The organism is Kocuria sp. CH-021, assembly GCF_049716185.1.
Lineage (GTDB): Bacteria > Actinomycetota > Actinomycetes > Actinomycetales > Micrococcaceae > Kocuria > Kocuria cellulosilytica.
This window is the reverse complement of sequence record NZ_JBNAFK010000002.1, coordinates 1-57,487: the sequence shown is the minus strand read 5'-3', so window position 1 is coordinate 57,487 and position 57,487 is coordinate 1. Positions and strand designations below refer to the sequence as shown.

Genomic DNA, 57,487 nt, shown 5'->3' with positions numbered 1-57,487 from the left:
CGTCCTCGGCGCCGTCGTCGGTGACGGCGGTGACGGCCGCGGCGTGCGCTGGAGCGTCGTCGTCGTCCTCGCCGCCGCGGGGGAGCGGGCGGCCGAAGGTGTCGAGGGCGTGCACGGCGGTCTCGCGCTGGGTGAGGTGCTCGAGCACGGCGGCGGTGAAGGACACGGCCCACTCGAACTCGGCGGTGCTGGGGAGCACGCCCGCCCACAGCCGCTCCCCGGGCCAGGAGGCCTCCTCGCGGTCCAGGACCAGGGTGAGGCGGCGGGTGCTGCGGGGGTCCTCCTGACGGACCATCAGCCGGCCGTGCTTGGCGGAGGCGGCCCAGTGGACCCGCCGCATGGGGTCCCCGTGCCGGTACTCGCGGGTGGTGACGTTGTCGGGGCCCGGCTGCGGCTGTGCCGTCCGGGACGGGTCGGTGCCGGACTCCCGCAGCCGGTCGGCGCTGATCTCCGGCAGCTCCACGGGGTCCGGGGCCACGTGCAGGGACGTGCGCTCGGAGGCGTCGAGCAGCTCGGCGGCGAGCCCGAACGGGTCGGCGACCCGCACCGTGGCCGGGCCCAGGGCGTACACGCCGCGGCGGCGCGGCCGCACGGTGTAGGCGGCGGGCTCCCCGCTCGCCGCCACGCTCAGCTCGCGGTCCCCGCCCAGCGGCTCGGGCACCGTCTCGTGCACGGCGACCGCCCCGGTGACCGTCCCGCCGCGCCGGGTCCGGTGCCGCACGCGCAGCCGGACCACGGCGGAGTCCCCGGCCGTCACGAGCGCCGGGTCCACGCCGCGCTTGAGCAGCACCCTCGGCTTGACCACGTACAGGGACAGCGCCGCGAACAGCGGGGCCCCGCCCAGGAACAGGGCCAGCGCCAGCACGTCCTTGCGGCCCAGCCAGGTGGCCAGCAGCAGGCACAGCGCGCCCGCCCCGAGGAACGCCCAGCCGCGCCCCGTGAACCGGGCACGGGAGTCCACGGGCTGCTCCGCCCGCTCGCCCTCCGCCGTCCGGCCCGGATCCGGCCGGCGGCTCATCGGGTCCGGGGGGTGTGCTCGGCCGGGACCCGCACCTCGTCCAGCACCGCCCGCACCAGCTCCTCCGCGGAGTCCGTGCCGGCGCGGCGGTCCAGGATCAGGCGGTGGGCGAGCACGGGCACCGCGACCGCCCGCACGTCGTCCGGCAGGACGTACTCCCGCCCGCTCAGGGCGGCCTCCGCGCGGGCCGCGGCCTGCAGCTGGAGCAGCGCCCGGGGGCTGGCGCCCAGCCGGATCTGCGGGTGCGAGCGCGTGGCCTGGCCCAGGGCCACCACGTAGGCGCGCACCGCGTCCGAGACGTGGATGCCGCGCACGTGCTCCACCAGGCGGGCCGCGTCCTCGACGGAGACCACCGGCTGCAGGCCCGCCAGCGGGGAACCGCCGCCGTGGTCGGTGAGCATCGTCATCTCCGCCTCGGTGTCCGGGTAGCCCATCGAGATCCGGGCCGTGAACCGGTCCCGCTGCGCCTCCGGCAGCGGGAACGTGCCGTCCATCTCCACGGGGTTCTGCGTGGCCACCACCATGAACGGGCTCGACAGCCGGTAGGTGGTGCCGTCCGCCGTGACCTGTCCCTCCGCCATGCACTCGAGCAGCGCGGACTGGGTCTTGGCCGAGGCCCGGTTGATCTCGTCCCCGATCACCACGTTGGCGAACACCGGGCCCGGCTTGAACTCGAACTCGCGCCGGGCCTGGTCGTAGACCGAGACGCCCGTGATGTCCGTGGGCAGCAGGTCCGGGGTGAACTGCACGCGCGAGACCGTGCCGCCGATCGCGCTCGCCAGCGTGCGCGCCAGCATGGTCTTGCCCACGCCCGGCACGTCCTCGACCAGCAGGTGCCCGCCGGCCAGCAGCACGCTCAGGGCCGTGCGCGCCGCCTCGGGCTTGCCGTCGATCACCGTGTTGATCCGGTCCAGGATCGCCTGCGTGTACTGGGGGAAGGACTCCATGGGCTCCTCGGCTTCCTGCTCGGGCTGCTGCTCCCAGTATGTCCGCACGGGGCGCAGCTCGTAGATTGGTCGGGGCGGAACGTGCCCGCGTGTTCCGCCCCGGTCCCGGACCGGCCGGAGCTCACCGGATCTGTCCGTCTCTTCGCGACCCGCTCTTTTCCTTCCCCATTTCCTTCCGACCCTTCCCGAGGTGCCGCCCGTGACCGACCCCAACGCCACCCTGCTCACCGCCTCCCTGTGGCCGGACCCCGCCGCGCGGCCCGCTCCCGCCCCGGGTGCGGCCCCCGCCGCCTACGAGCCCGAGCACTACGCCGTGCCCGAGGACGTCCCCGCGGGGGAGGGCACCCGGCGGCGCTCCGCCCAGGCCGACGACGGGCGCCGCCGCAACCTCTCCCACCCGCCCGCGCCGGAGCCGCTGCCGCACCCGGTGGCCGACAACCACACCCACCTGGACCTGCAGGACGGCCGGGTCCAGGTCTCGGTGCGCGACGCCGCGGACGCCGCCGCCCTCGCCGGCGTGGGCGGGCTCGTCCAGGTCGGCTGCGACATCCCGTCCTCCCGCTTCGCCGTGGCCGCCGCCGGGGCCGACCCCCGGGTGCTCGCCGCGGTGGCGCTGCACCCCAACGAGGCGCCGAAGCTCGCGGCCGCCGGGACCCTCGACGAGGCGCTCGCCGCGATCCGGGAACTGGGGGAGCACGAGCGGGTGCGGGCCTTCGGCGAGACCGGCCTCGACTACTTCCGCACCGAGGGGGAGGGCCGGGAGCACCAGAAGGCGTCCTTCCGGGAGCACATCCGCTTCGCCCGCGAGACCGGCAAGGCGCTGCAGATCCACGACCGGGACGCCCACGCCGACGTCGTCGCCGTCCTGCTGGAGGAGGGCGCCCCCGAGCGCACCGTGTTCCACTGCTTCTCCGGGGACGAGGAGCTCGCGCGGATCTGCAACGAGCACGGCTGGTACATGTCCTTCTCCGGCACCGTCACCTTCAAGAACAGCCACGACCTGAAGGCCGCGCTGCGCACCGCCCGCCCCGAGCTCGTGCTCACCGAGACCGACGCGCCGTTCCTCACCCCGCACCCCTACCGGGGCCGGCCCAACGCCAGCTACGTGGTCAACTACACGGTGCGCGGCATGGCCGGGATCCTGGAGCAGGAGCTGGAGCCGCTGTGCGAGCGCCTCTGGTCCAACACGGTGGAGGTGTACGGCGAGTTCTGACCAGGCCCCTGGCCCGCCCCGTTCCACCCCACCCGCATCGCCGAGCCCCCCATGTTGTGCCAGTTCCCCCGGATCGAGCGGGGGAGATCGCGAGCTCCTGGGGGATTCGGTGCAATGGCACTTCCGCTCCCCAGGCGATCGGCACCGACGGCGCCGTCCACACCAGCTGACCCGGGCCTCCCGGCAGGACGCGGGCGCTGCTATCCCCGAGGCATGAGCGACCTCAAGAGCACTGCCGAGCTCCTCGACCGAGGCCTCAGCAGCCACGAGATCCGACGCCGCGTGCTGGACGGCCGGCTCGAACGCGTCCACCCGGGCTACTTCATGGATGCGCGCCGGTACCGCGAGCTCTCCCCGGAGCAGCGGGTGCTGGCGAAGCAGCGGGCGTTCGCGCGGGCGGCACACGTGACCCCCGTCTTCTGCCTGGCCTCGGCCGCCGTGGTGCACGGTCTGGGTCTGCGCCGGGTCCCGTCCCGGATCCACACGGTCTCGCCGCCGGAGCGCGGCACGCACCACGGCTACACCTCGGTCGTCCGGCATGAAGCCGTTCTGCCTGCCTCGGACATCGAGGCGGTGGAGGGCCTGCGGGTCACCACGGCGGAGCGGACCCTGCTGGACTGCGCGAGGCTGCTGCCGTTCACCGACGCCGTGGTCCTCGCGGACCAGGCGCACTGCGTGGGGGTGTCCCGCTCCCGGCTGGAGGCGCGACTGCCGCAGTGGGCGGGCCAGCGCGGGGTCAGGCGGGCGCGGTCGGTGCTGGCCGCCATGGATCCCCGTGCGGAGTCCGTCGGCGAGACGCTGACCAGGCTGCTGCTGGCGGAGTCGTCACTGCCCATGCCTCGTCTGCAATGGGTCATCGAGGGCCGCAGCGGTTCGTACCGGGCCGACTTCGCATGGCCGGAGCACCGGCTGGTGCTCGAGTTCGACGGCGAGACCAAGTACGCGGGCGCCGCCACGCTGCGGACCGTCCTGCGGGACGAGCGGCGGCGCGAGGTGGAGATCCAGGAGCTGGGGTGGAGGGTGATCCGCGTGGGGTGGAACGACGTCGTGCACCGCCCGGCGGCGACCCTGGCCCGCATCGATGCGGCACTCCTGCGAGCGTCGAGCACCTCCTGACACCCCCCACCCTGGCGCCAGCGCCACCCGAGCTGGTCAGTGTGAGCACCGAGTCCCCCGTGTGCTCGCAGGTCCCCCCGATTGATCCAGGGGAATAGCGAGCACATGGGGGACTCGGCGGCAGATGGGAGGGGAGAGAAGGGCGAGAGGGAGGGGCAGGACGCGGGGAGGGGGAGGCGAGTGCGGCCGATACGATGGCTCGGTGACTGAATCCAGTGCGCCAGAGCCCGCCGCCCGCGCCCTGCTGGGGCCCGCGGAGATCCGCGCGCTCGCGGAGCAGCTCGGCATCCGGCCGACCAAGACGCTCGGGCAGAACTTCGTGATCGACCCCAACACGATCCGGCGGATCATCGCCGCCGCACGGCTGGGCGAGCACGAGACGGTGCTGGAGGTGGGACCGGGGCTGGGGTCGCTGACCCTCGGGCTGCTGGACGCCGCCGAGCAGGTCGTGGCCGTGGAGATCGACCCGCCGCTGGCGGCGCAGCTGCCGCACACGGTGGAGCAGCTGCGCCCCGAGCTGGCGGGCCGCCTGACCGTGCTCGAGCAGGATGCCATGCGCGTCGAGGAGCTGCCCGCCGAGCCCACCGCCCTGGTGGCGAACCTGCCGTACAACGTGGCCGTCCCGGTGCTGCTGCACCTGCTGGCCCGCTTCCCCTCGATCCGCCGCGGGCTGGTGATGGTGCAGGAGGAGGTCGCGGACCGGCTGGCCGCCGCGCCGGGCTCCAAGGTCTACGGGGTGCCGTCGGTGAAGGCCTCGTGGTACGCCGAGGTCACCAAGGCCGGGACCATCGGGAAGAACGTGTTCTGGCCGGCCCCGAAGATCGCCTCGGGGCTGGTGCGCTTCGTGCGCCGCGAGCAGCCGGTGGCGGACGTGGACCGGGAGCTGGTGTTCGCGGCGGTGGACGCGGCTTTCGCCCAGCGGCGCAAGACCCTGCGGGCCGCCCTGGCAGGGTGGGCGGGCTCCGCCGCGGCGGCCGGGGAGATCCTCGCGGCGGCTGGGATCGACCCGGGGGAGCGCGGGGAGAAGCTGGACGTGCAAGCGTTCGCCCGGATCGCACAGGCCGGCGCCGCGGCGGGACTGACCGCGGGGGTGCGCGGGGCATGACCACCACGCCGCGCCCGGAGCGGGCCGCCGCCCCCGGGAAGGTCAACCTGTTCTTCGCCGCGGGCCCGCCGCGCCCGGACGGCTACCACGACGTCGCGAGCCTGTACTGCGCGGTGAGCACGGGCGAGACCGTGACGGCCGCGCCGACCCGGAGCGGCGGCACCACCGTGGGCGTGGCGGCGGTCCCGGGCTCGCTCGTGGCCCAGCAGATCGACCGGGGGACGTTCACCCTGGACGCGGTGCCCACCGACGGGTCCAACCTGGCGGTCCGGGCCGCCGAGGCCGTGCTCGCGCGCTTCCCGCGGCTCTCGGGCGGGCTGCACCTGCAGATCGACAAGGCCGTTCCGGTGGCCGGCGGCATGGGCGGGGGCTCCGCGGACGCCGCGGCGGCCCTGCTCGCCGTGAACCGGCTCGCAGCCCGCGTCTCCGGGGAGCCCCCGCTCGACGACGACGCGCTGCTGGAGCTCGCGGCCGGTCTCGGCGCCGACGTGCCGTTCGCGCTGACGGGCGGGGCGGCGGTGGGCACCGGGACGGGGGCGCACCTGCGGCCGGTGGCGGTCGGGGCGCCGCTGCACCTGGTCCTGGTGGCGGCCGAGGCCGGGCTGTCGACGCCCGCGGTCTACGCCGAGCTGGACCGCCTGCGCACGCGCGAGGACGTCCCGCCGCCCCGGCTGCCGGCGGGTCTCGAGGAGGCCCTGCGCACCGGGCGCGCCGCCGAGCTGGCCCCGCTGCTGGTCAACGACCTGCAGGCCGCGGCCCTCTCGCTCGCCCCGCAGCTGGCGCCCGTGCTGGCTGCGGGTGCGGCCGTCGGCGCCCTGGCGAGCTTCGTGTCCGGGTCCGGGCCCACCGTGGCCCACCTCGTGGCGGACGCCGCCGCGGCCGAGGACCTCGCGGACGTGCTCAGGGGCCAGGGAGCGCCCGCTCTCGCGGTGCGGGCTCCCTGACCCCGGGGGACGCGGAGGCGGCTGCGGCCGAGGACCTCGTGGACGTGCTCCGGGGCCGGGGAGCGCCGGCTCTCGCGGTGCGGGCTCCCTGACCCCGGGGGACGCGGAGGCGGCTGCGGCCGAGGACTTCGCGGACGTGCTCAGGGGCCAGGGAGCGCCCGCTTCCGCGGTGCGGGCTCCCTGACCCCTGGCGTTCGACCGCCGGCGCCTGGATCGGACCTGACCTCCCGGGTTCAGGCGGCGCCGGCGGACGGTCAGCGGTGCTGCGGACCGGTCTCCTGGGCGGGCGCCGGGTCCGCCGCCGGGCGGGTCTGGCGCTGCACCACGAACGCGGGCACCACTGCGGCGCCGCGGCCGCTGAGCCGCTCGAAGCGCTCCTCGAACCGGCGCAGCCGGCCCCGGGGCTCCACGGCCAGCACCACGCCGTCGACCCGGTCGGTGAGGGCGGCCAGCTCGGCCGCCCCGGCCCGCGGCGGGACCGTGGCCACGAGCAGCGAGGGCGTGGTGTCGTCCATGCCCAGCCAGTTCGTGTCGCCCAGCGGACCCACGGCCTCGGTGAGCGTGTCCGCGCCCACGACCTCCACGGTGCCGCCCCACGAGGAGACCACGTTGTCCAGGGCCCGGACGACGACCGCGGCCTGACCGGGCAGGGTCGAGTGCACGGCGATCCGGGATCCCGGCCGCGGCACCGCGCGGTCCTCGTCCTGGGAGAGCCGGCGCAGCAGCTCGAGGGCGCCGTCCTCGTCGTCCTCGGAGCTCAGCACCACCACGGGCGAGCCGGTCGCGTCGGCGAGCCGGTCGGGCCGGCGCACGCTGCGGTCGGCGCGCTCCCGGAAGGCGCCGGCGAGGGCGCCGAGCACCAGCCCGCCGACCAGCCCGCCGGCCACGAAGAGCAGCAGCCCGGCCGAGGAGGGCTCCTGCGGCGGCGTGGCCTCGCTGATCACGCGGCCCGGGGTCGGGGCGATGAGGGCCAGGGCGGTGCGCTGCTCGCGCAGCTGCCGCAGGGAGGAGGAGTCGTCGTCGCTGCGCTCGAGGCCGGCGATGGACTTGTCGATGCGCTGCAGGGTGTCGTCGGCGGTGGTCTGCACGTCCTCGCCGCGGTCGGCGAGGTACGCGGTGGCCAGGGCGTTGGCCCGCTCGGCGGCCTGGTTCGGGTCGTCGGCGGTGACCGTCACCCGCAGCACCTGGGTGTCGTCCGGGGCGGTGGTCGAGAGCCGCTCGAGCAGGTCCTCGGCCAGCGCGGGGTCGGCCTCCTCGACGGGGACGTCCTGCAGCAGGGCCGCGGCCCGCAGCGTGATGCGCTGGGAGGCCATCGTGGCCATCTCCGTCTGCATCTCGACCTCCTCGAACCCGGAGTCGCCCGTGAGCGGGTTCACCGCGCTCGGGGTGACGGTCATCGAGGCGGTCGCCTGGTAGGTCGGCGGCCACAGCAGCCCCGCGACCACGGCGGCGGCCAGGACCACGAGCCAGGTGCTGAGGATCGTGGGCCAGCGGCGCAGGACGCGGCGCCACGGCGGCGTCGGGTCCGCCGGCTCCGGGCGGCGCGGACGGGTCCGGACGGTGTCGTCCCGGGTCCGGCGCCGGTCGGCGCCGATGGTGTTCAGAGTCTCGCTCATGTGGATTTCCCCCCTGGTGGATCGCGGGTCGTCTCGGACGGTGCGGCCGTGCCCGGCGTCCGCCCCCCGGCGGATCGCCGACCCCGGCCTGTCGGAAGCGCTGCCGAGTCCAGCCCGGCCGGCGGCGTCCTGATCCGATGTCGATCGATTTGAATGTTACAGATGCAAACTCAGCGGGACCACAGCAGGACCCGGGAACTGCGTGGCCTCTTCGGGCCACACGCCTCGGCGTCCGTCCCCCGGACGGCGGTCCGGCCCCGGAGCACGAGCACCGCCGCGGCGCCGGCCACGAGCAGACCGGTCAGCGCGAGGTGCACGAACAGTCCGGTGGTGCCGGGGCCGAGCAGGGCGCGGACCGCCAGCCCGCCGCCGCCGGTGAGCACCGCGGCGGCCGCGGCGATGGCGCCCACCACGGACCAGCGCGGGGCGATGCCGAGCAGCCGCACGGACTGGAACAGGGCCAGTCCCGTGTCGGTGAGCACCGACGCCGCCCACGCCGTGGCCGCCCCCACGAGGCCCCACTGCGGGATCAGCCACAGGTTCAGGGCCACCGCCACGGCCAGGGCCGCGGACTTGTTCATCAGCTGCCACCGGCTGCGCCCGGCCATCAGCAGCAGGGACTGCACCCCGCCGGCCGAGACGGCCAGGAGCATGGCGGAGGCGATGACGAGCATCGCGGGGTAGCCGGACTCGAAGCCCTCGCCGAAGAAGGACAGGATGACCGGGCCGAACAGCAGCAGCGTGAGGTAGAACGGCCAGGCGCCGGCCACGAGCACCGCGGTGGTGCGGGTGAACACCGACCGGGCGGTGGCGAGGTCTTCGACCGCGAGCGCCGCGCTGATGGACGGGCCCGTGACGATGCGCGCGGTGTGGTCGAGCATGGCGCCCACCCGGATGCACCGGTTGACCACGCCGTAGACGCCCGCCGCGGCGGGGCCCAGGAACGCGGCCACGAGCAGCACGTCGAGCCACTCGAGCAGCGCCTCGACGAAGGCGGTCACGCCGCGGGCGGAGGAGAAGGACCAGAACGCCCGCCGCTGCACCGCCGTTCCCGGCGGTGCCGCGGCCCCGGGCTCGTCGCGCAGGCCCTTCAGGTACCGGCGCAGCAGCACGAGGGCGAGCACGGCGACCACGGCGACCGGCACCGTCCACGCCGCCGTGAGGGCCAGCAGCCCTCCGCCGGCGAGGACGACGGCGAGGACGCCGAGCACCCGCAGCGAGGGCAGCACCACGTTCTGCAGGAAGGAGAAGGTCGGCACCCGGTGCAGCCCGCGCAGGGCGCCGAAGGCGAGGTTGAGCACGGCGCCGAGCACCAGGAAGGGCGCGGCGAGCAGGACGGCGGGGCCGACGCTTTCGGGCAGCACCCCCGGCAGGGCCGTGAGCACGGCCGCCACAGCGGCCACGCCCGCAGCGAGCACGAGCACCGGGCGCCCCGCGATCCGCAGCACCCCGGTCACCGCCGAGCCCTGGCCCCGGGCGGTGAGGGCGGGGACCGCCCGCACCAGCCCGGTGTCGGCGCCGAAGGTGGACAGGGTCGTGGCGATCGCCAGCACGGCCACCACCTGGAAGAACTGGCCCGCCGCCGCCGCGCCCGAGGCGTTGGAGACCACCAGCGTGGCGGCGAAGGCCAGCCCCGCCCCGGTGACCACGAAGGCGAAGGTCAGCGAGCCCGAGCGCGCCAGCGGCTGCGGGCTCACAGCCCCTCCCCGTAGCGCCGGGAGCGCAGCAGCACGGCCAGGGACAGGCTGATCAGGATGAACTGCACCGCGTCCAGGCCGTAGTAGGTGAAGAACAGGCACGCGGCCACGGGCGCGGAGTGCACGAGCAGCCCGGTGGTGCTGCGGACCTTCAGGGTCATCAGCGTGGTCCCGTGCAGATAGGCCATGAACAGGCCCAGGCCCACGAGCCCGTAGCAGAACATCAGGGTCCAGACGTATCCCTGGGTGCCCATCTCGATGCCGACGGTCTCGTCGTAGAGGGGCGCTCCGTAGCCCAGCAGCGGCGAGTCCAGGGTGGCCAGGAAGGTGTCCCGGTACAGGTCGGAGCGGGTGCCCGTGCTGTCGCTGTACTCCTGCCGGCCCATGATCCGATCGACGGCGCCGCTGGCCACGAGCCAGCCGCCGACGGCGGCCACGCCCGCGATCCCGGCCAGGGCGACCCCGATCCGGCCCCGCAGGACCATCCGGACCATCACGTACCCGAGCGCCACGGCGATGCCGAGGAACATGCCCCGGTTGGTCGTGGCCACGGCCGGGGCGAGCGAGGCCAGCAGCCCGGCCACGATCAGCAGGTGCCGGGCGCGGAAGCGCACCGTGGTCAGGTAGGCGAGCACCAGGGGCGTGAGGAGCACGAACCCGGAGCCCCACCCGTTGGTGTACGGGAACGGGGCCGCCGGCCGGTTGTAGGGCTCGGGCGCCCCCCAGGGCATCTGGACCTCCGCGAGGGGTGGGAAGAAGTAGTTCTGCACCAGCGCGTTGGAGGTGATGCCCTCCGGCAGCAGCAGCCCGATCGGGGTGGTCAGCCGCGCCTCGGGGATCACGAACGTCAGCAGGCCGAGTCCCACGAGCGTGGCCCACGCGACCACGGCGGCCCGCAGGAACCGCCGGTGGTCCAGGGTCTCCCGGGCGTTCCAGTAGTAGACGAAGTAGATCAGCGCGGCGAAGATGTTCACCCAGCGCAGCGCGAAGCCCATCCAGGAGCCGAAGCCCTCGATCTGCACCGAGCTCGCCGCCATCCAGAGCAGGAACACGCCGAGCACCCACGCCGGCCACGGGACCGTGGTGCCGCGGCGGAGCACGAGCAGGAAGAGCATGGCCACGGCGAGCAGCGCCGGGGCGAACTGCAGGGCCCCGGAGGCCCAGATCAGCGGCAGCCCCCAGAACAGGACCAGCAGCGGCCAGGCGGGCAGGGCGGCGGTGGTGCGGCGGACCGGGGCCGGCCGCACCACCGAGGGGCTCAGGAGGGCCACGGCCGCCTCACACTCCTCGGCCGAAGAAGGACACGGCGTTCTGCAGCCGCTCGGCGCTGACCGCGCCGGTCGCCACGGCCAGGGCCCCCCAGGCGCGCAGCTGCCCGCGGTCCCGGCGCAGCGCGGCCCGGGCCCACCGCACGGCCTCCCGGCGGTCGCCGCGGGCGGCGTGGGCGAAGGCCACCTGGCCCGCCATCAGGGCGGTGCCCCGGTCGGAGGTCTCGAACTCGGGGAACTTGCGCAGCATGTAGGTCAGGGCGCCGGCCATGTCCCCCCACTGCTGGCGGAAGAAGGAGGGCCGGTCCCAGCGCACGGTCAGCACGGTCTCGGGCACGGAGTGCACCGGGGCGTGCCGGGCCAGGCGCAGCAGCAGGTCGTAGTCCTCGCCGTAGGAGGAGGGCAGGTCCTCGTCGACGAGGCCCACGGGCCCGTACAGGTCGGCGCGGCGGCAGATCAGCGCGGAGGGGTGGATCTCCATCATCCGGTCGGCCAGCAGCTCCGGGAAGGTGGCCACGGCCTGCGGGACGCGCCGGATGGTGCGCTCGTGGGAGACGATCTCGATCGCGCCGGCGATCGCCGAGGCCTCCGGGTGCCGGTGCCAGTGCGCCACCTGCCGGGCGAGCTTGTGCGGGGCCCACACGTCGTCGTCGTCGCAGAAGGCGATGATCTCCCCGGTGGCGGCGTGGATGCCGGTGTTGCGGGCGCCCACCAGGCCCGGGGAGCGGGTGTTGGGCACGGTGCGCAGCTCCACGCCGGCCGGGACGCGGACGTCCTCGAGCGGGTCCACCTCGATGCGGTCGAAGACGACCACGACCTGGACGGGGCCGGCGTAGTCCTGCTCGACGATCGCGCGGACCGCCTCGCGCAGCATCTGCGGCCGCCCGGCGGTGGCGATCAGGACGGACACGGACGGGTGCTCGGTGCGGAAGCCGGCAGCGGTGGCCGGGGCGGGGGTGAGGACGTCAGCGGACATGGCGGGTGCTCCTGTCGGTCGGGAGGGCGCCGACGTCGTCGGCGTCCGGGGCGGTGTCGGCGGGCCGGGCGGCCAGGCCCAGGTACTTGCGCCGCATCGAGACCGCGCTGATCGCCGCGAGGGCGGCCAGCAGGATCGCGTAGGCGGGCAGGAAGAGCGCGGGGATCCCCCAGAGGAGGAAGATCCAGCAGGTGACCCCCGCGTCGGTGGGCAGGTTGAGGAAGGAGCGCAGCGTCCCGCCCGAGGGCGGCCCGGCGATCCCGCCCTTGCGCCGCAGCTGCTCGGCGAGGATCTGGCTCATGAACTGGCCGACCTCCACGAGCACGAACAGCGCGGCGAGCACCGCCAGGGCCGCGGCCGGGAAGGCCTCCGGCCGCGGGTGCAGCAGGGCGGCGGCGGCCACGGCCAGGTGCAGCGCCGGGGTCCGGATCGAGTCGACCACGTGGTCGAGCCACTCCCCGGCCGGCGAGCCGGTGCCCGTGAGCCGGGCCACCTGCCCGTCGGCGGAGTCCAGGACGTAGCCGGCCGCGAGGAGCACGGCGACGACGACGCCCGTGGCCGGGGCCGGCGGGAGCGCCACGAGCACGGCCAGCCCCGCCGCGGAGAGGACCGCGCTGAGGGCGGTCACCCCGTTGGGGGTCAGCCCCGCCGCGGCCGCCTCGGCCGCGGCGTAGCGGGCCAGCGGGCGGTTGACCCACCGGGTGTAGGCCGGGACCCCCTGGCCGGGCTTCTGCGCGGCGCGCAGCCCGGCCAGGGCCTCCGGGAAGGTGGGCCGGCGCCGCGGAGCGCCGGCGCTGCCGGTGGTGGTGCTCATGCCGCGTCCTTCGAACGGGGCGCCAGCTCGAGGTCGAAGCTGGCGTCCGGGGTCGCCCGGTAGTCGAGGTGCATGCTGACGCTGACCACGTTGACCCCTGCCTTCAGGGCCGAGGCCGGCACCACGGCGGTGACCGGGTCGGCGAGGGCGGCGGTGGTGCTCCGGGCGCCCAGCGTGTAGCTGGTCCAGTCGAGGGAGCCCTCCGGCATGTTGGACCGGACGATCTCCTTGCCGTTGACCCGCACCACGATCCCGTCGTCGGCCCGGGTGGTGAGCTGCAGGTCCCCGAGCGCCGCCGGGTCCGCCACCGTGAACTCCTTGCGGAACTGGGTGGCCACCGGCCGGCGCCCGTCCGTGGTCAGCTCCGTGGCCACGGGGGTGCCCCAGCCGAACGGTGCCTTCCCCTTCAGCCAGCCCGTGACCGCGCCGGCCTCCTGCCAGTCGGCCTCGGGCGCCGAGTCCTCGTGCCGGTAGGACCACTCGGCCCCGCGGGCGATGACGTCGGGCAGCACCGCGGGCGCCTCGGGCTGCTCGCCCTCGGTGACCACGGCCTTCAGGTCGAAGCTCGCGTCGGTGGTGTTGGTCCAGTTGGAGTGCATCTCGGCGGCGATGACGTTCTCGCCGTCGCGCAGCATCCAGCCGGGGACCTCCACCGTGACGGGCTCGGCCACCGCGGTAGCGGTCCGGCGCGGGGCGGTCGCGTACGTCCCGGAGGACAGCAGCCCGTCCGGCAGGTTGCTGCGGGTCACCTCTTCCCCGTTGACGTAGACGGCGATGCCGTCGTCGGCCCGGGTGGTGAGGGTCAGCTTCTCGATCGTGGAGGCGTCGGCCACCTGCACCGACCGGCGGAAGTAGGTGGTCAGCGGGCGGGTGCCGTCGGCCACCAGCGTGGTCCTCACCTGGTCGCCGCCCCAGCCGAGCACGGCCGAGCCCTGCTTCCAGGAGGCGTCGTCGAAGTCCGTCGACGCCCAGCCGCGGGCCGGCGGGTTGGCGCGGTCGTGGTGGTACCTCCACGTGGCGCCCTCGGCGACGAGCGCGTCCGGATCGGCCGGCTCCTCGGCCGGGGGCTCCTCGGCGGGCGGCTCCTCGACAGGGGGCTCCTCCGCGGGGGGCTCCTCCGCCGGCGGTTCCTCCGCGGGCGGCTCCTCCTCGGCGGGCGGCGCCGGCTGCGTGCCGGCGGTGGCCACGGCGGTGAGGTCGAAGCTGGCGTCCGTGGTGTTCGTCCAGTTGGAGTGCATCTGGGCGGAGATCACGTTCTTGCCGGTCTTCAGCGCCGATCCGGGGACCTCCACCGTGACGGGCTCCGCCACCGCGGTGGCGGTCCGGCGCGGGGCCAGGGCCCAGGGGTGGTCCTCGAAGGAGCCGTCGGTGACGTTGGAGCGGACCACTTCCTTGCCGTTGACGAAGACGACCACCCCGTCGTCGGCGCGGGTCGTGAGGGTCAGCTTCGCGACCTTCGTGGCGTCGGCCACGTCCACGGTCCGGCGGAACTGGGTGACGATCGGGCGGGTGCCGTCGGCCACCAGCGTGGTCCTCACCGAGGCGTCGCCCCAGCCGAGCACGGCCGAGCCCTGCTTCCACGCGGAGTCGTCGAAGCCGGTGGACGTCCAGTCCGCACCGGGCGAGACGTCACGGCTGTGGTGGTACTTCCACGTGGCGCCCTCGGCGATCAGGGTGCTGGTGCCGGTCCCGGGCTCGGGCTGCGGCTCGGGGGCCGGCTCCGTGCCCGCCAGCACCACGGGGGTGGAGGCGGAGACGTTGCCCGCGGCGTCCGCCGCGCGCACCGCGTACCGGGCGCCGTCCACGTGCGGGACCTTCAGGCTGGTGCCCGTGGCGGTGCCGACCGGCCGGTCGTTGCGCAGCACCTGGTAGGTCACCCCGGACTCGGGGGCCGCCGTCCAGGTGAGGACGTCGGAGGTCCCGTCGAGACCGACCTTCAGGCCCGTGGGCGCGGCCGGGGCCTTGGCGTCCCGCGGGGCGAAGCGGAGGAAGCCGCCGGACCACTGCGGGGAGCCGGTGGAGGAGATGCTGCGGTTGATGTCGCCGCCGGTCCACAGGACCCCGTTGCTGTCCATCAGCGTGGCCCAGACGCCCCAGCCGCCGAAGCCCTTGATCTCCGGGTTGAAGCCGGGGATGAAGCGTCCGGTGCCGGCGTCCCAGGCGCCGATGGCGTTGATCCGGTCGGCCACCGTGGTCGGCTGGGTCGAGAGCCGGGTCCACTTCGTGGCGCCGGCGTTGAACCAGTTGAAGCAGTGGCACGCCCCGAAGACCGTGCTGTCGGTCGAGGTGATCGCCTGCATGTCGCCACCGGCGGTGGTGATCCCCTGGGAGGTGCGCTGGAAGGTGGAGCGGTCGTAGCCGAACATGGAGTGCTCGGCGCCGCCGGCCCACACGGTGTTCCCCTGCTCGCGCACGGCGAGCTGGAAGGCGAGCTGGCCCGGGTCGGCGTAGTCCACCGGGACGGACGGGTCCCAGGTCCAGGTGTCCAGCGGGGCGCCGGCGGTGGTCCGCACGGACGCCAGCCGGAACGCCGAGGCGTTCTGGGACTGGTTGAAGTAGCCGGCCGCGTAGAGCCGGTCGCCCTTGGCGGAGGCGTCGATGCTGGTCACCGTGCCGTTGAACTCGGGGTTCCAGGAGGAGTCCGGGGTGCGCGTGGAGATCTTCACGCGGGCGCCGGCGCGGGCGTAGACACGGCCCGTCTCCTGACCGCCGCTGAGGTGCGTGAAGGCGCCGCCCAGGTAGAGCCAGTCGCCCTGCACGTCGAGGGTGCGCACCTGCAGCACGCCGTTGGTGAGCAGGTTCTCCACCTTGAGGTTCCAGGCGGTGTCCACCTTGCCGGTCGTGGCGTCGAGCACCACGAAGCCGGGGGAGCTCACGCCGTTGACCGTGCTGAAGCGCCCGCCCACGGCGAGCCGGTTGTTCGGCAGCTCCGCGAGGGACTTGACCTGGCCGTCGAAGACCGGACGGAAGTCGGTGCGCAGCTCACCGGAGTTGACGTCGAAGGCCGCGAGGTAGGACTGGGCCACGCGCCCGGTGCCGGCCGCGCTGCGCTGCATGGCCTTGAAGTTCCCGCCGGTGAAGACCGTGCTCCCGATCTGCTCGAGGGCCTGCACCTCCGTGTTCATCTCCTCGCCCTGGCCGTCGGCGCGCTCCACGGCCCCCCACTTGGTGGGCTCGGCGCCGCTGTTGGGCAGGGTCCGCTGGGCGATCGCGGCGGTCCCGGAGTCCGGGATCGCCTTGCCGCTGAAGGCCTTCTGGTCGACCTTGGGCCGCAGGTACACCTGCGTGAAGGGCATGGCGCCCTTGCCGCCGGTGGCCGGGGACCACAGGTAAGTGGTCGACGTGTTGCTGCCGGCCATCTCGTCGCCGTAGCGGAAGCCGCGCTGCCAGCTGGTCTCGGCGGTGTCCTCGAAGCGCATCCGGGCCGTGCCGGTGGTGCCGATGTCGTTGGTGGTGCCGCTGGTCCCGGAGGCCACGCTCCCGCCGTAGGCGAACGAGTAGGAGGTCACCGGGGTGCGGGAGCCGAAGGCCCAGTTCCAGTACGGCTTGGCGGAGATCTTCATCCGCCCCTCCTGCCAGGTGGTGCCCGCGGCGTCCCGGGCCCGGCGCAGCCGGATGCCGTCGTCGAGGGAGTCGGGGCGCTGCCCGTTCAGGAGGTCGTCGACCGTCTCCGAGGACAGCTGCTTGGGCGCGAAGGCCGCGGTGCCCGTGACCGTGGAGGAGACGTCCTTGGGCGTGCCCACGCCCTGGTAGTACTCCTTCCAGTCGTTGCGGCCGCGGCCCACGAGGACCCAGCCGCCGCCGTCGGTCACCTGGTCGCAGTAGAACTGCTCGGGTGCGGTCATCGCCGGGGTCACCAGCCAGTAGACGCCGGAGGCCGACTTCGGGTCCTTCTGCTTGATCTCCCAGCAGGACGCCGCGGCCGAGGCCGCGGTCTTGCCGTCCACCGGGGGCGCCTCGGCGGCGCCCACCGGGGCGAAGGTCAGCAGCGTCGTGGCGACGGCCAGCACGGTGCCGATGCTCAGGCTCGCCCTGGTGCGGGCCGTGCGGGCCCGGCGCCGGGCCCGGTCCGCCCGGGGCGGGGTGTTCGTGTTTCCCATGGTGTGGTTCCTCAACAGGTTCGTGCGGACGGATCAGCAGGTCGGGTCGTCGGGGAAGCCGTGCTGGACGACTTGCCAGGACTCGCCCGGTTGGCGGAAGAGGTCGTAGTTGTGCAGGGCCTTGCGGCCCTTCTGCTTGCCGCTGACGACCACGCCGTCACGGTCCACCACGGTGACCTCGGAGGAGTCCAGGCAGACCGTCACGCGCACGGCCTCGCCGTCGTCCGTGGGCAGCGGGGCGGAGACGGGCTCGCCGACGACGACGGGCGTCCCGCGCTGCTCCCAGCCCTGGTGCTCGAACTCGGCCAGGGACGCGAGGATCTCCTGGAGCGCGGCGCCGGTGGCGGACTCCTCGGCCACCGCGACGGCGGCCGGGTCCAGCTCGGCGGGCTCCTGCGCGGCGTCCAGCTCGGCGGCGGACTGCGGCTTGCCCGGGTCCTCCGGGGCCGGCTCGTCCGAGGGGACGAAGGCCTCGTGGGCCTCGAGCGCCGCCTCGATCTGCTCGACCTCCGGCGCGTCGGCGGCCACGGGCTCCGCCGAGGGCAGGTCCTTGGCGCGGACCTCCTGCGGCGTCTCCAGCTCCACCACGGTGTTGGCCTCGAGGGCCTCCGCCGCCGGGTCGTCGCCGGTGCCGCCGGCACCGCAGCCGGCCAGCAGACCGGCGAGCACGAGCCCGCCGAGCAGCCGGTGCGCGGTACGGACAGTGGGACCTCGAGTGCTCGATGCGCACGACAGGTCAAGGATCATGTCAGCTCCCCCCCAGATCTGAACTTCCGGCGCCGATGGCCGGCGCCGCGGTGATCCGCCGCAGGTTGTGGGTCGAGGGACCCCCGCGGCCTCCCGGACGACCCCCCGTCCGGATTCATTGGATCGCATGGAGTCTAACCCCGCTGTTAACGATCGGGAACGAGTTTCGATGTCCCCTTTTCTGACCCTCCTTTTCGGATGCAAACGCAGGTTTCTCCGCAGTAGGGTGAGGCGATCACCGGAATTTCTTCAAGCAAATGGGGAGTCCGGACGCAGCACGGGACGGCCGCGGCTCGGGGGAGCGCGGCGTCCGGCGAACGCAGGGGGACGTTGTGGCGGGGGAGACACCAGTACCGGTACCAGCAGGGGCGCGCCGGCGCCGCAGGGCGCAGCTGCCCGTGCGGCAGTTCGCGCACCTGGACGCGATGCGGGCCGCCGCGGTGATGCTCGTGGTGCTCGCGCACGCCGGCCTGGAGCTGGTGCCGGGCGGCAGCGGGGTGACGATCTTCTTCGTCATCTCCGGCTTCATCATCACGCACCTGGTGCTCAAGGAGCACCGGCGCACCGGCGGCTTCGACATCGCGGGGTTCTACCGCCGGCGGGCCCTGAAGCTGGCCCCGCCGCTGCTCGTGGCTCTGGTGCTGCCCACCGCCCTGTACGCGTGGCTGGTGCGGCCGGTGGGTCTCGGGGACTTCCTGGGGCAGGTCTTCTTCTTCTTCAACTGGCGCTACACGGACTCCCAGGTGGACGTGCTGCCCGGCTCGATCGTGGTGTGGAGCCTGTCCATCGAGGAGCAGTTCTACGTGGCCTTCGCGCTGATCTGGCTGCTGCTGGTGGGCCGGCGCCGGCCGGCCACCGCGCTGGCCGTGCTGGCGGGGATCGCCGCGCTCGCCTCGGCGGGCGCGCGGGTGGCCCTGCACTTGGGCGGGGCGAGCGCGGACCGGATCTACTTCGGCACCGACACCCGGCTCGAGGCCATCGCGATCGGCGTGCTCGCCGCGATCTGGTACGCCCGGACCACCCGGGAGGGCGCGGCCGGCGCCCCGGCGTGGTGGGGCCGGGACCGGGTCCTGGTGCTGGCCGTGCTGCTCTACCTCGGCTCGCTGCTGATCCGGGACGAGCTCTTCCGCGAGACCGTCCGCTACACGGCGCAGGCGGTCGCGGCCTGCCTGGTGGTGCTCTGGGGCCTGCACGGGCCCACCGGCCGGCTCGGCACCCGGGTGCTGGCGGGGATGCGGTGGACGCCGATCCAGCTCCTGGGGCTGGCCAGCTACAGCATCTACCTGCTCCACCTGGGGGCCGGGCACGCGCTGACGGCGGTGTTCGGCGAGCTGCCGGGACCGGCCGGGGTGGCCCTGCGCGTGCTGGTGGGCACGGCCGCCGGCATCGCCTGCTGGTGGTTCGTCGAGGAGCCCGTGGCCCGCTGGCACCACCGCCGCCGCACCGGCCGGCGCGCTGCGCCGGCGGCCGCCCCGGTCCCGCCGGAGCCGTCCGGAGAGCAGGCCGCCGTGCCCTCGGGCGGGCACGCCGCCGGGCGGCCGGCCGAGCCGGCTGCCGGGCAGGCAGGCGGGCAACCGTCCGGGCAGCCGGTCGGGCAGCCGTCCGGCTGAGCCCGCACCCGCCCGTGCGCCCGCGACCTTCAGTTCGCGGTCGGACGGGCCCACAGATTTCCGCCGCGCGCCTCCGGGGCCGCGGCGAGCAGACCGAGAAGGACTCCCGGCGTCGTCCGGGCGGTCCACCGGGCCGGGGCACAGGAGGCCCCGGCAGGATCCCGAGGGGGGAATGACTGACATGAGCACCGACAAGCACGCACCGCGCGTGGGCTACGCGGCCGGGGCGTTCGACCTGTTCCACGTGGGGCACCTGAACATCCTGCGCCAGGCGAAGCAGCACTGCGACCACCTGATCGCCGGGGTCGTCTCGGACGACCTGATCGAGATCACCAAGGGACACCGGCCGGTGGTCTCCCTGCGCGAGCGGATGGAGATCGTCGAGCACATCCGCTACGTGGACCAGGTCCACGCGGAGGTGCTGCTGGACAAGCTGGACACCTGGGAGCAGCTGCGCTTCGACGTGTTCTTCAAGGGCGACGACTGGCGCGGCACCCCGAAGGGGGAGCGGCTCGAGCGGGAGTTCGCGGCGGTGGGCGTGGAGGTCGTGTACTTCCCGTACACGGTGCACACGTCCTCCACGAAGCTGCGGGCCGCCCTCGAGGTGCTCTCGCTCCCGGTGGCCTGAGGCTCAGCGCGGGGACTCCGGGGGGAGCTCCCGCCCGGAGTCCCCGCCGGACCACGGCGGCCGCGGGCGCCCCTGCGGCGATGCCGGCGAGGAGCCCTGCGCGCGAGGTCCCTGGGACGACCCCGGCCCCTGCGGGGACTCCCGCGGGGCGTGCCGCTGGATCGGCTGCCCCGGGGGCGGGCCCATCTGCGGCGGCCCCGCCGGGGAGCCGTGCCCGGGACCCGCAGGCCCCGAGCCGGCCTGCCCCGGTCCCACAGGTCCCGAGCCCGCCGGCCAGGACCCGCCGTACCGCGGGTCGCCGGACGGCGCTCCGGGGTGCCCGCGGCCCCGGTCCGCGCTCCGGCGCGCCCGGCCGCGGCGGGCGGCGTCCCAGGCCCACACCACCAGGGCGCCCACGCCGAACAGCGCCACGAGCAGGGCGACGACGGGACCCAGGAAGGGCACGGCCCGCAGCAGCACGTAGATCAGCAGGCCGAGGGCCAGGGCGAGCACGCGCTTGCCGAAGCGCGCCGGGGCGCGGTCCCGCAGCAGCAGGGCCCCCGTGGTGTACGCGACCACGACCGGTGCCAGCAGGGCCACGGCGAGCACCAGGCCCAGGACCAGCACGAGGTCGAGGACCACGCCCGCGGCCACGACCGCGGCGGCCAGCCCGGCCAGGGTCAGCCAGCCCAGGGCGATGGCCAGCAGGACCGCCACGGCGAGCACCGCGAGCACGGCGACGGCCGTGCCGACGACCGCCAGCGCACCCCACCCGAGACTCACCCAGGGCCGGGCCCGGAGCGTGCCCTCCGCCCCGGTCGTGGCCCGGGGCATCAGCCACAGCGCGAGCAGACCGACCAGGAACAGCGTGACGAACAGGCGCAGCCCGTCGATCAGCAGCGCGAGCGGGCCGGCCGGTCCGACGGCCTCCTCCTCGACCACCACCGGGTCGTAGACGACCTCGCCGGCGATCTCGGCGCCCGGGGCGATCGCGGCCTCCGTCCCGGACCGGTAGGACAGGTCCCCGCCCAGGCGCGCGGCGTCGGTCAGGGTCAGGCCCGGGTCCACCCGGGGCACGGCGACACCGGTCGTGGGCGCCCACGCGGCCCCGGCCTCGTCGGCGGCGCCCACGTCCGCCTGCACGTCCTCGCCGATCGCGCCGGCCAGGGTCAGGGCGGCGGCCCCGGCGGTCACCTCGCCGTCGACGGTGCCGGCCAGCAGGGCCTGGTAGGCGCCGAGGAGCACGTCCCCGCCGATCTCGGCGCCGGGGCGCGTCTCGAGGCTGAAGCCGGCCGTGACCAGGTCGTCGGCCACCCGGGCCTGCTCACCGAGGAGGAGCACCTGGCTCGCCACGCGGGCGTCGTCGCCCACGGTGCCCTCGATCACCACGGTCTGGGCCGCGGCCATCAGGTCCCCCTCGACCGTGCCGTTGACCGTCACCGTCCCGCCGGCGACCAGGAGGTCGCCGCGCACCGTGCCGTCGACCACCACGTCCCCGCCGGTCACGTACAGGTCGTCGTCCACGACCTCGTCGGCCGCGACCACCACGTTCTCCTCACCGCGGATCTCGGCCGCACCGGCGGGGGCGGCGAGCAGGACGCCCGCGAGCGCGACGGCCAGCAGGCTCAGCAGGGCCAGGAGGGTCGGCAGGCGGCGGCGGAACGGGACGGGCGAGGTGCGGGGCACCGGCAGGGTCTCCATGTCCTCGAGTCCACGCCCGGGCCGGGACGGAGTCAAGGAACCGGCCAGTGTGACGGCACCCCGCCATGTACCCGCGCGTAGGTGAAGAGGTGGTCACGGTTGCGGAGCGTTCCTGGTGGGGGCGCAGTGCCGGTCCTAGCCTGAGGGCGGCGCGCGGCGGGCGCGCGGCGGGATCCGACCGGGGGTGGGTCATGACAAGAAGACTCGGAGCAGGCGTGGTCACGGCAGTCGTGGTGCTGGCGGGGCCGCTGCCCGCGGCGCTCGCGCACGGGGACGACCCGCCGGCGGGGCCGCGCGTGGTCGCGGACGGACTGGACAACCCGCGCCAGCTCAACCGGGACCAGGACGGCGCCCTCGTGGTGGCCGAGGCGGGCCGCGGCGGCACGGAGTGCGTCGGGGCCCGGTGCGCGGGTCCGAGCGGCGCCGTCACCCTGATCGAGAACCCCGGACAGGACACGCCCACGGTGTCGACCGTCGTGGAGGGGCTGCTGTCCGTGGCGGCTCCGGACGGGACCTTCGCGGAGGCTCCCGCCGGTGCGGACGCCACGGACGTGGCGGGGCAGTACATCATGACGGGCTACGACCCCGAGCGTCTCGACCTCTCGGTGTTCGAGGCACGCGGCGGAGCGATGTTCGTGGCCGGCACGGAGGAGAACGGGGAGACGTACCTGGTCTCCTACGCCGACCTGCAGGCTGCCGAGGAGGAGCTCAACCCGGACGGCGCGCAGGTCGACTCGAACCCGTACGCGATCCTGTACGTGGACGAGGACGACGAGGGGTCCCCGGACGGCTACGCGCTCGTGGCCGACGCCGGGGCCAACACCGTGTGGAAGGTCGAGCCGGACTTCGCCACCGCCACGGAGGACTCGCCGCCGGAGTACGAGATCACCGCGTGGGCCACATGGCCGACCACCGCGCTGCCGGACGGGACGGACGACCCCGAGGGCCCGGCCGAGTTCGTGCCGACGTCCCTGACCGCGGACCGGCACGGCAACGTCTACGTGGGCGGTCTGGGGTCGGTCCGGCCGGGTGAGGCCTCGGTCGTGCAGTTCTCCGCGGACGGCACCGAGCTGCAGCGCTGGGACGGCTTCACCGCGGTGACCGGCGTGGCCGTGGACCGCGGCCATCTGTACGTCTCGCAGCTGTTCGGGCCGACCCCGCCGATGCCTCCGGGGGAGACCCCGGCGGACGAGGCGCCGTCCACCCCGGGGAAGGTGCCCGGCCAGGTGGTGGTGCTGCACCGGCACCACGAGGACCCCGCCCGGTACGCGATCGACGTCCCGCTCCCGGCGGGCCTGGCGACCGGCCGGCACGGCGAGGTCTACGCCTCGGTGAACAGCGTGGCCACCGCCGAGGGCATCGCGGCGGGCCCGCAGAACCCGTTCGGCGCCGTGGGCGGCGGAGCGGTCTGGGAGCTGGACTTCTCCGACGCCTACCGTCTGGAGGACGCCGAGGAGTAGGACGAGGAGTAGGACAGGACGGAACGACGACGACGGCGGGCGGTGGCGGGTCCAGCCACCGCCCGCCGGCGCCTGGTGCGACTCCACGCGCACGTGCCGCACGATCGGTTCCGGGCCCGATGACGGCGCCGGAGGACCGGGCTATTCGGCGTGCACGAAGCTCGCGCCGAGCACCTCGCCGGAGGCGTCGAGGGCCTCCACCGCGAGGTACGGTGCTGCGGGCGGTGCCGGGATCCGGGTCTCGAAGCCGTCCTTGTCCACGACCGCGTGCTCTGTGGCGGCGGCCTCGTCGGCACCGGCCAGGAGGCGCCACTGCGCGACCTCCGTCGCGCCGTTCCAGCTGACGTAGGCGCTGTCGCCGTCGACGACGAGAGCGGGTGGTTCGGCCGGGGTCCCGGTCCACTGCGCGGCGTAGGCCCGGTAGCTGTCGAAGGGGGCGGTGGCTGCGTCGTAGACGACCTCACCGTCCGGGGTGTATTCGGTGTAGTAGTGCTCCCACCCCCAGCCGACGAGCAGGTTCCCGTTGTCGAGCCGGGACGCATTGGCCATGTAGTCGGACAGCCGCGGCTCGGGCGGGTCGAGCTGCCGTGCGATGCCGGCCGTCCCGGCGTCCTCGTCGAGCTCGAGCCACAGCACCCGCGAGTTCTCGCGGTAGGCCGGTGTGGCGGCGTTGTCGAAGATCCGGATGGTGCCGTCCTCGTCGCGCTGGGCGTCGTGCTGCCAGGAGAAGTAGGCCTCCTCGGACAGCTCGAAATCGCTGTCCGTGCCGCCGAGGGTCCAGTTCACCTCGCCGGTCTCGACATCGATGCTGTAGACGGCGTGGGTGTTGCGGCCCGAGACCAGCAACGATCCGTCGTCGTCGATCTGCGCCGAGTTGATGTGGAAGTAGTCGAGCGGGTTCTCCTCGGTGCCCAGGGCCTCGCCCCAGTCCTGATCCGTGACGGCAACGTGGCGCGTGGCCGAGACCGGGACGTGGTCCAGGGCGCTCCACTCGAACAGCACGTCACCGCTGGCGATGTCGACCTCCTGCACCACCCCGTCCAGGGCCCATCCGTCCTGGGGTCCTCCGATGCCACTGAGATCGGTCTGGGCCGGAACGTAGGCCACCCACAGCATGGTGTCCTGATCGGTGATGCGGAACTCGTGGAAGTCGGGCCCTTCCACGGCCAGACCACCGGCGGCGGACACCCGGCGGACCTCCTGATAGGACGAGTCGACCATCACGACCTCGCCGTACCCGTGGCCCTTCTGGTCGCTGCCCTCCCACCAGGTCAGCACCGGCTCGCCGTCGTAGGTCTGCACCAGGGCGTTGTGGACGTAGTCGTTGGCGTCGTCCAGGGCATCGAAGCTCTGCAGCCACAGCGGATCGCCGTTCCCGTCCAGGACGGCATTGGCGATGGACTGCTCCTCGGCTTCCGTGTTCCTCGGGGACAGCACGATCACGCCCTCGTAGGCTTCCTCGGCAGCCGGTCCCGGGGTGATGTCGGCGCCGAACTGCTCCAGGTCCGGCCTGGTCCGGTAGGCGTCGTGGTCGCCTTCGAAGACGGGCGACTGCGCGATGGGCGCGTCGTCGGTCGGCGACGCCTCGGCGCTGTCGACTGCCTGACCGGTGGAGTCGCTGGGGACGGAACACCCGCTCAGCACCAGGAAGGCCGCAGCGGTTGAACCCAGCAGCAGAGGGCGACGTCGTCGTGGAGAGGGGGTCATGTGGTCCAGCCTACGTTCGTGCTGGTCAGAGCGGGTTTGCCACACCGAGTCCTCGTTCGTGATGATCAGGATCCGGTCATCAGCCGATGGCCGCGAGGAACCCCTCCGCGACCTCCAGGCGCCGCCGGGCCCGGTGCGGCGGGCCGCCCGAGCGGCGGGCGCCCGCCACCAGGGACAGGGCCACCCCGGCGCAGCGCACCCGCAGCGCGGCGGGGTCCACGACCTCGTCGAAGCCGGCGAGCAGGCGCTCCGTGAGGGCCGGTGCGTGCGTGTAGCGGTCGTGCACCGTCGGCAGGACCGCCAGATGGGCGACCAGGCAGGCGAGGTCGTCCACGCGGTGGCCGGGGCCCACGGCGTCGACGTCCAGCAGCCCCGTCAGCGGCCCGAACTCCCCGGAGGCGTCCGGGCCCACGAGCAGGTTGGCCTCGTAGAGGTCCCCGTGCGCGGGCACCGTGGGACCGGGGTCCGTGTCCCGGCGGGCGCGGTCGATCGCCGCGGCGAGGTGCTCGATCCGCGTGCGTTCCTCGGGCAGGGCCACCGCGGCCGCGTGCCCGTAGGCCAGGATCCGGTCCGTCCAGGACGGGCGGGAGGGCAGCTCGAGCGCGGCGGCGGGCAGGGCGTCGAGCAGCGCGAGCACGTGCTCGGGACGCAGGGCGGCGGCGCCGTCCGCCCGTACGGACGCGGCCAGCGGCGCGCCGGGCAGCTGCCGGAGCACCACGACGTCCTGGACCGGCTCGCCGTCGGGCGCGGGCACGGGCAGTCCCGCCTCGAGGAGCATCCGGTGCCGGGCGTGCAGGGCCGCGGCCCTGCCCTGCCGCAGCACCTTGAGATAGCGCACCTGCGACTCGTGGCAGACCCGCAGCACCGCCCGGCGGGTGGGCCGGTAGGAGACCTCCGTGAGCTCGGCGGGCACGGCGGAGGCGAACACCTCCCGGCCCACGGCCTCGGGCGAGGACGCCCAGGGCAGGCCGGGCAGCCACGGGTCGTGGGGGTGCCGCCACGCGATGAGCTCCACGCCGGCGTGCCGGCTGCGCACCGTTTCCGGTGGCGTGCCGGCGGGCGGGGAGGCGGTGCTCACGCAGACCACCTCGGCGGTGTGCTGCTCGCCGTCCAGGGCCACGACGTCGAAGACCGCGGTGACCCCGGCGCCGGGACGGTGGTGGACCCGCCGCCGGGTCCACCGGAGCACGGACAGCCCGGCCGGGGCCAGCGCGCGCTCCAGGACCGGTCCCATCCCGGAGCCCGACAGCAGGGCCACCGCCGCCTGCTCCGGGCCCGCCACAGGGCTAGACCAGGTCCTCGGACAGCTCGAGCCAGCGCAGCTCGAGCTCCTCGATCTCGTCCTGGACCGCGTTCAGCCGGGCGGTGATCCTGCCCAGGCCGGTGTAGTCGGACTGGTCGTGCGCCGCCATCTCCGCGTGCAGGGAGTCGACCTGCGCGGCGAGCTTCTCCAGCTTCCGCTCGATCGAGCCCACCTCCTTCTGCGCGGCCCGGGCCTGGGCGCCGGAGAGCTTGGGCGCGCCCTGCGCCGTCGTCGTCCCGTTCGGGGACGCCGTCCCCGTGGCCGCCAGCGGGTTCGAGGCGCTCGCGGAGCCGGCGGCCGTGCCGGTGCGGGACTGGGAGGCCAGCTCCAGGTACTGCTCCACGCCGCGGGGCAGGTGCCGGAAGCGGCCGTCGATCACGGCGTACTGCTGGTCGGTGACCCGCTCCAGGAGGTAGCGGTCGTGCGAGACCACCAGGAGGGTGCCCGGCCAGGTGTCGAGCAGGTCCTCCATGGCGGCGAGCATGTCGGTGTCGAGGTCGTTGGACGGCTCGTCGAGGATCAGCACGTTCGGCTCGTCGAGCAGGATCATCAGCAGCTGCAGGCGCCGCTTCTGCCCGCCGGAGAGGTCCTTGACCGGGGTGGCGAGCTGCTCGTTGGTGAAGCCGAGCCGCTCCAGCAGCTGGCCCGGCGTCATCTCCTTGCCGTCCGCCAGATAGGTGGAGCGCTTCGAGGCGACCACGTCCGAGACCCGGTCCTCGGCCACGTCCTCCAGCTCGGACAGCTGCTGGGTCAGGGTCGCGATCTTCACGGTCTTCCCGCGCTTGACCCGCCCGCTCGTGGGCTGCACCTCGCCGGTGACCAGGCCCAGCAGCGTGGACTTGCCCGCGCCGTTGACGCCCAGGATGCCGGTGCGCTCCCCGGGGGCGATCAGCCACGTGACGTCCCGGAGCACCTCCCGGGGCCCGTTGTCCTCGGTGGGGTAGGAGACGGAGACCTTCTCGAGGTCCACCACGTCCTTGCCCAGCCGGGAGACCGCCAGCTGGGACAGGGCCACGGTGTCGCGCGGCGGCGGGACGTCGTTGATCAGCTGGTTCGCGGCCTCGATGCGGAACTTGGGCTTGGCGGTGCGGGCGGGCGCGCCGCGGCGCAGCCACGCCAGCTCCTTCTTCATGAGGTTCTGCCGCTTGGACTCCACGGTGGCGGCCTGCCGGTCCCGCTCCACGCGCTGCAGGACGTACGCCGCGTAGCCGCCCTCGAAGGGCTCCACCATCCGGTCGTGCACCTCCCAGGTGTCGGTGCACACCGCGTCCAGGAACCAACGGTCGTGGGTGACCACGGCCAGGCCGCCCTGGTTCTTCGGCCAGCGGTTGCCGAGGTGGCGGGCCAGCCAGGTGATGCCGTCCACATCCAGGTGGTTGGTGGGCTCGTCCAGGAAGATGACGTCCCAGTCCCCGGCCAGCAGCGCGGCGAGCGCCACGCGGCGCTTCTGCCCGCCGGAGAGCTCGCCCAGCTTCGCCTCCCAGTCGAGGTCCTTGACCAGCCCCGAGATCACGTCCCGCACCTTCGCGTCCCCGGCCCACTCGTGCTCCTCGCGGTCGCCGACGACGGCATGCCCCACGGTCAGCTCCGGGTCCAGGACGTCGGCCTGGTCGAGCATGCCGACGCGCACGCCCGAGCGCACGGTCACGCGGCCCCCGTCCGGCTTCAGCCGCCCGGCGAGCAGCTTCATGAGCGTGGACTTGCCGTCGCCGTTGCGGCCCACGATGCCGATCCGGTCGCCCTCGTCGATGCCGAGACTGACGGCGTCGAAGACCGTCTTGGTGGGGAATTCCAGGTGCAGGTTCTCGCCGCCGAGTAGATGTGCCACCCGTCAAGGGTACTCGCGTGCCCGCCCGCCCTCACCCGCCGCCCCGAGCCCCCGAACTTCGGCCCACTGGCGCCGAGCCCCCAGTCCGGTCGCGTTTCCCCAGGAAGAATCGTGGGGAGATGCGACGTGCTTGGGGGCTCGCCGGAGCGGGGCGGGCCTGGGCATCGAGGCGAGTCACTATCCGGCGATGCATCCCGGGGTGTAGTCGAATCCTCATGCTGGGGGTGGACGCTTTGTGAATGCATGACTCCGCATGCTGTAGATGGCGTCACGAGGCGCCGCAGGAGAAGACCAGCAAATGCGGAGGCACCATCATGGCAACAACACAGCGTTCCGATGCATCGCGTTCCTGTCCCGACAGCAAGGGAGGCCGAACCTCACCGCGCAAGCGGCTCGCCGGAGTCGTGGCCGCCGGTGTCCTGGCCGGCTCCACGCTCTTCATGGGGTTCACACCGGCCCAGGCCGTGAGCACCGGCGTGGCGGTGGACGGCGGCGTCCTGAAGATCGCGGCCAGTCCGGGAAAGAACAACAACATCACCGTGGCTCCCTACGTCCAGGGCGGCAAGGCCTACTACAGGGTCACGGACACCGGGGACTCCGTGGTCGCCGGCAGCCAGTGCGTCAGGCTGAGCACCACCACCATCCGGTGTGCCGCGGCGGGCGTCTCGTCCGTCCGGGTGGACACCGGAGGCGGCAACGACAGGGTGAACCTGACGTCCGTGACCAAGTCGTCGCGCGTCGATACCGGGACGGGCAACGACGTGGTCTACGGCGGGACCGCCAGGGACATCGTCTACGGGCAGAGCGGCAACGACTACCTGTTCGGACAGGCGGGCAACGACTACCTGTTCGGCGGATCGGGCAACGACTACCTGCTGGGTGGTAGCGGGAACGACATCCTGTGGGGTCAAGACGGCGACGACATCCTCTACGGCGGCGCCGGCGACGACGTTCTGTACGGCAATGCAGGGAAGGACAAGCTCTACGGGCAGGCGGGGAAGGACAAGCACTACGGCGGCACCGGAAACGACGTCCTGAACGGCGTGGACGGGGTGGCCTTCAACGACTACCTGAACGGAGAGCAGGGCATCGACAACTGCGAGGCCGACGGCGGTGACACCGTGCTCAACTGCGAGTCGGTCAGGAGGAGCGCGGTTCTCGGGTCAGCGGTGTGACGGCTGCAGCGCTGCGGTGGCGGTGGTAATGGCGCGATCGTGAGACGCCGCCGCCACCGCCAGCACATCCGCCGAGTCCGCACCTGTCAGGTGCGCATCCCGCCGAGCCCCCAGTCATGTCGCACATCCCCAGGAATAGTCGTGGGGAAACGCGACAGGACTGGGGACTCGGCGCGTCGGGACCCAGGGGGTGGGGGTTCGGCGGAGACGGAGCGCCGGAAGCTGGGGCTTCGGCTCACCGAGTTCCGGAGAGTCGGGGGCTCGGCGGCGGGGACGGCGGGTGTGCGAACAGAAATTTCTCAGCGGCGGCACACGCACGGGTGAGAGCATGGGGCCATGGAGCAGAACCCGACGGAGCGATCCTCCTCGACCCCCAGCACGCGACCCCTGGGCACCAGGCTGAACGGCATCACGGACCTGGAGACCGCCGTCCGCGCCGTCACGGAGCACCCCGGGCCGGTGGAGATCCCGGCCGGACCCGGCCAGCTGGTCGGCCGCCACCTCGGCTCGGTGCCGCAGCGCCAGGTGGGGGAGGCCCTGCGCGGCGCGGGGGCCGATCCGCTGATGATCCGGGCGGACATCTCGATCGACCAGGACATCCCGGACGAGGGCGTCATCGCGGTCCTCGACGACCACCTCTCGCTGGCCGCCGGCGTGGGCGCCGAGTACCTCGTGGTGCCGCGGGCCGGCGTCGGCGGGCGGGGCCGCAGCGAGGACCGGATCTACTCGATGCTCGCCGCGCTCGCGGAGGCCGCCTCCGCCCACCAGGTGCACCTGCTGCTCGAGACGGAGGGCGCCACCGCGGACGAGGTGGAGCTGGTCCAGTTCCTGGAGCGGGCCCGCGCGGCCGGGACCCTGGACGTGGATTCGCACTACCTGGCGTCCGTGGCCTGGAACGTGGCCGCGTCCTCGGAGGCGGGGGAGGGCCCGGCGGCCGCGTTCGAGCGGATGCGGCCCCTGCTGGACCTCGCCCCGCTGATCATTTCCGGGGTGGACGAGGACACGGTCGAGGACCTGTTCGCCGCCGTCCCGGAGCTGCGGGAGGCCGCCGCCCAGGCCCGGATCATCGTGGTGCTGGGACGCCCGGGAGCGGCCGGGGCCTGATGCCCGAGTGGTAGGGTGACTGCCTGTGCACTGCGTGCACCACTGCCGTTCCACGGCGGTGCTCCGCCTTGGTGTAATCGGCAGCACCCCGGCCTTTGGAGCCGTGGAGTCTAGGTTCGAGTCCTAGAGGCGGAACGTCCGCATCCCGCCAGACAGCCCGGAAGCTCGGAAGTGCCAGAGCCGACGAGCGCAACAGCTAGTGAGACGGAACGGAGCCGGAGCCGGTGAGCCCACCGGCTCCTCTCTACGATCGACGACCGAGGAGCTGCATCCCGCTGTGAGCACCCCCCAGACCCCTGCGAATCGTCCGGGGGCGGCCGTCGGGCCCGCCGCCGTCATCGTCCTGGCCGCCGGCAAGGGCACGCGCATGAAGTCCAAGACCCCCAAGATCCTGCACCGGATCGGGGGTCGTTCCATGGTCGGGCACTGCCTGGTGGCCGCGCGGAGCCTGCACCCGCAGCGGCTGGCCGCCGTGGTGCGCTTCGAGCGGGACCTGGTGGCCCCGCACGTCCTCGAGCAGGACCCCGAGGCGCTCATCGTGGACCAGGACGAGGTCCCCGGCACGGGCCGCGCGGTCCAGGTGGCCGTGGAGGCGCTCGACGCCCAGGAACGGCTGGCCGGCACCGTGGTGGTCACCTACGGCGACGTCCCGCTGCTGACCCCGGAGGTCCTGCGGAGGCTGGTCGCCCACCACGAGGAGCGGGCCAACGCGGTGACCGTGCTGACCGCCGACCACGAGCAGCCCGGCGGCTACGGCCGGATCCTCCGGGACGCCGACGGCTCGTTCCGCGAGATCAAGGAGGCCAAGGACGCCACCGAGGCCGAGCTCGCGGTCGCCGAGATCAACTCCGGCATCTTCGCCTTCGACGCCGACGTCCTGCGGGACTCCCTCGCGAAGGTCACCTCGGACAACGCCCAGGGCGAGATGTACCTGACGGACGTCCCGCTGCTGGCCCGCGAGGCCGGCCACGCGGTGGACGCGCTGAAGATCGAGGACCGCTGGGAGGTCGAGGGCGCCAACGACCGCGTGCAGCTCGCCCAGCTCGGCGCCCACCTCAACCGCCGGGTCCTCGAGGCGCACATGCGCAACGGCGTGACGGTCGTGGACCCCGCCAGCACCTGGATCGACGTGCAGGTGCGCATCGCCGCGGACGCCACGATCCTGCCGGGGACCCAGCTGCACGGGGGAACCCGGGTGGGCGAGGACGCCGTCGTCGGCCCGGACACCACCCTCACGGACGTGGAGGTGGGCCCCGGCGCGCACGTGGTGCGCACGCACGGCTCCGGCTCCGTGATCGGGCCGCGCGCGAGCGTGGGCCCCTTCGCCTACCTGCGCCCGGGCACGGTGCTCGGGGATGAGGGCAAGATCGGCACGTTCGTGGAGACCAAGAACTCCCGGATCGGCACCGGCTCGAAGGTCCCGCACCTGTCCTACGTGGGGGACGCCACGATCGGTGAGCACTCCAACATCGGGGCGGCCTCGGTCTTCGTCAACTACGACGGCGTGCGCAAGCAGCGCACCGTGATCGGCGACCACGTCCGGATGGGCTCCGACAACATGTACGTGGCGCCCGTGCACGTCGGCGACGGCGCCTACTCCGGGGCCGGCACCACGATCCGCAAGGACGTGCCGCCCGGGGCCCTGGCCCTGACCGAGGGCGCGCAGCGGGTCGTCGAGAACTGGGTCCTGGAGCACCGTGCCGGCACCGCCGCGGCCGAGGCCGCCGAGCGGGCCCTGGGCAACGGTGCGGCCACGGCCGCACCGGGGTCTCCCGAGCACTCCAGCGCAGGAACCGGCGCGGACACCACCGAGGAAAGCGAGTAACAATGACCGCAATCACCAACGCAGGTGCCAAGCAGCTGGTCCTGGTCTCGGGGCGGGCCCACCCGGAGCTCGCCGAGCGCATCGCCTCGGAGCTGGGCACGGAGCTGATCCCCACGGACGCCTACGACTTCGCCAACGGCGAGACCTACGTGCGGTTCGGGGAGTCGGTGCGCGGCACGGACGCCTTCCTCATCCAGTCCCACCCGGCGCCGATCAACCAGTGGATCATGGAGCAGCTGCTCATGATCGACTCCCTCAAGCGGGCCTCCGCGAAGTCGATCACCGTGGTCTCCCCGTTCTACCCCTACGCCCGGCAGGACAAGAAGCACCGCGGCCGCGAGCCGATCTCGGCCCGCCTCATCTCGGACCTCTACAAGACGGCCGGCGCGGACCGGCTGATGTCCGTGGACCTGCACACCGCGCAGATCCAGGGCTTCTTCGACGGTCCCGTCGACCACCTCATGGCCATTCCGCTGCTGGCGGCCCACGTGCGCTCCGTCGTCGACGTCGACAACGTCACCGTGGTCTCCCCGGACACCGGGCGCGTGCGCGTGGCGGAGCAGTGGACCGAGCTGCTGGGCGGGTGCCCGCTCGCGTTCGTGCACAAGACCCGGGACATCACCCGGCCCAACCAGGCCACCTCGAAGGAGGTCGTGGGCCACATCGAGGGCCGCACCTGCGTGCTGATCGACGACATGATCGACACCGGCGGGACCATCTCCGGCGCCGTGCAGGTGCTGCGCGAGAAGGGCGCCAAGGACGTCATCATCGCCGCGACCCACGCGGTGTTCTCGGACCCGGCCGTGGAGCGGCTGTCCACGTGCGGCGCCCTCGAGGTGGTCGTCACGGACACCCTGCCCGTGCCGCCGGAGCACCAGTTCGAGAACCTCACGGTCCTCTCGATCGCCCCGCTCATCGCCCGGGCCATCCAGGAGGTCTTCGAGGACGGCTCCGTGACCAGCCTCTTCAACGGCAGGTCCTGACCCGGTCCCGGGCCACGGCCGACGACGACGCAGCCCCTCACCGTGCGGTGAGGGGCTGCGTCGTCGTCCGGGTGGGAAAGGGTCAGCGGGTGACCCAGTTCCGCTTGGTGATCGAGGACCAGTGCACGGTGTAGCCGTTGGAGAACCGCTGACGGACCTCCGAGCCGTACCGGTACTCGTCGGTGACCGGGTAGCCGTAGCCGCGCTCCGCGCCGGCGGCCTTCCACCGCTGGCCGATCGCGCCGGACTCCTTCACGACCTTCGCCCCGGTGCGGGGGCTCCACAGCACCTTGTGCACGGCGTTGCCCTTGCGGAAGACCTGGTAGGCGCCGCCGCCGGTGAGCCCGGTGATCTCGCGGGTGGTGGGGTAGCCGAAGCCGTTCTCCCAGCGGTGGGCGGCGAACTTGCGGCCGATGGCGCCGTTGAAGTTCACGGGCCACGCCCCGGTGCCGGAGCTCCAGTAGAAGGTGTGCTTGTTGGCGAACCCCTGCAGGACGCCGCCGTAGAGCAGCCCACCGCGCTCGTTGCCCGTGGGGGCGCCGAACACGGGCGCCCCGCCCAGGGCGTGGTACTGGCGGCCGATCCCGCCGCGCACCTCGTAGCCGGCCGAGGTGATCGGCGCGGTGGTCGGCGGGGGAGTGGGCTTCGGCGCCGGCGCGGGGGCCGGTGCCGGTGCCGGGGCCGTGCCCACCGTGGTGCGGACGTCCGTGGGCCCCTTGCCCGCCGGGTAGCCGTAGGAGGCGACCGTGCCGACCAGGCGCCAGCCCTCCTTGCTCCCGGCCAGCGAGCCGTCCGCATAGGTCAGGCCGATCCCGATGACGGTCATGTCCGGGTCGGTGAGCACCTTGTTGTGCGCCTTCGAGTTCTTCCACCACGTCATCAGGTCGGCCACCTTGCCCTGCCACGAGACCGCGTGGATCTCGCCCACGGCGTTCCAGCCCGCGGCCCGGGGATCCGTCATGAACGTGGTCGTGTGGTTGATGACCTCCTGGCGGACCAGGCGGTCGGACTCGCCCTGGGCGATGCCCGAGACCGTCGCGGAGTACTTCACCGGGGCGAGGTCCTTGGCCTTGCGGTGGGCGTTGATCAGCTCGAGCAGCTGCTGGGCGTCCGCCGAGCGGGTGCTCGAGGAGACCGTGACGATGTCCGAGCTCGCCGCGGCCGCGGGGGCCGCGGTCAGCATCCCGGTGGCGGGGACCGCCAGGGCCAGGGCGGCGGCGGTCAGCGTCAGCGGGCCGGGGGTGCGGGTGCGCGCCGGGGCGCGGTGCTTGGCGGGGCTCATCGGGTCACCCAGGTCCTCTTCGTGGTGGTCGAGTAGTGCACGGTGAAGTTCTTGGAGAACCGCTGGCGGATCTCGGAGCCGTACCGGTACTCGTTGGTTGTGGGGTAGCCGTAGCCGCGCTCGGAGCCGGCGGCGATCCACTCGCGGCCGATCGCGCCGTTCTCCTGCACCGCGTGGGCGCCGGAGGCGGAGCTCCAGACGATCCGGTAGACCTTGCTGCCGTTGCGGAACACCTGGTAGGCGCCGCCGTAGAGGAGCCCGCCGCGCTCGGAGGTGACGGGGTAGCCGTAGCCGCGCTCGTGGCCGGCGCGCTTCCACAGCCTGCCGATCCCGCTGGTCTCCCGGACCGGCACGGCGCCGGTGGCCGGGCTCCACAGCACCTTGGTCACGGCGCTGCCCTTGCGGAACACCTGGTAGGCGCCGCCGTTGACGAGCCCGCCGACCTCACGGGTGGTGGGGTAGCCGTAGCCGTTCTCCCAGCGGTTCGCGGCGAACTTGCGGCCGATGGCCCCGTTGAAGTTCACCGGCCAGGCCCCGGTGGAGGGCGTCCAGTAGAAGGTGTGCTTCTTGGAGAAGCCCTGCAGGACGCCGCCGTGGAGCAGGCCGCCGCGCTCGTTGCCGGTGGGGGTGCCGAACACGGAGGAGCCGCCGAGGGCCCGGTACTGGTTGCCGATGGCGCCCTTGACCACGTAGCCGGCCGGAGCCACCTCGGTGGGGGCGGCCGGGGCGCCGGACGGGGTCCGCCCGCCGAGCGGCTTGTAGTAGGCGTTGCGTGCCAGGTCCCGCAGCTGCGCGGAGCTGCCGCGGTAGACGTTGGCGTCGATCTGCTCGGTGAACCCGGCGTCGGTGTACTGCCAGAAGTCGTAGGTGGACCACGCGCTGGGCACGATGGGGGCCGCGGTCTCGTAGGCGGCGATGTGCATGGGGTGGTCGTTGAACGCGCTGGAGTTGCCCGTGCAGTCCCGCCACCAGTAGTAGTTCGTGTAGATGGCCGGCAGCCGCCCGGTGCGGGACTTGTACCGGTCGGAGAAGTCCCGGATCCAGCCGACCATCTCGGACGGGGAGAAGCCGTAGCAGGCGTTGCCGTACAGGGAGGGGTACGGGTTGTTCTCGATGTCCAGCAGGCCGGGCAGGGTCCGGCCGTCCGCGGACCAGCCGCCGCCGTTGGCCAGGAAGTAGTCCGCCTGCTTGGCGCCGGAGGAGTCCCGGGTGGGGATCGCGAAGTGGTAGCCGCCGCGGTACATGCCCACGGCCCCCGCCCCGGCGTACTGCTGGGTGAACAGGCTGTTGCGGATGCTGTCCCCCTCGGAGGACTTCACGTAGGCGAAGCGGGAGCCCTGGTTCCACAGGCTCGTCCAGTTCAGGGACGGCTGCCAGTTGGAGACGTCCGTGCCCTTGATGCCGCTGGGGGCCCAGGAGGCGGCGGCGCCGAGGGAGGACGCGGACGCGACCCCCGCGCCCGCCTCCTCCGCGGCGTCACCGGCATCGGAGCCGGCGCCGGCGCCCGTGCCGGCGTCGTCGTCGGCGGTCCCGGAGAGCTCCTCCGCGGTGCGGGCGGAGCTCGCGGCGAGCTGCTCGAAGTGCTGGTCGGATTTGGCCCACTGCCCCATCACGGCGCCGCCGTGGGGGTCGCCGGGGGCCGGCTGCGTGCCGGCGCGCTCCGGGTCGGGGAGGACGGCCTCGCCGGTGGTCCCGTCCACGAGGGTGGAGACGACCTCGCCGTCGGACTCCACGACCTTGGAGACCAGGTTGCCCTGCCGCTCCTCGGAGAGGGTGGTCGATGAGCTGGTGGCGGCCTCTTCCAGGGCCGCGACCGGGGTGAGTGTGGTGATGGCCAGCACCGCCGCCGTGAGGGCAGCGGGCAGCGTCAGTCGGGGGGGTGCTTTCACGCTGGAACGCCTATCTCGCATGGATCGTTGGGGGAACGACTCGTGCAAGGCCATGGGGATGGGGGGAAGATCCTCTGGAGCCAGGTCGAGTATAAAGGTGCGTTTGCATAAATAATCAATAACGATGGGCCGTGTTACGCACCCGTACACCTCTGCGCGTAGTCATTCGGACCCGGGAACGACGACGGCGGGCTCGCCGCCTTCCAGCTCGCACCCGCGGCGCGGTGCCGGTGGGCGGGGAAACGCCCTGCTCAGGGCGGTCCCCCGGATACGATGAACCGGACTCGACCCCCCCCAGAGGAGAACCATGGCCCCCACGCGCATCCTGACGGTCTGCACGGGCAACGTGTGCCGCTCGCCCATGGCGGCGGTCGAGCTCGACCACGGCCTCAACGAGATCTCACCCGGCGGCTTCGAGGTGACGAGCGCCGGGATGCACGCGCTGGTGGACGAGGGCTTCGAGGAGCGGGTCGGCCAGCTGGCCCGGGACCGCGGCCTGGAGGCCGCCGCCGCGCACAAGGCCCGGCAGGTCACCCCGGACGTGCTCCGGGACGTGGACCTGGTGCTCGTGATGGCCCGCGAGCACACCCAGCTGGTGCTCCAGCAGTCCCCGCGACTGCTGAAGAAGGTCTTCACCCTGCGGGAGTTCGCCCGGATCCTGCAGTACCTCTCCACCGACCCGGAGCTGGACCGCGCTGTGCCGGCGGACCGCGCCGAGCGCTGGGCGTGGCTGGTCCAGCAGGCGCCGCGGCTGCGACAGCGGGTGCCGGTGCGCCACCCCGAGCGCAACGACGTGATCGACCCCTACCGCCAGGAGGAGGCGGTGCTCCAGCAGATGGCGGACGAGCTGTTCGAGGCCACGGACGCGATCCTCGCCTTCGAGCGCCGCTACGCGGAGCGGGCGACGACGGCAGGGTAGTCCTCCCTCAGGTCAGTTCTGCCCTGAGGGAGTTGTCCCGCCGCGTGGTGTGCATGACGGATCGCTGAGCTGTGCGACGGCGGAGTGCGTCGCGCGAGCGGTCAGCCCTGGCCGAACCTCTGCTGGGCAGCCTGGCGAGTGGTGTCGAGAGCAGCGCCGATCACGGCCCAGGAGTCACCGGCCTCGCGGGCCGCCTTCACCGCCTCGCGCAGCTCCTGTTCCGCCTCGGCGATGTGCTGCCGAGCGGCCAGAATGCGCCGGAAATGCACAGCGTCGCGCGCAGGGTGTGACGACACCTCGAGCTCATCCAGTCCGGTGCGGTCGTGCGCGGTGGTGATGTCCATGGAATTCCACCTCATCTCAAGTAGTCGTAGAACTTCGGCCGGAGCAGATGTCCAGGTCCCCAGGATGCCCGATCCCCTCGAGGTGTCAAGGTAAGCTTGACATCACTGGTCGCGACCTCGATGGGCGCACGCCCGTCAGGCGGGCATCCTGCGCAGCGTGAGGTAGGAGCCGACCGCGAGCAGGGCGCTCACCAGCACGGCCCACATCGTCAGGCCCAGGGAGCCCGTCTCGAGGATCCACGCCCCCACCTCCGGCCAAGCCTGCCGCAGGCTCACCAGGGCGATGAGCCCCACGAGGGCCAGGCCGATCGCGAGCATGACGATCACGAGCTTGGCCGTGCCGAAGCGCTTGAAGATCGTCGCGAACCAGAAGCCGATGATGAAGAACAGCATCGTCGAGACGAAGTACGTCAGGCCGGCCGCGAGCGGTCCCGCCTCCCACACCCACTCGAGGTAGGCGAAGTACCCGTTCAGGCCGTACCCGTCGGTGGCCTGCTCGACCAGTCCGAGCAGCACGAAGATCAGCGACATCCCGAGGCCGCTCACCGCGGCGGCCGCCAGGGAGCCGACGTAGAACTCCCGCCGCGTCAGGCTCATCGCCTGCGAAAACGGGAAGGTCAGGGTCATGGCCTGGACGCCGACCACGAGGAAGTACCACAGCGGTGCCTGCGAGCCTCCACCGATCTTGACGTCCACACCGCCCGCGCTCTGGATGATCCAGTAGATGAGCAGCGTGATCACCCACGCGCCGCCGAGCACGAGAGCCGGCACCCAGACGAACGTCTGCGTGTTCACGAACTGCAGGCGCACCACGTTGAGGGTGCGGTGGCGCACTGCGGCGGGGCGGGTCACGCTGCCGGCATCGAGGGCGGTCATCGGAGTGCTCCTTCCTGGGTGGCCGCGGCGGAGACGTCGTGACCGGGAGAGCGCCGCTGCGTGCGGCGCACGATGAGCTGCTGCAGCGAGACGGGCGCAAGCTCGAGTCCTGCCGCGGTGAGCGCGTCGCGCTCGGTCTCGTCGAGGCGGCCGAGGAACGTGACAGAGGCGACGCGGCCGAGGCTCTCGCGGTGGATGACCTCGCGGCCGCGCACGGCGTCCTCCACCGCGGACGCCTCGCCGACGACGTTCGTGGCCTGGGCGCGGGCGTCGTCGGTGGACTCGTCCATGATGATCCGGCCCTCGTCGATCACGAGCACCCGCTCGAGGAGGTTCGCGACCTCGTCGATGAGGTGGCTCGAGAGCAGCACCGTCCGAGGGTGCTCCGCGTAGTCCGCCAGGAGCTGGTCGTAGAAGACTTGCCGCGCGACGGCGTCGAGGCCGAGGTACGGCTCGTCGAAGAAGGTGATCTCCGCGCGGGAGGCAAGACCGATGATGACGCCGACGGCGGAGAGCTGCCCGCGCGAGAGCTTCTTGATGGTGCGCTTCACGGGCAGCTGGAACTCCTCGACGAGCTCGTCGGCGAGCTGCTGGTCCCACCGCGGGAAGAACAGCCGCGCCGAGGTGAAGGCGTGCCGCGGGGTTGCGTCGTCGGGATACTTCTGGCTCTCGCGCACGAAGCACATCCGGCTGAGCACCCGGGCGTTCTCGTAGGGGTTCTCGCCGAACACGCGCACGTCACCGCTGGTGGGGAGGTTCTGGGCCGTGAGGATCGACATCGCGGTCGTCTTGCCGGCGCCGTTGCGCCCCAGCAGGCCGTAGATCGTGTCCTGCTCGACGTCGAAGCTCACGTCGTCGAGGGCGACCTTGTCCTTGTAGCGCTTCGTGAGGTTCCGGACCTGGATCACGGGGTTCATGGTGTCCTTCGATCTGGTGTGGCCTGTGGTGCGGTGCCGGCGGCACCGGCTCGGACGAGATCGGCGACGTCGTCGGGTCCGAGCCCGATCTTGCGCGCCTCGGCGAGCAGCGGGTGCACGTAGCGGTGGGCGAAGGCGTTGCGGCGCTCCTCGAGCAGGAGCTCGCGGGCGCCGGGGGCCACGAACATCCCGATGCCCCGGCGCTTCTGGAGCACTCCCTTGCCGACGAGCATGTTGATGCCCTTCGCGGCGGTGGCCGGGTTGATGCGGTAGAAGGCGGCGAGCTCGGTGGTGGACGGGGCCTGCGCCTCCTCGGCGAGGCTGCCGTCCACGATCGAGTCCTCGACCTGTTCGGCGATCTGCACGAAGAGGGGCCTGCCTTCGTCGACCACCACGACCTCCGAGTTGCTCGGTTAGTTACTCAACTAGTACACCGCAGGAGCAGTGAAGGGTCAAGGGTTCTCCGAAGACGCGGACATGTTGCGCTCAGGCACCCACGTAGGCGGCGAGATGCTCGCCGGTGAGGGTCGAACGGGCGGCGACGAGCGCGGCGGGGGTGCCCTCGAAGACGATCCGGCCGCCGTCGTGGCCGGCGCCGGGGCCGAGGTCGATGATCCGGTCCGCGTGGGCCATGACCGCTTGGTGGTGCTCGATCACGATGACCGACTTGCCGGAGTCCACCAGCCGGTCGAGCAGGCCCAGCAGCTGTTGGACGTCGGCCAGGTGCAGGCCGGTAGTCGGTTCGTCGAGGACGTAGACGCCGCCCTTCTTACCGAGGTGCGTGGCCAGCTTGAGTCGCTGGCGCTCGCCGCCGGAGAGCGTGGTCAGCGGCTGGCCCAGGCTGAGGTAGCCCAGTCCCACGTCGGCGAGCCGGTGCAGGATCGCGTGCGCGGCGGGGGTGCGCGCCTCGCCGGCGCCGAAGAACTCCTCGGCCTCCTCGACCGGCATCGCGAGCACCTCGGCGATGTTGCGCCCGCCCAGGGTGTGCTCGAGCACCGCGGCCTGGAACCGGCGGCCCTCGCACTCCTCGCACGTGGTGGCCACGCCGGCCATCATCGCCAGGTCGGTGTAGATGACGCCGGCACCGTTGCAGGCGGGGCACGCGCCCTCCGAGTTGGCGCTGAACAGCGCCGGCTTCACGCCGTTGGCCTTGGCGAAGGCCTTGCGGATCGGGTCCAGCAGTCCCGTGTACGTCGCCGGGTTGCTGCGCCGGGAGCCGCGGATGGCGGCCTGGTCGATCGACACCACGCCCTCCCGGCCGAGCACCGAACCGGCGATCAGCGAGCTCTTGCCCGAGCCGGCCACGCCGGTCAGCACCGTCAGCACGCCGAGCGGGATGTCGACGTCGACCGACTGCAGGTTGTTCGTATCGGCGCCGCGGACCTCCAGCGCCCCGGAGGGCTCGCGCACCGACGGCTTCAGGGCGGCGCGGTCGTCCAGGTGCCGCCCGGTGAGGGTGCCCGCGGTGCGCAGACCGCCGACGGTGCCCTCGTAGCAGACCGTGCCGCCGCCCGTGCCGGCGCCGGGGCCGAGGTCGACCACGTGGTCGGCGATGGCGATGGTCTCCGGCTTGTGCTCCACGACCAGCACGGTGTTGCCCTTGTCCCGCAGGAGCAGCAGGAGGTTGTTCATCCGCTCGATGTCGTGCGGGTGCAGCCCGATGGTGGGCTCGTCGAAGACGTAGGTGAGGTCGGTGAGCGAGGAGCCGAGGTGCCGGATCATCTTGGTGCGCTGGGCCTCCCCGCCGGAGAGCGTGCCCGAGGAGCGGCTGAGGGAGAGGTAGCCCAGCCCGATCTCCACGAAGGAGTCGAGGGTCTCGCCCAGGGCGGTGAGCAGCGGTGCCACGGACGGCTCGTCCAGCTGGCGCACCCAGGCGGCGAGGTCGCTGATCTGCATCGCGCAAGCGTCAGCGATGCTGATGCCACGGATTTTGGCGGACCTGGCGGCCTCGCTGAGCCGGGTGCCGCTGCACTCGGGGCAGGCGGTGAACGTCACGGCCCGCTCCACGAAGGCGCGGATGTGCGGCTGCAGCGCGCTCACGTCCTTGGCCAGGAAGGACTTCTGGATCTTTGGGATCAGCCCCTCGTAGGTGAGGTTGATGCCGTCGACCTTGATCTTGGTCGGCTCCTTGTGCAGCAGGTCGTGCAGCTCGTCCTCGGTGAAGTCGCGGATCGGCTTGTCCGGGTCGAAGAAGCCGCAGCCGCTGAAGATGCGGCCGTACCAGCCCTCCGTGCTGTAGCCGGGAACGGCGAGCGCGCCCTCGTTGAGGGACTTGGCGGAGTCGTAGAGCTGGGTGAGGTCGACGTCGTTGACCTGGCCCATGCCCTCGCAGCGCGGGCACATGCCGCCGGTGATGGAAAAGCTGCGCCGCTCCTTCACGGTCTTGCCGCCGCGCTCCATGGTCACGGCGCCGGCGCCGCTGATCGAGGCGACGTTGAAGGAGAACGCCTTGGCCGTGCCGATGTGCGGCTGACCGAGCCGGCTGAAGAGGATCCGCAGCATCGCGTCCGCGTCGGTGGCAGTGCCGACCGTGGAGCGGGCGTTGGCGCCCATCCGCTCCTGGTCCACGATGATCGCGGTGGTGAGGCCGTCGAGGACGTCGACGTCGGGCCGGGCCTGCGTGGGCATGAAGCCCTGCACGAAGGTGCTGTAGGTCTCGTTGATCAGCCGCTGGGACTCCGCGGCAATCGTGCCGAACACCAGCGAGCTCTTGCCGGAGCCGGAGACGCCGGTGAACACCGTCAGCCGGCGCTTGGGGAGCTCCACGCTGATGTCCCGGAGGTTGTTCTCCCGGGCGCCCTGGACCCGGATCAGGTCGTGGCTGTCGGCCACGTGCGGCGCGGCAGTCGGTGCGGGGGCGTGCGGGTCCCGGCTCGGGGGCGTGCTCATCGTGTCTCCATCCCTGGGGCGCCGCCGTCAGGATTCCCGACGACGTTGTCCGGCGCGGTCCGACCGCTCTCGAGCCTACGCCCGCTCCGGCCAGCGGCGTGTTCGATTCCGGCTGTACCGGCGGCTGCGCCCAACATCGGCTCTTGACGGGCAACCATAAGGTTGCCTATTCTGGATGTGTGGACATCCTGTTCCAGGCCCTGGCCCACCCCGCGCGGCGGATCCTGCTCGAGGAGCTCGCCGCGCGCAACGACCAGAGCCTCTTCGAGCTCACCGTGCGTCTCATCAACGACCACGGCCTGGCCATGACCCGGCAGGCCGTGACCAAGCATCTGGCCGTGCTGCGCCAGGCCGGCCTGGTGACCACCACCGTCCAGGGACGCACCACGCTGCACCACCTGGACACCTCCCCGCTCACCGCCGCGCGGCAGTGGATGGACTCCCTGCCGCCCCCGCCGAAGGACACGCCATGATCATCACCACCGCCAGCATCTTCGTGGATGACCAGCAGAAGGCCCTGGAGTTCTACACCTCCACGCTGGGCTTCCAGCTCAAGACCGACGTGCCGGCCGGGACCTACCGCTGGCTGACCGTCGTCTCACCGCAGGCCCCGGAGGGCGTGGAGCTGCTCCTGGAGCCCTCCGAGCACCCGGCCGTCCGGCCGTTCAAGGAAGCGCTGGTGGCCGACGGCATTCCGTTCAACAGCTTCGGCGTGGAGGACGTGCAGGCCGAGTACGAGCGGCTTGTCGGCCTGGGCGTGCGCTTCGTGCAGGAGCCGACGCCGATGGGCCCGGTCACCGCCGCGATCCTCGACGACACGTGCGGCAACCTCCTCATGATCGCGGAGATGACCGACCCGGAGGCCGCCGGGCAGTGAGCCGGCGCAAGGCCGGCAACGAGACGGGGGCGCCTTCCCGCAGAAGAGTGCCCCGCGGACGGTCGAGCCGGGGGCCGGGCGGTAACGTCGGCGGGGTGCCGAAACGGTCGGTCTGCGCCTCAAATGCCGTCCAGGGCGCCCCGGATGCCGCACGCGAGGTCGATGGATTTCTTGGTCGCCACCCCGCGTTCGACGTCCATCCTCATCCGGGACAGCAGCGCTTCCACCTGGGGATCGTCGCCGAGGAAGGGGCTGCCCAGCTGGTAGATGTCGCAGGCTTCACCCGCTGAGATGTTGTGGGCATTCATCAGCTCGGATAGGACACCGGCTCCGGTCTTAAGTTGCTCGGCTGTCTTCCGCTCGACCTGCGCTGAACCCCCGTTCGCACGGGTAATGGCTTGGCTGACCTCTTCGACTTCCGAGCTGCCTCGCGCCAAGTGCCGGGCCACGTCATCGGCCGATCGTGCTGAGGCTCCGCACGCGGCGGCCACCAGAAGTATCAAGAACGCGGAGCCGGAGGTGCGCCACGGAATTCTTGTCGTGTGTCTCATGGTTCTTTCCCTTCCGAGGGCTGAACCTGTTGACACGCTGACATCGGCCGGCTGCCCGCACAAGGCACGGCCTGGTAACGGCCGATCGGTACCTGCGACGTGCGGAAACGGATCCGGCGGACACGTAACAGGGGTGCCTCCAGCCGGAGGCGCCCCTGTTGTGGCCTGATCGGTGACCGCTGGCTTTCAGCTCCGGGTAGAGGTGGACCCGCTGTGCGAGCCGGACTGCCCCCACGCCTCGAGCCCGAAGGACTCGTGCTCGGCAGAGCCCTGACCGTTGGACCGCTCCGCCCGAGGAGCGGGGGCCGCGTCCTCGGCCGACGGAGCCGTCGGCTCCTTCCGGGTCGAAGCCCCCGCCGACTGCTGGGCGTCGGAGCTCTCCGCGCGCGGCGCGGTGCCCCACGGCTGCTTGCCGGCCGGTGCAGCCACGGCCGGCTGGGCGCCGGTCTTCGGTGCCGGCTGGTCGTCCGAGTTCGCGTAATACGATTTGCCATAGTAACCGTAGTAACCTGCGTCCGCACCGGTGGTGGGCACGCGGTTGAGCACCACGCCGAGCACGTTGCCGTGCACCTGGTGCAGGTTCTCCAGAGCCTTGGACAGCTCGTCCGTGGTGGTTTTCTGCGCCGTGGCCACGATGATCGCGCCGTCGGCCGAGGCCGTGAGCAGCGCGGCGTCGGTGACCGGCAGCAGCGGGGGAGCGTCCACGAGAACCAGGGCGTCCTGGGCGAGGGTCTCGAGCATGGCGTGCATGGCCTTCGAGGACAGCAACTCCGTGGGATTCGGGGCGGTCCGGCCGGCGCCGAGCACCTGCAGGTTCGGGAACTTGTCGTAGGTCTGGAGGACCTCGTCCACCCGCACCTGCCCGGTGAGCACATCGGTGACACCCACGCCGGGCACGAGCCCGAAGAGGTCGGTGATCACCGGGCGGCGGAGGTCGCCGTCCACGACGACGACGTTGCGCCCGGTCGAGGCGATGGCCACCGCCAGGTTCGCCGTGATCGAGGACTTGCCCTCACCCGGCAGGGAGGAGGTGACCACAATCATCCGCGGCGGGTTGTCCACCGAGACGAAGCTGAGGTTGGTGCGCAGCTCGCGCAGGGCCTCGGAGAACTCGTGGTGCCCGCGGCCGGCGGAGAAGCCGGTCTCGACGATCTCGCGGTGGTCGGCCAGCCGGTCGTCGGTGGGGATGACACCGAGCACGGCGACGCCGAAGCCGTCGCGGATCTCCTCGACCGACTTGATGCGGCGGTCCATCTTGTACCGGGCGAACGCGTAGAGCAGGCCCAGACCGAGCCCGCCCACGAAGCCGAGGGCCAGGTTCAGCTTGAGGTTCGGCGAGGACGGCGCGAGGGGGAGCGAGGCGTTGCTGAGCGGCTGGACGGCCACGCGGTTGATCGCGTCCTCGTCGCCCTGGCTCTCGAGCTCCTGCACCTGCTCGGCCAGGGCCACGACCCAGGCGTTGGCGAGGTCGGCCGACTCCGTCGGGTCTTCGGCGTCGGCGGTGATGCGCAGCTCCGGGGTGTCCACGGGAACGTCCGTGGCGATGCGCGGCAGCAGCTCCTCCGGCGTCGTGTCGAGCTCGAGGTCCTCGATCACCGTGACGGCCACCGGTCGCGCCGTGGCCAGCGACTCGTAGGAGACGGCCTTGGACTGCGCCAGGTTGTTGCCGGCGAGCGCACTGGCCAGGTCCTGCTCACCGGTCGCGACGACCAGTCCGGAGGCGGTGGCCGAGTAGATCTTGGGCTGTATCAGCGTCCAGCCGAGTGCCAGGAGCGTGCACAGCAGCGTGATCAGCGTGATGGCCCGCCAGTGCGTGCGCACCAGCCGGAGGAGATCCCGTGCATCGAGAGCGGGGGCTTCCCGCTCTGCGTCAAGGTGCTCCATGGTTCTCCTCGGAATCGGCTCGGGGGTGGGGGGATGGATGGAGGTCACTCGCGGATGCCGTCCTGGTGCTCGCGGAACCAGTCGACGGTGGAGCGGAGGCCCTCGCGCAGGGGGATGCGGGCGGTCCAGCCGGCCTCGGCCAGTTTGGAGACGTCCATGAGCTTGCGCGGGGTGCCGTCGGGCTTGGTGGTGTCCCACTCGATGGATCCGGTGTAGCCCACGGCCTCGGCCACGAGGCCGGCGAGCTCCCTGATGGTGACATCCGTGCCGGTGCCCACGTTGACGTGCTCGGGGCCGTCGTAGTGCTCGAGCAGGTGCAGGCAGGCCTCGGCCATGTCATCCACGTGCAGGAACTCCCGCAGCGGGGACCCGGTGCCCCAGTTCGTCACCGACTCGGCGCCCTGGATGCGGGCTTCCTCGTAGCGGCGGATCATCGCCGGCAGCACGTGGGAGCCGGTGGGGGAGAAGTTGTCCCCGGGGCCGTAGAGGTTCGTGGGCATCGCCGAGATCCACGGCAGCCCGTACTGGCGCCGGACGGCCTGGATCTGCAGGATCCCGGCGATCTTGGCGATCGCGTAGGCGTCGTTGGTCGGTTCCAGGTGCCCGGTGAGCAGGTACTCCTCCTTCAGCGGCTGGTCGGCCAGCTTCGGGTAGATGCAGGAGGAGCCCAGGAACAGCACCCGCTCCACGCCGTGTTCCAGGGCGGCGTCGAGGACGTTGACCTGGATCCGGAGGTTCTCCGAGAGGAAGTCCACGGGATAGGTGCTGTTGGCCAGGATCCCGCCGACCTTCGCCGCGGCCAGCACCACGTAGCGCGGCTTGGCCTCGGCGAAGAACGCGAACACGGCGTCCCGGTCCTTCAGGTCCAGCTCGGACGAGGTGCGCCCGATGAGGTCGGTGAAGCCCTCGGCCTGGAGCCTGCGCCAGATCGCGGAGCCGACCAGGCCGCGGTGGCCGGCCACGTAGAACGGGGCGGTGCGGTCGAGTGGTCCGGGGGTGAAGGTGATCGTGGTGCTGTCGGTCATCTCGGTGGTGTCTGCTGTCATCGTGGCGTCTCCGGTCACTTGGCCCAGGAGGCGAGCTCGACGGTGTCGACCCAGCCTTCGGTGTGCTCGAGCATGGCGATGTCGGCGTCGACCATCAGGCGGGCCAGCTCGGGGGCCTTGACGGTGGCCTCCCAGCCGAGCTTGTCCTTGGCCTTGGCGGGGTCGCCGATCAGGGCGTCGACCTCGGTGGGGCGCAGGTAGCGCTCGTCGAACTCGACGTGCTCGCGCCAGTCCAGTCCGGCGTGGTCGAAGGAGATCTCCAAGAACTCCCGCACAGTGCACGGGTGGCCGGTGGCCAGGACGAAGTCCTCGGGCTCGTCGGCCTGGAGCATCCGCCACATGCCCTCGACGTACTCGGCGGCGTAGCCCCAGTCGCGGATGGCCTGGAGGTTGCCCATGTAGAGCTTCTCCTGGGTGCCGGCCTTGATCGCGGCCACCGCCCGGGTGATCTTGCGGGTCACGAAGGTCTCACCGCGCCGGGGGGACTCGTGGTTGAACAGGATCCCGTTGACGGCGTACATGTCGTAGGCCTCGCGGTAGTTCTTGGTGATCCAGTAGGAGTAGATCTTCGCCGCCCCATAGGGGGAACGGGGGTAGAACGGGGTGTCCTCGTGCTGCGGCGGTGGGGTGGCGCCGTAGAGCTCGGAGGTGGAGGCCTGGTAGTAGCGGGCGTCCACGTTGGCCAGGCGCATCGCCTCGAGCAGGCGGACGGTGCCCAGGCCGGTGGTGTCCCCGGTGTGCTCGGGCTCCTCGAAGGAGACCTTCACGTGGGACTGGGCGGCGAGGTTGTAGACCTCGTCCGGGCGGATCTGCGCCATCAGCGTCACCAGCCGGGAGCCGTCGGAGAGGTCGCCGTAGTGCAGGAACAGCTTGGCGTCGGTCTCGTGCGGGTCCGAGTAGAGGTGGTCGATCCGGTGGGTGTTAAACGTGGAGGCCCGGCGGATCAGGCCGTGGACCTCGTAGCCCTTGGCGAGCAGCAGCTCCGCCAGATAGGAGCCGTCCTGACCGGTGATCCCGGTGATGAAAGCCTTCTTGGGGGTGGCGTGCATGATCGTCCTTCGGGGGAGAGGGCGTGGGCCGTTGAGGGGACAGTTTTATGCTAGTGAATGAACGGGCAAAGCCGGTGATCAGACCCGGACATGTCGCGTCAAAGATCGAAGCACATCGTCCCACCGGCTCATGGCGGCGTCCGCGGTCAGGTGTTCGGTGGCATAGGCGGGGCCGTTGGACCCCAGGGCCGTGGACGCGGCAGGGTCGGCGCTCATCTCCTCGGCTGCCCGCAGCAGGTGACGCGGATCGTCGGAGGGCACCACCCGGCCAGCGCCCGAGGCCTCGACCTCTCCAGCCGTGGCGCTCTCGGCCTCTACGGCGGCCAAGACCGGGCGGCCCGTCACGAAGTAGGACGTGAGCTTGCTCGGCACGGACATGTCCTTCACCCCGGCCAGCTCGTTGACCAGCAGGACGTCGGCCGAGGCCAGTGCGGCCGCGTACTCGTCGTTGGGCAGGGGATCGAGGAACTGGAGGTTCGCGACCCCGTGGCCGAGCTCCTCGAGGTGGCGGCGCTGATTGCCGTCGCCCATGAGCACGAACTGCAGCGAGGAGCCCTGCTCCTGCGCCAGGCGGGCCGCCTCCACCACGTTGTCGAGGCCCTGCTTCACGCCCATGTTCCCGGCGTGCAGGACCACGGTGCGGTCCGGGGCCCAGCCCAGACGACGGCGCACGTCACCCCGGTCCACGGAGTTCTGCGGCGTGATGTGCGTCCAGTTGCGGACTACCTGCACCTTCTCGCTCGGGACGTGGAGCCGGTCCACCACGTGCTGGCGGAAGCGGTCGTGGATCACGATCGTCCTGCGTGCGGAGGACAGCGCCGCGCCCTCGATGGCCCGCATGATCGGGGCGACCACGGCCGCCGACGCGTGCGACTCCTCGACGCCACGGGAATAGAGGTCCTGGACCCAGGTGACGGTCGGCACGCCGCGGTGCCGCAGCCTCGCGGCCAGCGCGCACAGGGCCGTGGAGAACATCGCGGGGGAGACGAAGAGAACGACGTCCGGATCGCCCCAGTCCGTCAGCGCCGCCTTGAGGCCGAAGTGCAGCTCCATCAGGGTGCGGGTGACGAGGCTGGGCCGGCGCGGTACGTACTGGCGCAGCCGCAGGACCTCGGCCCCTTCGTGCCGCTCACGGTGGACACGCCCGGAGTAGCCGTCGTAGACCTCCCACTGCGGGTAGTGCGGGAAGCCGGTGATCACCTTGACGTCCCAGCCCTTCGCGGCGAGACCGGCGGCCAGGGAGGCGGTGTACGGGGCGTTGCCCGTGGGTTCGGGGGCGAAGTGCAGGCCGATGATCGTCACACGAGGGGGCATCGAGGAAACTCTTTCGAAGTGAGACGGGGGTTGGGCCGAGTCGGGGGACTCGACGGGTAACGTTACCCGTGACATCCAGATGCATGAATCTGACACACCCCCGCCCCCCCCCCCCCGATGTCGCACCTCACGTGCTCAAGGACTCACCATGCCGAACGACTCTCCCCCCACCGCGCCCACCAGTGCTCAGCAGGACGTCCCCGTCATCGACCTCTCCCAGGCACCCGGCGCCGGCGAGGCGTGGGACCGCCCCAAGTGGATGATCTACGCCTGGGCCGCCGCCGAGCAGCTGGTCATCCACAACCCCTGGCAGGTCAGCTCCGGGCTGCGGGTCCGCGCCCTGCGCTTGTTCGGAGCCGAAGTGGGGGAGGGCGTCATCATCCGACCCCGCACCCGCATCAAGTTCCCCTGGAAGCTGCGGGTCGGCGACCACGCCTGGATCGGGGAGGGCGTCTGGATCCACAACCAGGACCAGGTCACCATCGGCCGCGACGCCGTGGTCTCCCAGGACACCTTCATCACCACCGGCAGCCACGCCCACCGCACGGACATGGGACTCATCACCAAGCCCGTGAGCATCGACGACGGCGCCTGGGTCACCTCGCGCTGTGTGGTCACCGGGGGAGTGACAGTCGGGCGTTCCGCGCTGGTGCAGCCGCTGACACGCGTCGCGGAGGATGTGCCGGCCAACGCCGTCTACGGCCATGCGGCGCCGCAGGTGCAGGGCCAGCGTTTCAAGACCGATGCGCGAGAGGCTGACCTGTGAGGATCCTCCAAATCGTCACCTACATCAGCCCGGACGGCGCCTACGGCGGACCGGTGCGCGTCGCAATCAACCAAGCGAAGGCCCTTAGGGACCTGGGTCATGAGGTCATTGTTGCAGCCGCGGCTGGCGGGTTCGACGGCCCCCTACCGGCACAGTTCGATGGCTACCCTGTGACTTTGTTCCGGAGCGCCCGGATCCTCCCTAAGACCGGGTTCGCCGGCCTAACGTCACCGCGATTGCTTGCCTGGCTGGGGACGGCCATCCAGAGAGCCGATGTTGTCCACGTGCACCTGGCGCGTGACTTCGTAACGTTACCTGCTGCCGTGTTCGCGATCTTGCTGAAGAAACCGCTTGTCGTTCAGACGCACGGCATGATCGATCCGAGTGACCAACTATTAGCCCGGCCCCTCGACGCGATTCTCACCCGCCCAGTACTCCGTCATGCGGACGCTGTCCTGTTCCTCACTGGCCGGGAAAGATCTGATCTGGGGGATGTGGCAGGCAAGGCCCTCAAGATGCGGCACGTTCCCAATGGCGTGAGCTTGACCACCGAAAAATTGGTCCAATATCAGGAGCCTGTCCGAAAAGTGCCCGAGGTCCTGTTCCTCGCCCGGTTGCACCCACGAAAGCGGCCGATGACATTCGTCAATGTGGCAATCGAACTTCTACGTGGCGGAACTAATGCCTTATTTCGAATCGTAGGCCCTGACGAGGGCGAAGCGGCAGCGGTGGACAAGCAGATCGTATCGTCCGGCTATGGAAATCACATCGCGTATGAAGGTCATGTTGCTCCCCAAGCCACCCAGTCACGTTTGGCACGAAGTGACGTCTATGTGTTGCCCTCCGTCAATGAGCCGTTCCCTATGTCTGTGATCGAAGCAATGGCTGCAGGCAAACCAGTTGTCGTTACCGACACTTGCGGCCTGGGCCAGCTGATCAAGGCGGGTGGAGCGGGGTTTGTAGTTGATAGCAGCGACTCCTCTCTTTTGCATGCCATTCAGCAACTAGTTGAGGATGGTGAACTTAGGCACCGGATGGGCGAGTCGGCACGAAAATTGGTGGAGCAACAGTTCGATGTGATACAGGTCGGCAAGCAATTAAGTTCCATTTACCGGAGTGCTGAGCAGCGTAAACTTCGAGGCCCTGAGGGTGAGGAGTGACACGGATGGATGAGCCGAAGATATCAGTAGTCATGCCTGTACGAAACGCAGAGCAGTACATTGAACAAGCTCTCAAAGGCCTCGAAAATCTCCATTTCGATTCTTGGGAATTGCTTATTGTCGACGACGGTTCCACGGACGGCACAGCATTGGCGTTGAACAGGTGGCTTCAAGTCACTCCCGTCGACAGCACGTTGATCAGTCATGAAACATCTCGTGGAGTCGCGGCAGCACGGAACGCGGCGGTGGACCAGGCAAAAGGGCAGTTCATTTGGTTCGTCGACGGTGACGATTCATGGGCCGCGGACATACTTCGCCATCTGTGGAGTGGCGTATCGGACGGAACGGTGGACATAGTTGCCTGTGATGCCGAAAGAGTCGTGGCGAAGACAGGTCACGTCTCGGCAATCCAGGATGCACCTCATGAGGAGATCATCGGTGGATTTGAGGCCCTGCAAAGAATTCTCAGCGGTGAGATTCAGGGGCATCTCTGGAACAAGATCATTCGCACCAGACTGCTTCAACGGCACCCATTTCCGGAGATGCGGTCACATTCGGATCTGGCTGGGCTCATCCGCCTGACCGCCGAATCGCGGCAAGTGGCCATGATTCCGGGAGCAAAGTACTACTACAACGTTCATGAGGGGTCCATACTGCAGTCTTCAGACTACAAATGGGAGACACTCATCGCCTGCTCTGAGATCGCTGAGGCCACACTCGCGCACAAAAAGTGGAAAGGCAGATTGCAGCGTGATCTTGCGCTGTTCAAGGCATCCCACGTCATGGTGCCCGCTGCCAACAGCATCTCACTTAACAAATCCTGGGAGCCGGATAAAATCCCGTACAGAGATTGCATGACGTTGAGCCTGCTTTTTTCCTCCCTGACACGTGGCCAAGGACTATTGGCCGCTAAGTCGCTTGCTATTCGACATGCGCCTCGAATGTACGCGGCAATCTACCGGCGTCATCACGTCAAGAAATGGGGTTCCGAGTGAACAAGTGGATCACTTCAGTGGCGCGCATGGCCCGCGACACGAATCAAACTGACCGCCCTGTTTTCGTCACCCTTACTGGCGACTATCCCAACATTGGCGACGCTCTGATCCGCCGGCGTTCATTGGCATGGGCTCGGCTTTGTGGTGATTCAGTCTCAGCATTCGTGGGCCGTGCACCGGACATGTGGTGCGTACAGGTCGGTCTGCAAGACGATGACTCCGTTTATCGTCAGAAGGACCTTGCCGCGTGGATCGCGGCTATTGCTAAATCACCACGGGGTGTAACGCTTGTACTCGAACCCGGGGAGGTCGACCTGAGGCTCAACCAGTACAAGTGGGAATGCTTGGTCCTTCTTTTCACTTTGCTCGTCAAGCTCAAGGGTGGCCGGATCGTCCGACCGCCCCGCTCATTGAGCCGACCTTCGCGTGCTCTCACCCTGGTTCATGCAATCGGCCTGCGGATGTCAGATACAGTCCTTTGGCGCGAAGCACGAAGTGAAGCTTTAGTGCGGCAAGGGCAGGTGGCGCCTGACATTGCTTTCAGCGAGCCACAGTACGGAAGCGAAGCCTCAAACCGTCGTCGATTGATCGTGAGCCTCCGAGGACTGCGACCGTCACCATCGGATGCTTGGCTGGAAGGAGTGCGAGGATTCGCTCAGGACCTTGATCTAGAGATCACCGTTGTGGCGCAAGTGCGTCAGGACGAAATCCGTACTGTCGAACTGGCGGACGCCCTCGGTGGGGAGTGCGTGAGTTTTGGGGACCGCGATGATCTTGAGCAGGAACGCTTGTTGCGCTCTGTGTACCGTGAATCTGTGCTCGTAATTAGCGATCGGTTGCACGTATTGATACTCGCAGCCCTTGGCGGAGCCCTGCCTTGTGAAGTCGTCCCTGCGCCGAGTGCAAAGGTCCGGGATCATTTCGCTGCGGCGGGTATTAAGGAAGTTTCCTTTGATGCAGAAGGCGGGACAGCCGATGAAGTGCGGGCGTTCCTGCGCTCTGTTTATGTTCGTCGCACCGAGATTCTCAAAGGTGTTGAGGATGCACACCGTCAGCTGAAGAAGATTGAGTCCGCCCTGTCACTTCATAGGAAAGATACTGGCAGGAGGCAACCCTCTGGTGTTCAGGGGTAGGCAGTTCGGCCGACAAGTGACGGCAGTATTTTCCGGCCGTCTCGTCGCTGCCGGAGCCCAAACACTGACCGTACTTCTGCTGGCGCGCTTGTCCACCCCGCAGGACTTTGGTTTGGTCATTGGGGTGCAATCTGCCGTCATAGCACTGACCTGGATTCTTGGTTTCGGCCTGGGGCCCTACATGAGCGTAGTGCGTGCTCGCGAACCAGACAGTGTTGTAGTCCATGAAATTCATCGCCTGAACAAGTTTGTCAGCGTGGGTTTGATGGTTCTGCTGACGATAGCTCTGTGCCTCAGTCAGTTATGGTTCGATCATGCCTGGTGGTTTTTCCCGTTGATCCTTGCTCTCGGGTTCCAAAGAGACGCGGCCGTTCTTAATAGCATTGCTGTAGCCGATGGGCGTACGCGGTTGTTTTCTAGTAACCTAGCGCTCAGGCGTGTGATGGCACTCGCAATTTTCGCGGCTACAGCATTCATGACTGTTCCAATTGCTTTTTCATTTTGCGCATCCATTGCAATTTCTGAAGCTATTTGTAATTGGCGACTCCGTCGAGGTATTGAATTTTCACCTGTTGGCCGGCCGCGCATTCATGCAAGATCCATTCTTCGCGATTCCAAGCACTACTGGATGGATACAGTAGGAGGCCAACTCCGAATGCTCGACGTGGCAGTGGCTGGCGTCGTTATGGGACCCGTTGCATCCGGTTTGATGGCTGTGCCCTCCAAGATTGCATCTCCCATAATGCTGATTCCCACTTCACTCGCAACACTTCTGCTGCCTAGGACATCAGCGAGGGGGTCGATATCAAGAAGTGAATTTATGATTGGTGCCGCCTTGGCCACTTCTGCCATAGCAGTGATTCTTGTTGGCGTGGGGGTTTATGCCGAGATGATAATCGTATTTATGCTTGGTGAACAATTCCAAGAAGCCGTTGCGGTCACCCGAATTTACTTCGTCGGGTTTATTTGCTTGTCAATGATTTATATGATCAACGCAGCCATGCAAGGTCTGAAATTGGGTCCACTCGTATCACGGGCGTCGATCGGAGGATCTGTACTATCGCTGTGCGGATTGTGCCTTGGTGGATTCTATGGTGGGCTGGAGTCGGCTGCTATGGGATATGTAATGGGCATCGGCATTCAGCTGATCGCGCTCGTGGCCCTGTGGAGAGGCAGGCCATCAGGTGGAATTACACGTGACGTTAAGGAGCTTGGATAGTGACGGAATCTATATCAAAGGTTGTGGAGAACGACTGCTGCATCGGATGCGGTGGGTGCGGCGTATCGACGGGGGGAGGCGCTAAAGTCTTCTTCAGTGAAATAGGCCTGTACCAGGCCGACGTAGACAGTATGGACCAAAAGGCACGTGAGTTGGCCAGCAAAGTGTGCCCATGGGCAGACGAGTCCGAGGACGAGACCGAGATGGCAGCCCGCCTCTTTGATTCGGCGCTTCCCAGGGATGAGCGAATTGGGGCGTACCGGCGTACGTTGGCGGCGAGGGTGGTTGCATCGGATCGGGTCGCAGGCAGCAGCTCGGGCGGTATGACAAGCTGGGTTGCGCAACGGCTTTTGGAGGAAGGTCACGTAGATGGGATCATCCATGCGGGCTACGCTTCCGGTCAAAACCTATTCGATTATAGAGTTTCGACTACCGTGGAAGAAATTCTCGGCAATAGAAAATCCATGTACTATCCCGTATCGTTCTCTGAAGTTCTTGAGCTTATTAGAGGAGACGGTCGGCGTTACGCTTTTGTTGGAGTACCATGCTTTGTCAAGGCTGTCCGCTCGCTAACCTCGGTTGACGCAGAGCTTGATAAGCAGATTGTCTTTTGTCTCGGCTTAGTTTGTGGTCATTTGAAGTCGGCGGCCTATGCTGAGTCGATGGCTTGGCAGCTTGGAGTGAAGCCTGATGCCATTGAACAGGTTGACTTCAGAATCAAGAACCCAGAGGCCGGTTCTCGGGGTTATCAATTTGGGGTGAAGGCAATTGACGCAGATGAATTCGCTTCGTCATCTCCGTTTAATTTGGTAGGAGGCAGTTGGGGGCACTCGGTCTTCCAGCCGAACGCCTGCAATTTTTGCGACGATATTTATGCGGAAACGGCTGATGTCGTATTTGCCGACGCATGGCTTCCCAAGTATGAATCTGACTGGAGGGGGCATAATATTGTCGTCACTCGAAGTGAAATTGTGGACCAGCTGATTGAAGCGGGTATTGCTGCAGGCCTCGTGGAAGCAGAAGACCTAGAAGTGGACGCAGTGGCTAAAGCTCAGGCGGGAAACTTCCGTCACCGCAGGCTGGGTCTGCGCGTTCGTTTGATGGATGACATCAAAGCGGGCAAATGGGTGCCTCGTAAAAGGGTGGAACCTGGATATGAGGGTATCTCTGCGGAGCGGCTTGGAGTAATCAGGCAACGTAGACATCTGTCGGCCGAAAGCTTTGGTCTTTTTGAGCGGGCTAAGAAGATCGACGATTTGTCAGTTTACATCAGGGGTATGGCGCCGCTAATCGCGGCATATGATCGATGGAGTAGGCCTTCTTATGTTAAGCGAGCGGTTGGAAAGTTGAAAAGGACGTTTTGGTCTATGAAGCGTCGTATTGTCGAATAGTAGTTTGTTTTCGGTTTCCAGGAGATGTCAAGACATGAACATTGCAAGTAGACGCGACTCTTAATGTTGCATATGAGGCGATGTCTTTCTGCATCGAGTAGGACTCGGAAATGGTAGTTTTTTATCTTTTTAATGCATGCGAACAACACGCGGTGTTGCCTGGTCATAACCAATTCCCGAGACATGGTTTTCATGGCCCTTTTGAAGCGTTCGCCGGATGTAGCTGGTAATGATGGCCGCGGCGGACCGGATGTTTGCTGGAGGGCACACCGATACGCGCGATCAGGGCGTTAGTCCCTCGTCTACACAGATAACGACGCACCCGAAGATTGTCGTACGCCTTATCTGCCCCTTCCCAAATGAGCGTGGGTGAGCGGTAGCGCCGGGTGCGTGTCACGGGGCCGGGTATAGGCCGAGGTCTCCAGGATGGGGCGCTTACTCCAACCGTCCTCGAAGGCCTCGACGTGTCTCTTGTTAGTTGCGCGCCGGCGTGCGCGCTCTTTGACCTGCCCGATGTCCACGTGCTCACGATCGAGCGTCACCGGTCCTCTTTCACCCTGGTGGTCGAGACCGTGCCGTCGCTGGTGGGCTGCCCCTCCTGCGGGGTGCTCGCCGTCGGCCACGGCCGGGTGCCGGTACTGCTGCACGACCTCCCTTGCGCCGGAGTGCCCGTGCGCGTGGTGTGGCGCAAGCGCCGTTACCGTTGCCACGAGACGGCGTGCGAGATCACGACGTTCAGCGAGGTTCACGAGCTGGGCGCGCCCCGGAGGAAGCTGACCACCCGCGCGATCGGCTGGGCTGTGGCCCAGCTGCGCTACCACGTCATCGCCGTTTCTGCCCTGGCACAGATGCTCGGGGTCACCTGGAACACCGTGTGGGATGCCGTCGCCCCGGTCGTCCAGGCCCAGTTGGCCGCCGAGGACCGGCTGGCCGGGGTCGACGCCCTTGGCGTCGATGAGCACGTGTGGCGCCATGTGGGCCCGCCCGGCATGGGGATGGTCACCGGCATCGTCGATCACTCCCGTGACGAGGCGGGCCGGCCCCGGGCGAGGCTGCTGGACCTGGTCAAGGGCCGCACCGGAGCGGCCAAAGGCGACTGGCTCACCGAACAAAGCGAGACGTTCACGTCCGGGATCCGCACGGCCACCCTGGATCCGTTCCACGGCTACGCCAAGGCGATCCGCGACGAGCTCCCGGAGGCCATCACGGTGCTCGACGCCTTCCACGTGGTCAAGTTCGGGGGGCATATCGTCGATGAGGTGCGTCGTCGCGTGCAGCAGGACTTCCTCGGCCACCGCGGGCGGGCCGGTGATCCGTTGTACGGGATCCGCCGCACCCTGCAGATCGGGGCGGAGCGCCTCACCGAGCGGCAGATCCGCCGGCTCAACGTGAAGCTCGAGGCCGGGGACCCGCATCATGAGGTCACTCTCGCCTGGCACTGCTATCAAAAGCTGCGCGCCGTCTACCACGCCGGCCCCTTGCGGGGACGGCGGCTGGTCGCCGAGATCCTGGATACCTTCCCGTCCTGCCGCATCCTGGAGATCGCCCGCCTCGGCCGCACACTGCGCCGATGGCGGTCGGCGATCTTGGCCTACATCGACACGAACGGTGCCTTGAACGGACCCACGGAAGCGATCAATGGCGTGATGGACGCGCCGAGTCGCCCGAGACTTCCGGAACTTCGACAACTACCGCTTACGAGCCCTGCTCGCCGCAGGCGGCCACCGGCTATCCACACTCGACTGTGAAGGGCCCCAAAACCGGGGGTAGGTTCCGTCACCGGCGGCTGGTGTGGAGCACGAACAAGATACCTTTTAAAGGGCCCTTCACAGATGAGCATGGGTAGCCGGGTGCGCGGGGGCGTTTTGAAGCGCGTGTTGTGAGTCGTGGGTAAAGGTCGAGGCCTCCAGGATGGGTAGCGACCAAGCAACCTGATCCATGAAGGCCTCGACGTGTCTCATGCTATCTGCGCGCCCGCGTGCGCCCTCTTCGATCTGCCCGACGTCCATGTCCTGGCCGTGGATCGCGGACCACGCTCGTTCACCCTGGTGGTGGAGACCATGCCGTCGGTGGTGGGCTGCCCCTCTTGCGCGGTGCTCGCCACCGGCCACGGTCGGCGCGA

General features: G+C 70.4%; 45 protein-coding genes, 1 tRNA gene and 2 pseudogenes (1 of these 48 cut by a window edge). 22 read left to right on the top strand and 26 right to left on the bottom strand.

Annotated elements, in window-relative coordinates:
* Positions 1 to 961: the 5' portion of a DUF58 domain-containing protein gene (locus ACPYN7_RS01555; protein ID WP_424346493.1), read on the bottom strand. Its footprint begins 356 nt before the window's first position; only the first 961 of its 1,317 coding nucleotides appear in the window; its start codon is at positions 959 to 961; the stop codon falls past the left edge of the window.
* Positions 962 to 1,014: 53 nt separating this feature from the next.
* Positions 1,015 to 1,965 (bottom strand): AAA family ATPase, encoded by a 951-nt coding sequence (locus ACPYN7_RS01550; protein WP_424346593.1) that lies wholly within the window; start codon positions 1,963 to 1,965, stop codon positions 1,015 to 1,017.
* Between the two features lie 199 nt (positions 1,966 to 2,164).
* Between ACPYN7_RS01550 and ACPYN7_RS01545 the strand changes: the two genes are divergently transcribed.
* The 4 genes from ACPYN7_RS01545 (at position 2,165) to ACPYN7_RS01530 (ending at position 6,343) form a co-directional block, all read left to right on the top strand.
* Complete coding sequence (locus ACPYN7_RS01545) at positions 2,165 to 3,178, top strand: TatD family hydrolase (protein ID WP_424346492.1); 1,014 nt, start codon at positions 2,165 to 2,167, stop codon at positions 3,176 to 3,178.
* Between the two features lie 213 nt (positions 3,179 to 3,391).
* Positions 3,392 to 4,294 carry a DUF559 domain-containing protein gene (locus tag ACPYN7_RS01540; RefSeq protein ID WP_424346491.1) on the top strand — a complete coding sequence of 301 codons (903 nt, stop codon included), beginning with the start codon at positions 3,392 to 3,394 and terminating at the stop codon, positions 4,292 to 4,294.
* A 202-nt stretch (positions 4,295 to 4,496) separates the two neighbouring features.
* A complete protein-coding gene (gene rsmA / locus ACPYN7_RS01535; RefSeq protein ID WP_424346490.1) occupies positions 4,497 to 5,399 on the top strand; it encodes a 16S rRNA (adenine(1518)-N(6)/adenine(1519)-N(6))-dimethyltransferase RsmA in 903 nt (300 codons plus the stop codon).
* Positions 5,396 to 6,343 (top strand): 4-(cytidine 5'-diphospho)-2-C-methyl-D-erythritol kinase, encoded by a 948-nt coding sequence (locus tag ACPYN7_RS01530; protein WP_424346489.1) that lies wholly within the window; start codon positions 5,396 to 5,398, stop codon positions 6,341 to 6,343. The genes rsmA and ACPYN7_RS01530 overlap by 4 nt, the downstream gene beginning before the upstream one ends.
* A 254-nt stretch (positions 6,344 to 6,597) precedes the next feature.
* On the opposite strand, the gene ACPYN7_RS01525 is transcribed toward ACPYN7_RS01530, so the two are convergent.
* The 7 genes from ACPYN7_RS01525 to ACPYN7_RS01495 form a co-directional block, all read right to left on the bottom strand.
* Positions 6,598 to 7,959 (bottom strand): hypothetical protein, encoded by a 1,362-nt coding sequence (locus ACPYN7_RS01525; protein WP_058874423.1) that lies wholly within the window; start codon positions 7,957 to 7,959, stop codon positions 6,598 to 6,600.
* A 170-nt stretch (positions 7,960 to 8,129) separates the two neighbouring features.
* Complete coding sequence (locus ACPYN7_RS01520) at positions 8,130 to 9,656, bottom strand: lipopolysaccharide biosynthesis protein (RefSeq protein ID WP_424346488.1); 1,527 nt, start codon at positions 9,654 to 9,656, stop codon at positions 8,130 to 8,132.
* Positions 9,653 to 10,927 (bottom strand): O-antigen ligase family protein, encoded by a 1,275-nt coding sequence (locus ACPYN7_RS01515; RefSeq protein ID WP_058874425.1) that lies wholly within the window; start codon positions 10,925 to 10,927, stop codon positions 9,653 to 9,655. The genes ACPYN7_RS01520 and ACPYN7_RS01515 overlap by 4 nt, the downstream gene beginning before the upstream one ends.
* A 7-nt stretch (positions 10,928 to 10,934) precedes the next feature.
* Positions 10,935 to 11,900 (bottom strand): glycosyltransferase family 2 protein, encoded by a 966-nt coding sequence (locus tag ACPYN7_RS01510; protein WP_058874426.1) that lies wholly within the window; start codon positions 11,898 to 11,900, stop codon positions 10,935 to 10,937.
* Entirely contained in the window at positions 11,890 to 12,714 is an 825-nt protein-coding gene (locus ACPYN7_RS01505; protein ID WP_424346487.1) for a CDP-alcohol phosphatidyltransferase family protein, read from the bottom strand. The genes ACPYN7_RS01510 and ACPYN7_RS01505 overlap by 11 nt, the downstream gene beginning before the upstream one ends.
* Positions 12,711 to 16,814, bottom strand: a complete 4,104-nt coding sequence (locus ACPYN7_RS01500; RefSeq protein ID WP_424346486.1) for a fibrinogen-like YCDxxxxGGGW domain-containing protein — start codon at positions 16,812 to 16,814, stop codon at positions 12,711 to 12,713. Before ACPYN7_RS01500 ends, ACPYN7_RS01505 begins: the two co-directional genes overlap by 4 nt.
* A 33-nt stretch (positions 16,815 to 16,847) precedes the next feature.
* Positions 16,848 to 17,561, bottom strand: a complete 714-nt coding sequence (locus tag ACPYN7_RS01495) for a hypothetical protein (RefSeq protein ID WP_424346485.1) — start codon at positions 17,559 to 17,561, stop codon at positions 16,848 to 16,850.
* Between the two features lie 398 nt (positions 17,562 to 17,959).
* Between ACPYN7_RS01495 and ACPYN7_RS01490 the strand changes: the two genes are divergently transcribed.
* Together ACPYN7_RS01490 and ACPYN7_RS01485 are read left to right on the top strand one after the other, a co-directional pair.
* Entirely contained in the window at positions 17,960 to 19,171 is a 1,212-nt protein-coding gene (locus ACPYN7_RS01490) for an acyltransferase family protein (protein ID WP_424346484.1), read from the top strand.
* Between the two features lie 181 nt (positions 19,172 to 19,352).
* Positions 19,353 to 19,799 carry an adenylyltransferase/cytidyltransferase family protein gene (locus ACPYN7_RS01485; protein ID WP_368826302.1) on the top strand — a complete coding sequence of 149 codons (447 nt, stop codon included), beginning with the start codon at positions 19,353 to 19,355 and terminating at the stop codon, positions 19,797 to 19,799.
* Positions 19,800 to 19,802: 3 nt separating this feature from the next.
* On the opposite strand, the gene ACPYN7_RS01480 is transcribed toward ACPYN7_RS01485, so the two are convergent.
* The gene (locus tag ACPYN7_RS01480; RefSeq protein ID WP_424346483.1) at positions 19,803 to 21,479 is read right to left on the bottom strand and encodes a bactofilin family protein; all 1,677 of its coding nucleotides are present in this window, start codon (positions 21,477 to 21,479) and stop codon (positions 19,803 to 19,805) included.
* Positions 21,480 to 21,694: 215 nt separating this feature from the next.
* Here ACPYN7_RS01480 and ACPYN7_RS01475 point away from each other — a divergent pair, with 215 nt between their 5' ends.
* Positions 21,695 to 22,939 carry a ScyD/ScyE family protein gene (locus ACPYN7_RS01475; RefSeq protein ID WP_424346482.1) on the top strand — a complete coding sequence of 415 codons (1,245 nt, stop codon included), beginning with the start codon at positions 21,695 to 21,697 and terminating at the stop codon, positions 22,937 to 22,939.
* A gap of 141 nt (positions 22,940 to 23,080) precedes the next feature.
* Here ACPYN7_RS01475 and ACPYN7_RS01470 read toward each other — a convergent pair whose 3' ends face one another.
* The 3 genes from ACPYN7_RS01470 to ACPYN7_RS01460 form a co-directional block, all read right to left on the bottom strand.
* Positions 23,081 to 24,646, bottom strand: coding sequence for an arylsulfotransferase family protein (locus ACPYN7_RS01470; RefSeq protein ID WP_424346481.1), 1,566 nt, complete (start codon positions 24,644 to 24,646; stop codon positions 23,081 to 23,083).
* 79 nt (positions 24,647 to 24,725) lie between these two features.
* Positions 24,726 to 25,928 carry an aminoglycoside phosphotransferase family protein gene (locus ACPYN7_RS01465; RefSeq protein ID WP_424346480.1) on the bottom strand — a complete coding sequence of 401 codons (1,203 nt, stop codon included), beginning with the start codon at positions 25,926 to 25,928 and terminating at the stop codon, positions 24,726 to 24,728.
* A 4-nt stretch (positions 25,929 to 25,932) separates the two neighbouring features.
* Complete coding sequence (locus ACPYN7_RS01460) at positions 25,933 to 27,777, bottom strand: ABC-F family ATP-binding cassette domain-containing protein (RefSeq protein WP_424346479.1); 1,845 nt, start codon at positions 27,775 to 27,777, stop codon at positions 25,933 to 25,935.
* 404 nt (positions 27,778 to 28,181) lie between these two features.
* Between ACPYN7_RS01460 and ACPYN7_RS01455 the strand changes: the two genes are divergently transcribed.
* The 5 genes from ACPYN7_RS01455 (at position 28,182) to ACPYN7_RS01435 (ending at position 32,864) form a co-directional block, all read left to right on the top strand.
* Positions 28,182 to 28,952 (top strand): calcium-binding protein, encoded by a 771-nt coding sequence (locus ACPYN7_RS01455; protein ID WP_424346478.1) that lies wholly within the window; start codon positions 28,182 to 28,184, stop codon positions 28,950 to 28,952.
* 336 nt (positions 28,953 to 29,288) lie between these two features.
* Positions 29,289 to 30,056 (top strand): hypothetical protein, encoded by a 768-nt coding sequence (locus tag ACPYN7_RS01450; protein WP_424346477.1) that lies wholly within the window; start codon positions 29,289 to 29,291, stop codon positions 30,054 to 30,056.
* 62 nt (positions 30,057 to 30,118) lie between these two features.
* Positions 30,119 to 30,191 (top strand) — tRNA-Gln (locus ACPYN7_RS01445).
* A 232-nt stretch (positions 30,192 to 30,423) separates the two neighbouring features.
* Positions 30,424 to 31,881: a bifunctional UDP-N-acetylglucosamine diphosphorylase/glucosamine-1-phosphate N-acetyltransferase GlmU gene (gene glmU, locus ACPYN7_RS01440; protein ID WP_424346592.1), complete on the top strand. Its 1,458-nt coding sequence runs from the start codon at positions 30,424 to 30,426 to the stop codon at positions 31,879 to 31,881.
* A gap of 2 nt (positions 31,882 to 31,883) precedes the next feature.
* Positions 31,884 to 32,864, top strand: a complete 981-nt coding sequence (locus ACPYN7_RS01435) for a ribose-phosphate diphosphokinase (protein WP_424346476.1) — start codon at positions 31,884 to 31,886, stop codon at positions 32,862 to 32,864.
* Positions 32,865 to 32,946: 82 nt separating this feature from the next.
* On the opposite strand, the gene ACPYN7_RS01430 is transcribed toward ACPYN7_RS01435, so the two are convergent.
* Together ACPYN7_RS01430 and ACPYN7_RS01425 are read right to left on the bottom strand one after the other, a co-directional pair.
* Entirely contained in the window at positions 32,947 to 34,146 is a 1,200-nt protein-coding gene (locus ACPYN7_RS01430; RefSeq protein ID WP_424346475.1) for a CAP domain-containing protein, read from the bottom strand.
* Complete coding sequence (locus tag ACPYN7_RS01425) at positions 34,143 to 36,035, bottom strand: GH25 family lysozyme (protein ID WP_424346474.1); 1,893 nt, start codon at positions 36,033 to 36,035, stop codon at positions 34,143 to 34,145. Before ACPYN7_RS01425 ends, ACPYN7_RS01430 begins: the two co-directional genes overlap by 4 nt.
* Positions 36,036 to 36,342: 307 nt before the next feature.
* On the opposite strand from ACPYN7_RS01425, the gene ACPYN7_RS01420 reads away from it, so the two are divergent.
* Positions 36,343 to 36,954, top strand: a complete 612-nt coding sequence (locus ACPYN7_RS01420; protein WP_424346473.1) for a low molecular weight phosphatase family protein — start codon at positions 36,343 to 36,345, stop codon at positions 36,952 to 36,954.
* 101 nt (positions 36,955 to 37,055) lie between these two features.
* On the opposite strand, the gene ACPYN7_RS01415 is transcribed toward ACPYN7_RS01420, so the two are convergent.
* The 5 genes from ACPYN7_RS01415 to ACPYN7_RS01395 all read right to left on the bottom strand — a co-directional run bounded on the left by ACPYN7_RS01415 (position 37,056) and on the right by ACPYN7_RS01395 (position 41,980).
* A complete protein-coding gene (locus ACPYN7_RS01415; protein WP_058874445.1) occupies positions 37,056 to 37,298 on the bottom strand; it encodes a hypothetical protein in 243 nt (80 codons plus the stop codon).
* A gap of 135 nt (positions 37,299 to 37,433) precedes the next feature.
* Positions 37,434 to 38,174 (bottom strand): hypothetical protein, encoded by a 741-nt coding sequence (locus ACPYN7_RS01410; RefSeq protein WP_424346472.1) that lies wholly within the window; start codon positions 38,172 to 38,174, stop codon positions 37,434 to 37,436.
* A complete protein-coding gene (locus ACPYN7_RS01405; RefSeq protein WP_424346471.1) occupies positions 38,171 to 39,091 on the bottom strand; it encodes an ABC transporter ATP-binding protein in 921 nt (306 codons plus the stop codon). The genes ACPYN7_RS01410 and ACPYN7_RS01405 overlap by 4 nt, the downstream gene beginning before the upstream one ends.
* Positions 39,088 to 39,483: a GntR family transcriptional regulator gene (locus ACPYN7_RS01400; protein ID WP_424346591.1), complete on the bottom strand. Its 396-nt coding sequence runs from the start codon at positions 39,481 to 39,483 to the stop codon at positions 39,088 to 39,090. Before ACPYN7_RS01400 ends, ACPYN7_RS01405 begins: the two co-directional genes overlap by 4 nt.
* Positions 39,484 to 39,577: 94 nt before the next feature.
* Positions 39,578 to 41,980: an ATP-binding cassette domain-containing protein gene (locus ACPYN7_RS01395; protein ID WP_424346470.1), complete on the bottom strand. Its 2,403-nt coding sequence runs from the start codon at positions 41,978 to 41,980 to the stop codon at positions 39,578 to 39,580.
* 179 nt (positions 41,981 to 42,159) lie between these two features.
* Here ACPYN7_RS01395 and ACPYN7_RS01390 point away from each other — a divergent pair, with 179 nt between their 5' ends.
* Positions 42,160 to 42,453 carry an ArsR/SmtB family transcription factor gene (locus tag ACPYN7_RS01390; RefSeq protein ID WP_058874450.1) on the top strand — a complete coding sequence of 98 codons (294 nt, stop codon included), beginning with the start codon at positions 42,160 to 42,162 and terminating at the stop codon, positions 42,451 to 42,453.
* Positions 42,450 to 42,857 (top strand): VOC family protein, encoded by a 408-nt coding sequence (locus ACPYN7_RS01385; protein WP_424346469.1) that lies wholly within the window; start codon positions 42,450 to 42,452, stop codon positions 42,855 to 42,857. The genes ACPYN7_RS01390 and ACPYN7_RS01385 overlap by 4 nt, the downstream gene beginning before the upstream one ends.
* Before the next feature lie 119 nt (positions 42,858 to 42,976).
* Here the strand turns inward: ACPYN7_RS01385 and ACPYN7_RS01380 are convergent, their stop codons facing one another.
* The 5 genes from ACPYN7_RS01380 to ACPYN7_RS01360 form a co-directional block, all read right to left on the bottom strand.
* A complete protein-coding gene (locus tag ACPYN7_RS01380; RefSeq protein ID WP_424346468.1) occupies positions 42,977 to 43,408 on the bottom strand; it encodes a hypothetical protein in 432 nt (143 codons plus the stop codon).
* A gap of 186 nt (positions 43,409 to 43,594) precedes the next feature.
* Complete coding sequence (locus ACPYN7_RS01375; protein WP_424346467.1) at positions 43,595 to 45,292, bottom strand: polysaccharide biosynthesis tyrosine autokinase; 1,698 nt, start codon at positions 45,290 to 45,292, stop codon at positions 43,595 to 43,597.
* A gap of 44 nt (positions 45,293 to 45,336) precedes the next feature.
* Positions 45,337 to 46,338: a GDP-L-fucose synthase family protein gene (locus tag ACPYN7_RS01370; protein WP_424346466.1), complete on the bottom strand. Its 1,002-nt coding sequence runs from the start codon at positions 46,336 to 46,338 to the stop codon at positions 45,337 to 45,339.
* Positions 46,339 to 46,352: 14 nt separating this feature from the next.
* On the bottom strand, positions 46,353 to 47,387 hold the full coding sequence (gmd, locus tag ACPYN7_RS01365; protein WP_424346465.1) for a GDP-mannose 4,6-dehydratase: 1,035 nt from the start codon (positions 47,385 to 47,387) through the stop codon (positions 46,353 to 46,355).
* Between the two features lie 78 nt (positions 47,388 to 47,465).
* The gene (locus ACPYN7_RS01360; RefSeq protein ID WP_424346464.1) at positions 47,466 to 48,701 is read right to left on the bottom strand and encodes a glycosyltransferase family 4 protein; all 1,236 of its coding nucleotides are present in this window, start codon (positions 48,699 to 48,701) and stop codon (positions 47,466 to 47,468) included.
* Between the two features lie 148 nt (positions 48,702 to 48,849).
* Here ACPYN7_RS01360 and ACPYN7_RS01355 point away from each other — a divergent pair, with 148 nt between their 5' ends.
* From ACPYN7_RS01355 to ACPYN7_RS01330, 6 genes are all read left to right on the top strand, one after another.
* Positions 48,850 to 49,467: an acetyltransferase gene (locus ACPYN7_RS01355; RefSeq protein ID WP_424346463.1), complete on the top strand. Its 618-nt coding sequence runs from the start codon at positions 48,850 to 48,852 to the stop codon at positions 49,465 to 49,467.
* Positions 49,464 to 50,627 (top strand): glycosyltransferase, encoded by a 1,164-nt coding sequence (locus ACPYN7_RS01350; RefSeq protein ID WP_424346462.1) that lies wholly within the window; start codon positions 49,464 to 49,466, stop codon positions 50,625 to 50,627. Before ACPYN7_RS01355 ends, ACPYN7_RS01350 begins: the two co-directional genes overlap by 4 nt.
* A gap of 5 nt (positions 50,628 to 50,632) precedes the next feature.
* Complete coding sequence (locus ACPYN7_RS01345; protein WP_424346461.1) at positions 50,633 to 51,622, top strand: glycosyltransferase family 2 protein; 990 nt, start codon at positions 50,633 to 50,635, stop codon at positions 51,620 to 51,622.
* A complete protein-coding gene (locus ACPYN7_RS01340; protein WP_424346460.1) occupies positions 51,619 to 52,755 on the top strand; it encodes a hypothetical protein in 1,137 nt (378 codons plus the stop codon). The genes ACPYN7_RS01345 and ACPYN7_RS01340 overlap by 4 nt, the downstream gene beginning before the upstream one ends.
* A gap of 16 nt (positions 52,756 to 52,771) precedes the next feature.
* Positions 52,772 to 53,974: a lipopolysaccharide biosynthesis protein gene (locus ACPYN7_RS01335; RefSeq protein WP_424346459.1), complete on the top strand. Its 1,203-nt coding sequence runs from the start codon at positions 52,772 to 52,774 to the stop codon at positions 53,972 to 53,974.
* A 131-nt stretch (positions 53,975 to 54,105) separates the two neighbouring features.
* The gene (locus ACPYN7_RS01330; protein WP_424346590.1) at positions 54,106 to 55,365 is read left to right on the top strand and encodes a Coenzyme F420 hydrogenase/dehydrogenase, beta subunit C-terminal domain; all 1,260 of its coding nucleotides are present in this window, start codon (positions 54,106 to 54,108) and stop codon (positions 55,363 to 55,365) included.
* Between the two features lie 229 nt (positions 55,366 to 55,594).
* Here the strand turns inward: ACPYN7_RS01330 and ACPYN7_RS01325 are convergent.
* Positions 55,595 to 55,762, bottom strand: a pseudogene (locus ACPYN7_RS01325) (IS5/IS1182 family transposase); the annotation flags it as partial.
* Between the two features lie 67 nt (positions 55,763 to 55,829).
* Here ACPYN7_RS01325 and ACPYN7_RS01320 point away from each other — a divergent pair.
* Positions 55,830 to 57,135: pseudogene (locus ACPYN7_RS01320) on the top strand (ISL3 family transposase).
* Positions 57,136 to 57,487: the final 352 nt, after the last annotated feature.

Coding starts and splice junctions, on each gene's coding strand:
- ACPYN7_RS01550 (WP_424346593.1), bottom strand. CDS start 1,965: ATGGAGTCCTTCCCCCAGTACACGCAGGCGATCCTGGACCGGATCAAC.
- ACPYN7_RS01540 (WP_424346491.1), top strand. CDS start 3,392: ATGAGCGACCTCAAGAGCACTGCCGAGCTCCTCGACCGAGGCCTCAGC.
- ACPYN7_RS01530 (WP_424346489.1), top strand. CDS start 5,396: ATGACCACCACGCCGCGCCCGGAGCGGGCCGCCGCCCCCGGGAAGGTC.
- ACPYN7_RS01525 (WP_058874423.1), bottom strand. CDS start 7,959: ATGAGCGAGACTCTGAACACCATCGGCGCCGACCGGCGCCGGACCCGG.
- ACPYN7_RS01510 (WP_058874426.1), bottom strand. CDS start 11,900: ATGTCCGCTGACGTCCTCACCCCCGCCCCGGCCACCGCTGCCGGCTTC.
- ACPYN7_RS01505 (WP_424346487.1), bottom strand. CDS start 12,714: ATGAGCACCACCACCGGCAGCGCCGGCGCTCCGCGGCGCCGGCCCACC.
- ACPYN7_RS01500 (WP_424346486.1), bottom strand. CDS start 16,814: ATGGGAAACACGAACACCCCGCCCCGGGCGGACCGGGCCCGGCGCCGG.
- ACPYN7_RS01495 (WP_424346485.1), bottom strand. CDS start 17,561: ATGATCCTTGACCTGTCGTGCGCATCGAGCACTCGAGGTCCCACTGTC.
- ACPYN7_RS01485 (WP_368826302.1), top strand. CDS start 19,353: ATGAGCACCGACAAGCACGCACCGCGCGTGGGCTACGCGGCCGGGGCG.
- ACPYN7_RS01480 (WP_424346483.1), bottom strand. CDS start 21,479: ATGGAGACCCTGCCGGTGCCCCGCACCTCGCCCGTCCCGTTCCGCCGC.
- ACPYN7_RS01470 (WP_424346481.1), bottom strand. CDS start 24,646: ATGACCCCCTCTCCACGACGACGTCGCCCTCTGCTGCTGGGTTCAACC.
- ACPYN7_RS01450 (WP_424346477.1), top strand. CDS start 29,289: ATGGAGCAGAACCCGACGGAGCGATCCTCCTCGACCCCCAGCACGCGA.
- glmU (WP_424346592.1), top strand. CDS start 30,424: ATGAAGTCCAAGACCCCCAAGATCCTGCACCGGATCGGGGGTCGTTCC.
- ACPYN7_RS01435 (WP_424346476.1), top strand. CDS start 31,884: ATGACCGCAATCACCAACGCAGGTGCCAAGCAGCTGGTCCTGGTCTCG.
- ACPYN7_RS01430 (WP_424346475.1), bottom strand. CDS start 34,146: ATGAGCCCCGCCAAGCACCGCGCCCCGGCGCGCACCCGCACCCCCGGC.
- ACPYN7_RS01420 (WP_424346473.1), top strand. CDS start 36,343: ATGGCCCCCACGCGCATCCTGACGGTCTGCACGGGCAACGTGTGCCGC.
- ACPYN7_RS01415 (WP_058874445.1), bottom strand. CDS start 37,298: ATGGACATCACCACCGCGCACGACCGCACCGGACTGGATGAGCTCGAG.
- ACPYN7_RS01410 (WP_424346472.1), bottom strand. CDS start 38,174: ATGACCGCCCTCGATGCCGGCAGCGTGACCCGCCCCGCCGCAGTGCGC.
- ACPYN7_RS01405 (WP_424346471.1), bottom strand. CDS start 39,091: ATGAACCCCGTGATCCAGGTCCGGAACCTCACGAAGCGCTACAAGGAC.
- ACPYN7_RS01395 (WP_424346470.1), bottom strand. CDS start 41,980: ATGAGCACGCCCCCGAGCCGGGACCCGCACGCCCCCGCACCGACTGCC.
- ACPYN7_RS01385 (WP_424346469.1), top strand. CDS start 42,450: ATGATCATCACCACCGCCAGCATCTTCGTGGATGACCAGCAGAAGGCC.
- ACPYN7_RS01380 (WP_424346468.1), bottom strand. CDS start 43,408: ATGAGACACACGACAAGAATTCCGTGGCGCACCTCCGGCTCCGCGTTC.
- ACPYN7_RS01375 (WP_424346467.1), bottom strand. CDS start 45,292: ATGGAGCACCTTGACGCAGAGCGGGAAGCCCCCGCTCTCGATGCACGG.
- ACPYN7_RS01370 (WP_424346466.1), bottom strand. CDS start 46,338: ATGACAGCAGACACCACCGAGATGACCGACAGCACCACGATCACCTTC.
- gmd (WP_424346465.1), bottom strand. CDS start 47,387: ATGCACGCCACCCCCAAGAAGGCTTTCATCACCGGGATCACCGGTCAG.
- ACPYN7_RS01360 (WP_424346464.1), bottom strand. CDS start 48,701: ATGCCCCCTCGTGTGACGATCATCGGCCTGCACTTCGCCCCCGAACCC.
- ACPYN7_RS01355 (WP_424346463.1), top strand. CDS start 48,850: ATGCCGAACGACTCTCCCCCCACCGCGCCCACCAGTGCTCAGCAGGAC.
- ACPYN7_RS01345 (WP_424346461.1), top strand. CDS start 50,633: ATGGATGAGCCGAAGATATCAGTAGTCATGCCTGTACGAAACGCAGAG.
- ACPYN7_RS01330 (WP_424346590.1), top strand. CDS start 54,106: ATGGACCAAAAGGCACGTGAGTTGGCCAGCAAAGTGTGCCCATGGGCA.